The following is a 55,509-nucleotide window of genomic DNA, read 5'->3' as shown; positions in this document are numbered from 1 at the left end:
CGTGAGCACGGCCCCGTGCAGCACGCGGACGCGCTCACCGAGGCTGACGGCTCCGCAGAGGACGGCCGTCGGGGCTACGTACGCGGACTCGGGGACGAGGGGCCGCCGCCCGCGATGCTCGATCAACATGGGAACTCCTAGGGCTGGCCGGGAACGACGGCAGTCGCCGTAATCTCCACCAGCTGCCCCGTGTACCCGAGGCACGCCACGCCGAGCAGCGTCGACGAGTGGGGCCCGGTGCTGAGCCCGGAGGCCTCGACGACGTCCCACACGGCGGACAGCACCGCCGGCTCACTGCTCACGACGTACACGTCCGTCGCCACGACATGGGCGAAGTCGCTGCCGACCGCGCGCAGTTGCGCACCGAGGTTGGCGAGCACCTGCTCGGCCTGCCGTACGGGGTCTCCCGGCCCCACCAGCTGCCCGTCGGCGTCGAGGGGGACGGAACCGGCGAGGAAGGCGAGCCGGGTTCCCGCCTCAACGACGGAGGCGTGGGAGTAGGCGGGGGGCGGGAAGAGACCCGGGACGGTGACGCGCTGGATCACGAGGATTCCGATCTGCCGGACGGCCGGGACGGCCGGGACGGGCGCAACCCACCGATCATGCGGCGACCCGGCACGCCACCGCACCCGTATTTCGCGGAGGCCACGTCCGGCGAACGGGAACGCGGCTCCGGCGCGGGCGGACCGACCGTGCAGAGCCTCGCCTACACGCTGATCAACGACACCATCCGCCCCTTCACCTCCGCCTGGCACCTCCGGCTGACCGCCCACGACGCCCGCTAAGCGGCATCTCCGGGGCGGACTTCGGGGTGGCGGCGACGGGGTGACCGGCAGAGCTGCGGCTGTCGTACGGGACAAAAGCTTCGCGATCTCCCCGCCTGCCCACGTAGCCTTCCGGCGACGTGACCCGCCCGACCGCCAGGAGCCACCGCAGTGCCCTCCTCAACGGACCAGGCCTTCCTCGACACCACCGCCGACCGTCTCGCCGCCCTCCCCGCCGTCGTGGCCGTCACCCTGGGCGGCTCCCGCGCCCAGGGCACCGAACGGCCGGACAGCGACTGGGACTTGGCGATCTACTACCGGGGCGCCTTCGACCCCGGCGATCTGCGCGCGGTCGGCTGGCAGGGCGAGGTCTGCGAGATCGGCGGCTGGGGCGGCGGTGTCTTCAACGGCGGCGCCTGGCTGACCATCGAGGACCGGCGCGTGGACGTCCACTACCGCGACCTCGACGTCGTCGAGCATGAGCTGTCCGAGGCGGAGCAGGGACGCTTCCGCATCGAGCCGCTGATGTTCCACCTGGCCGGCATCCCCAGCTACCTGGTCGTGGCCGAGCTGGCGATCAACAGGGTGCTGCGGGGCGAACTGCCGCGCCTCGCGGCCTACCCGCAGGCGCTGCGCCGGACCGCCCCGGGCCGCTGGCACGGCATGGCCGCCGCCACCCTCGCCTACGCCAAGGCGGGCCACGCCCCCAAGGCCGCCCTCACCCAGGTCGCGGGCGCGATCGCCCTCGCCGCGACGCAGACGGCGCATGCGGTGGTGGCGGCGCGGGGGGAGTGGGTCACCAATGAGAAGGGGCTTGTGGAGCGGGCTGGGCTGGGCGAAGTGGACGCGATTACGGGGAACTTGACGCCGGATCCTGACGTGCTCGCTCGTGCGGTCGCGGAGACCGAGACGCTCTTGGGGCGGGCCGTGGAGACGAGCGACCGCACACGCCCAGCGCCATGACCGGCAGCTCCGCCTGATGGTGCGCGCCGCGCGCCCCGCGTTTCCGCGACACCTGGTCTACGGGGACTATTCGGTGGAGCACGCCTTCAGCGCGAACATCCCCCACTCCAAAGGCCCGGGCCATGCGGAGACATGGATCAAGGTGGGGCACATCCAGCGCATGAGCTTCGTCGTGCGTCGGCTTCTTGCATGATGTGCTGTGCCGCGGCTCGATCCACCGCGGCCAGGACACGCACATGGGGGCGCACACGGTGCGGGGCAGGTACGACCAGCGGGCACTGGCACTCGTCGAAGTGCGGGGCGGGCAACGGGACTGGGAGCGGGCCGAGGAGGAGTTCGACCAGCGTGGCTGGCCGGTCGTCACCTCGTTCGCGCGTGGCGACGACCTGTCGGCGGGAGTACTGACGCCGGATGCCGGCTCGCGGCTGTACTGCGTGGAAGTGCACCTCTTCGGTGCGCGCAACAGCCGAACCGAGCGGGCGGCGGCCTGGCGGGTCCAGCGGCTGGCGAAGACGGCCAGGCTCGAGATGTACGTCAGGCGCTGCGACTTGCTGGACACGGACCGGGAGCTGCTCACCGAGTGGCGGGTCCATACCGTGGCGCATCGCCCGCCACTGCGCCTGCCGCCGGGGGCACGGGACCTTCGCGCGAGACTGCTCCGGTCCTGGGCCCTCGCCCGTGCCCGGGTGGCCGAGCGCAGAGGCAGCCATGACACCGGCAGCTTCGTGACCGGCACCGCCTCTGAAGCCAGAAGGCTCGCTCGGATGGGGATGCCGACGGGAGCGGCGCCCCGCACGGATGTCGATGTGCGCCCGTTGCAGGGGCGGGAACGCAGCCATATCGTCCCCAGACTCGAGGAGGACGGGACACGCCAGCAGTACCGGCTCATCACCTGGTTGCTGGCGATGACGTTCTGCGCGGTCGTCACACACCATCAGTCCGGCCAGCGGGTCTGGGTCTGGGGGACGCTCGCCGTGGCCTGCTTCGCGGGGGCCCTGCGCAGCGGCAGCAGAGTCTTCCTGTCCGGTGGGCGCTGGCTGGGCGTCTTCGCCGTGTCCGTGGCGGCGTCGCTCCTCCTGGCGGGCATGCTCGGCTGGTTCTCGGCCGAGAACGACGCGGTGACGCCCCTCCAGATGCTCGTCTACCTCGCCTCCACGGTCACGGCGATCGGAGTCTGGCTCCTGATCCGGCAGTGGACCTGGGGTGAGTGGCTGACCTGGGCGGCTCCGCTGGTGTTCACCGCACTGGTGTCCTTCGTCGTCGCCTCGGGATCAGTCCTGCACGCCCTGTACGCGGATGCGTTGGGACTCGACCCGCAGGACCTGGACGTGCCGGGAATCTGGCAGGTGCTGGCGGCCGGCAAGCTGCTGGGCTTCGTGAGCCTGGCGCTGTTCGTACCGGCCGGCTGGGGGATCGCGAAGCATGTGCACGCGTCCTTCGTCCGCCCCGGGGAGTACCTGAACGTCCCGCTGTACGCGGCGATGCAGGCCGCGGTGATCGGGCTGGTCGCCGTTCTGGCCGTCGACTCCGCGAGCGACGCGGCCAGTGCCGTGAAGACGGCCGCCGAGAAGCGGAAGGACCCGCCGCCGTACTTCGGTGTCGAGCCCGAGTGGGCCTGTGTGGAACCCACGGTCGCCAGGACGCAGTTGAACGTACAGGGCGCTGAACTCCACCCCGGCCGTCCCTACCTGTCGTTCGGGATCGCCGGAGGGGATGCCGTGCTGTGGGACGCGGAGGCCGCCGGGCCGTTCAAGGTCCCCGCTCGGCAACTGCGTCTGCTTCCGGCGCAGGATCCTGGCAAGGCGTGCGACTTCCCCGCCCGGCAGTGGGAGCAGCGGTAGACCGGGCGCCGCAGGTTCCCTCCGGGCCGCAAGCGGACACACACGTCCTCTTCCGGCCCGGAAGCGGTCGCTGTCGCGACGCCCGCACGGCCGGCCAGGTCCGGCGTGGCGTGATGTCTGCCGTGCCCCGTGTCCGCTCACGCCGGTCACGGGGCACGGGCATGCCTGCACGGACCAGCGGCCGGTACTGATCCCCTCGTCCAGCCGGACCCAGGCCCCCATCTCGTCGAAGGAGGTTGCGTTCATAAAGAACGCGGCATTCGAGCCGATCGTCACCTCCCGGCAACACAACCGTCCCCGTCCCACCCACCCCGCCCCCTACCGTGGACACCACACCCCACCGCCCGGCCACCGTCGCCCGAAGGCACACCCCCGCCCTCGCCCCGACGACAGGAGCCCCGTGTCCCGCCGTGTCACCCTCGCACCGCCGCCCTGGCTCGCCCACGCCCTGCGTGCCCAGCGGGGGCCGGTTCCCTGGAGTGCGGTCACGCGGGGGGCGCTGGCCGCCGGGCCGGTGCTGCTCGTCGCGCATCTCGCCGGGCGTACCACCCTGGGGGTCGTCGCCGCCATCGCCGCCATGCTCGCCGGGATCAACGACCGGCCCGGCAGCCGGCGGGCCTCGGTCAAGCGGCTCGGAGGGCCCGCGGTGGCGGGGGCGCTCGGGCTGGTCGTCGGGACGTATGCCGGGCAGTACCTGCCGGCCGTCCTCCTGACTCTTGTCCTGACCGTCCTCGGGTTGATCGCCGGAAGCGTCAGCGCGGTCGGGCCCGTCGCCTCCTCCGCCGGTACGCAGGTGCTGGTCGGCTCGGCGATCGGGGCCGGGATGCCGTTGCCCGAGGCGGGGTGGGAACGGGCGCTCGCCTTTCTCGCCGGGGCCGGATGGCTCCTGGTGCTGCGGCTGGTGCTGCCCAGCCCCGGGTCCCTCACCGGCGACTTCCGGTTCGACGGGGAGCGGAAGGCCGTGGCCGACGTGTACGACGCCGTCGCCGCGCTGCTCGACGCCGCCGGGACCGAGCACGCCACCCGGCGCCGCGTCGCGCTCACCGCCGCCCTCGACCACGCGCAGGACGCGCTCGCCGGGCCCCGGCTGCGGCGGTACGCCTCCTCCGCGGCCGAGCGGCGGCTGCACGCGCAGTACGCCGCCGCGCTCCCGCTCGCCGAGGCCGCCACCGCCCTGGCGTGGGCCGGGGAGGCCGTCACCGAGCGGGCCTCCGAAGGGCCCCGGCGGCTCGCCGCGGCCGTACGGGAGAACGCGCACACCGGGCCGTTGCCCGCGCCCACACGCTCGGCGTCCGCGCTGCGCGCCCTCGACGACGCCCTCCTGCACGCCGCCGAGGCCTTCGACCGGGGCAAGGGCGGCGACCTGCACACGCGGCGCCGCGGTGCCAGGGATCGGCTGCGTGCCGCCCTCGGCAGTGCCGGGCGGGAGTACGGGCTGCGGGTCGCCCTGTGCTTCGGAGCCAGCGCGGCCGTCGCCCAGGCGCTGCTCCAGGCCCAGTGGTACGGGCAGCACGAGCACTGGTACTGGCTGCCGGCCACCGCCGTCTTCCTCGTCAAGCCCGACCTCGGGCCGCTGGCCTCACGGGTGCTGAGCCGGGCGGCCGGGACCGTGCTCGGGGCGCTGCTCTTCGCCGCGCTCGCCGCCGTCCTGCCCCGGCCGGAAGGGCTCATCGCGCTGGTCGCCGTCAGCGGTGCGCTCATACCCGTCGCCACCCGGCACTTCGCCGCCCAGACCGCCGTCGTCACCGTCCTCGTCCTGGCCCTGGTGATGGTCGGCGGCGAACCGCAGGCCTCCGCCAGCCGGATCGGCGAGACGCTGCTGGCCTGCGCGATCGTCCTGATCGTCGGCCACCTGCCGATCCCGGGACAGCGGGGCGGGGGAGTGCGGGCCCGGCTCGGGGCGGCGAGCCGCGCCGCCCACGCTTACCTCGTCCACGTGCTGGGCGAGGCCCAGGCCCCGCGTATCGGCACCTCCGGTACGCCCTCCGACCACCGCGCCACCCGCTGGACCCTCCGGCGCGAGGCCTACCGCACGCTCGCCGAGGCCCGTACGGCCATCTCGCTCGCCGCGCACGAACTGCCCGCCCTCGCCCGGCACACCGAGGGCGCGGACGAGGTCGCCGCCCTCCTCGAACGGCTCGTGGACACCACGACGGCCTGCGCCGTGGACCTCGACGACACGGGACGGCTCTCACCCCGGCACACCGAACGCCTCACCGCCCTCCTCGACGAACTCGCCGGGCGACAGCGGCGCATCGGACTGCCTGTGCTGCCCGAGGTGCCTCGCGCCGTCTAGCTCCGCATGGGTTCGACCTCGGGTTCGACTGCGGCTTCGACCTCGGCTTCGACCCCGGGTTCGATGTCGGGTGCACCACGGTCGTCATCAAGTTCGTCACCGGCGTCGGCGGATTCTTCGGCCGGTGCGTCCCCACGCGGCCGGATCCTTCCCTGGTCCGCCCGTAGGGTTCCGACCCCCTAGGTCGCCACCACGGCCACCAGGCTGTTCCCCTTGGCGGTCGTCGCCGTGCGCACGTCGGTCGCGAAGCCGTGGGACGCGACCGCCGGTGCCACCTTCCCGGCGATCTCCTCGGCCCGCCGTGCGTCCGGCGGCTCCCAGCACAGGCACAGCGTGCCGCCCGGGGCCAGCCAGCGCCGCAGGGCGGCCAGTTCGCGGTCCGGCGAGCGCACCCAGAAGAGGTTCACGTTGACCGCGAGGATCCTGTCGAAGGAGTCGTCGGCGAAGTCGGCCGCCTCCAGGGGCAGGGCATGGAAGACCGCCCGGCCCTCGGTGACGGCGTCGGCGTTGCGCTGCCGTGCCGCCTCCACGGCCGTGGCCGACCGGTCGACGCCGGTGACCGTGCCTGTCGTCAGGCGCGCGCAGATCAACGCGACGGCGACCCCTCTGCCACAGCCGACCTCCAGCACGCGGTCGCCGGGGGCCGGGTCCAGGACCTCCACGGCCCACGTCAGGCGGTCGGGAACGGCTACCACCGCGCTGCCTCAGCCGACCCGGATCCACACCGGGGCGTGATCCGACCCGGGCGCCCCGCGCCGGTCCTCCGGGTCCGGGCCGATGGACGGCAGGCGCGGCGGGCCCTCGCCCGGCAGACCCGTGCCCGCCGCCGTCACCCGGTGGACCAGGCGGTGGCTCACCAGGACATGGTCGATCAGCTCGCGCCGCCCGGAGGAGACGCGGGAGTAGCGCTGCGCGGCGGGGATCAGCGGCGCCACGTTCCACAGCCGCGTCCCGTCGCCCTTGTCGGCCGCCTCGTACCCGGGCGTGCCGATCTCCGAGCCGGGCGGGCCGAGGAGGAGCTGCGTGGTCGCCGCCCCCACCTCGTCGTTGAGGTCGCCCAGGACCGCCACGTCCCGGGCCCGGCCGTCGCCGGCCAGCAGCTCGTCCGCGAGGGCCCGCAGGGACGCCGCCTCGGCCGCCCGCCGGTAGAGGGCGTAGGCGCCGTAGCGGGCCCGTTCGCCCTCGTCGTGCGGGTGGAACCGGCCGTCCGGATACGACAGCAGTTTCGATTTCAGGTGGCAGACGGCGACCCGCGGCGGCGGACCGCCCTCGGCGGCGACCTCCACCGCCAGGAAGCCGCGGCCCGCCTCGGCCACCGTCAGGCCCGAGTCGTCCGCCTGCACCGGTCCCAGCTTCGCCGGGAACGCCTTGGCGTCGGCCACCACCGTCAGCTCCGCCCGGCTCAGGAAACCGACCCGGATGCCCCGGCCGTCCGCGTGCTCGGAGAGCGCGACGTGCCGGTCGTCGTCGAGCATCCCGGCCAGGTCCTCCAGGGCGCCCGGCTCCCCGACCTCCTGCACGCCGAGCAGATCCGGGTCGAGTTCCGTGATGACGGCGGCGAGGGCGGCGAGCTTGGTCTCGTACGCGGCCTGGTCCTTCGGGCCGTAGGGGCCGCCGGGCCGGTAGAGGTTCTCCAGGTTCCAGGTGCCGAGGAGCATGCCGGGCTCCTTTCAGAAGCCGGAGGCGGGGCGTGGTGAGGCCAGGGTGCTCGCCCGGCCGATCCCGCGACAGAGCCGCGACAGGATGTGCGGTTCGGCTCACGCCGCCTCACGACCTCGTCGTACGTTGGCGTGATGACGCCTTCTCCCGCGGAGAAACCGGCCGGGGATCCCGCGGAGAAACCGGCCGGGAATCCCGCCGCGACATCAGCCGGGAATCCCGCCGCGAACCCTGCCGAGCTCATCATCACCGGATGTACCGTCCTCGTGCACGACGATCAAGAGCGGATCGGGTTCCGGGAGGACGCCGCGATCGTCGTACGGGACGGGGTCGTCGCGTCCGTCACGACCGCGGCCGCCGTCCGTGACACGGCTTGCGCCGAGCGCATCGAGGCGCGCGGCCAGGTGGCGATGCCGGGGCTGGTCAACTGCCACACCCACGCGCCGATGGTCGCGCTGCGCGGTCTGGCCGAGGACCTGCCCACCGAGGAGTGGTTCAACGACGTCGTCTGGCCGGTCGAGTCCAACCTCACCAGGAAGGACGTGGAGTTGGGCGCCCGGCTCGCCTGCGCGGAGATGATCCGGGGCGGGGTCACCTGCTTCGCCGACCACTACTTCGCCATGGACGCGGTCGCCGCCGTCGTCGCCGAGTGCGGGATGCGGGCGCTGCTGGGCGAGGCCTACTTCTCCTCGCAGGGGCCCGAGGGGCGGGAGAGGTCCCTGGAGTTCGCGCTGCGGCACCGCGGATCGGCCGACGGCCGTATCACCACCGCCCTCGCCCCGCACGCCCCCTACACCGTGACCGACGCCGACCTCGCCGCCACCGCCGACCTCGCCCGCGAGCACGGCCTTCCCGTGCATCTGCACGCCGCCGAGAACCGCGACCAGACCGACACCAGCCTCGCCCGGCACGGCCGCACCCCCATCGAGGTCCTGGCCCACACCGGCATCCTGGACACGGACGTCCTCGTCGCGCACGGCACCGGCATCATCGAGCACGACCTGCCCGTCCTGCAGCGCGCGGGCGGTCGTACGGCCGTCGCCACCGCGCCCCGCGGCTACCTCAAGTTCGCCTGGCCCACCACCACGCCCGTCCGTGCCCTGCGCGACATCGGCATCCCCGTCGGCCTCGCCACGGACGGCGCCGCCTCCAACAACTCCCTCGACGTGTGGGAGTCGATGGCGCTCACCTCGCTCATCCAGAAGTCCACTGAGGCCGACCCCCGTTGGCTGACCTCCCGCCAGGCCCTGCACCACGCCACGCTGCAGAGCGCCCGGGCCGTCGGCCTGGGGCGGGAGGTCGGGAGCATCGCACCGGGACGCAGGGCCGACATCATCCTCGTCGACCTCACCGGCCCGCACACCCAGCCCGTCCATGACCTCGCCGCGACACTGGTGCACAGCGCCCGCTCCTCCGACGTCCGCACCACGATCGTCGAGGGACGGGTCCTCATGCGCGACCGGGAGCTGCTGACCATCGACGTCCCGGCGGTGGTGGGGGAGTTGGGGGAGCGGCTGCCCGCGCTCGTCGACCGCAGCCACGGCGGGCGCATCCAGCAGTACGACACCTGAGGCGTCCCGGAAGATCTCGGGAGATCTCGGAAGATCCCGGGACACCCTGGGAGATCTCAGAAAATCCCAGGGCATCTCAGGAGGTCGCAGAAGATCTCAGGAGATTTCAAGCAAGTCTCTCCGAGACGGCGATGAGTTCCGCCCCCTTTCGCCGGTCACCACACCGGGGGAGGAACCCGAGGGACGGGCGTCGGCCTTCGGGGCGCCTGCGGGAAGTGCGCCCGTCCGGTACCACGACGAGTGCGGCAATCGATACGGAGAGTAAGGAAAACGTCCAATAAGCTGAGACGCTGCTCACACTTAAGGGTGAACGAGTGTCAACTACGTCTCAGTACCGTCACTGCACGAGGCGTTCACCCCATGGTTGGCGTTTAACTCTACGAGTACAGCGCTACATGGAGGTGCAGGGTGAACGGGCGAACGGTGCTCGAGCGCTTTCCCGCCGGCGGACCGCGTGGTTCGTGGCCGGCGGAGGAGTTCGCGCAGGCGCGGCGTCTGGAGGGCCTGCCTGCTGAGGTTGTCATGGACCTCGCTACGGACATGTTCCTGGTGATCGTGCGGAGCGGCGACAGCGCGGGTGACGCCGCGGCGTGAGCTCCTCGCATGAGCCGATCCGGCGGCCTTCGGGTCAGCCCGCCTTCGGCGCCGGTACCTTCGGGGCCGGCGCCTTTGTGACGGGGTCCTCCGTGATGGGGCCCTTCGTGGCCGGGGCGGGTGCCCTGGTGAACTGTTCCGCCTGGAGCGCGTACAGCTCCGCGTAGAGACCGCCGGAGGCCAGCAGCTCGTCGGGTGTGCCGGACTCCACGAGCCGGCCCTGGTCCAGGACGTGCACCAGGTCCGCGTGCCGCACGGACGCCAGCCGGTGTGTGATCAGGACGACCGTCTGACCGCTGTCCGCCAGGGCGCGGATGCGGTCGAAGACCTCCAGCTCGGCCCGGGCGTCCAGGGCCGCCGTCGGCTCGTCCACGATCAGGATGTGCCCGCGCCGGTACGCGGCCCGGGCGATCCCCAGCCGCTGCCACTGGCCGCCCGACAGCTCGTGTCCGCCGCTGAAGTTGCGGGCCAGCAGGGTGTCCAGCCCGCGCGGCAGGTCCGCGACCACCCCCTCGGCCCCCGCCTCGGCGATCGACGTCGCCAGGCGCTCCTCACTCAGCGGCGCCGAGGGACGGCCCACGGCGACGTTCACGCGGGCCGTGAACGGCCACCGCTTGAAGTCCTGCGCGACCATCGCGATGCGCTCGGCGAGCATGCGCCGGTCCGCGGTCGCCGCGTCCACGTCGTCCCACAGGATCCGCCCCTTCTCCGGCATGTACAGCCCGGCGAGCAGTTTGACCAGGGTCGTCTTGCCGGAGCCGTTCTCGCCGACCAGCGCCACGATCCGGCCCAAGGGGAGGCTGAGCGTGACGTCGTCCAGGGCGGGGCGGGCCGCGTCGCCCGGGTAACGGAACGTGACGTTCTCGAAGCGGATCTCCCGCGGGTCCTCCGGCAGCGGCCGGCCGCCGACCGGGATCGCCCGCTTCGCCGCCTCCGCGTACAGCTTCTCCAGGTCGCCCACGAACAGGGCCTCCTCATGGAGCTGGTTCACCTCCAGGACCAGGGTGTCCAGGCTCGCGGAGCCGGTGCGGATCGCGATCACCGCCGTGCCGACGACCGACAGCGCCATCGTCCCGGCCAGCAGCAGCGCGCCGAGCGTGGCGTACGTCGCCACCGTCGCCAGCCCGGTCCACGCCGCCGCGATCAGGCCCGTCCCGGCCGCGAGCCGGGCCAGCCGGGCCTGCTCCGCCTCCGCGGTCTCCGACATCGCGCGGAAGTGGTGCAGGAGGAAGGGGCCCACGTCGTGCACCCGGATCTCCGGCGCTGCCTGTGGCTCGGTGAGCAGACCGCTGAGCAGATGGCCGGCACGGGCGTGCTGTACCCAGGTGTGGAAGGACGCGTAGCGGCGCCGGGCGTTCGTCAGGGCGCTCCACGCGCTGGGCAGGGTCATCGTCGCCAGCAGCGGCAGCAGCACCGGATGCAGCACGGTCAGTACGCCGGCCGCCGCGATGAGGGAGATCGCCGCGTTCACCACGCGCGTGCCGTACATGATCATCCGGCGGGCGGAGGAGGCGCCGTACTGGGCGGTGTCCAGCAGCTTGTGGAAGGCGTGATCCTCGATCGCGGCCAGCTCCACGGCCGCCGCCCGCTCCAGGTACAGCTCGGTCGCCACCCGCTCCACCTTGGGCTCCAGACGCCCGGTTGCGTACGTGCTCGCGGCCCGCAGCAGCGCCGCGAGCAGCATCACGGCGGCCACGACGAGCAGCGCGGGTACGGCCCCGCCCAGCCGGTCCTCGATCGGGCCGCCGCCCATCAGCCGGGCCAGCACACTATTGATCGCGAGCAGGCTCACCGCCTGCGCGACGCCCCGGGCCGTCTCGGCGGCCAGCACCGTCCGTGCGGCGCGGCGGTCGGCCCGCCGGGCGAGGCGGAGACTGGACGCCAGCAGAGCGGGCAGCCGCGTGATCATGGTGCGGAAGCTCAGCTCCAGGAAGGCCCCGCGGTGCTGGTTCCAGCCCATGTCGTAGCGCAGCGGCCCGCCGAAGAGCAGCCGCTCGGACTCGGACAGCGGCGCATCGTCCGGTTCCCGTTTCTTCCCCCTCCGACCAGAGCCCCTCTTCCCCCTCCGACCAGAGCCCCGCGCCTCCCCGGCCTCCCCCACCGTCGACCTCCCCCGGTCACCGCTCGTGTACGAACGGCCACTATCGCGGGGCGTCGGCGGTCGGGGCAGGGCGCACATCGGGAGGACGGGCGTGCGCGGGCGCACCACCTGGAGGGGGCTTCGCCGGGGGGAGGTGTGGAGGGGGCTCACTGCGGCGAGGCGCCGAGAGGGCGGGCCCGCTACCGGGAAGCCGCTGCGCGGGGCCGACCCTCGAGCAGCGCCGCAAGCACGGTGCGTCGACCGGAGGCCTACGCGCTCACCGGCCGCGACCAGGCCGGAGTGGTCCCCGTCAGCCGGCACAGTGCCAGGTAGAGCGGGATCGGCGGGGTGTAGGGAAGTGTGCCGTCCGGGCGGTGGATCAGGCCGGGCAGGTCCGGGGCGTCCGGGGCGTCCGGGACGATCGCACCCGTGGCGTACCGCGCGGGCGCAGGCCACTCCAGGGCGTGGTCGGAATCGGACGGAACGATCCACCACCAGTGCGCCTCGTCGGCGTAGACGCACCCCACGCGCGGCAGCCGGGGCATGACCAGCGGGCCGAAGCGGGCAGGCACCGCCACCGCGTCGCAGCCCAGCGGAGCCGTCATGCCGTCGGGCACGGGCAGGCGCCGGGGCGTGCCCGGGATGCGCAGTCCGCGCTGGAGGCGGACCAGCGTGTCCAGGCTCAGCACCCGGCCGAATCCCGGCCTCACACGCTGCCCCTCTCCGGGCCCCGCTCGACCGGGGATATCCCGGCGTCCGCAGAGCTCCCGGCGTCCGCAGAGCTCCCGGCGTCCGCAGAGATCGTGGCGTTCGCAGAGCTCCCGGCGTCCCCGGAGCCCCCGGTGCCGGCCGTGTTCTCGTCGTCCGAGCCGCCCGACGAGCCCTGCTTGGGGCGGGCGCCCCAGCCCAGGTCGTTGTGGGGTTCGGCAGGGGCGCGCGGGCTGTCGCCCTTACGCGGCAGCTCGGCCCAGACCAGCAGCCCGGGCCCGTGTTCATGGACGCCCCAGGCGTGGCACAGGGCGTCGACGAGAAGCAGTCCCCTCCCGTGCTCCTCCTCGGGCCGCTGCCGGTTGGCCGCATGGGGCTGGCCCGGAGCGCGGCCCTCGTCACGCACGGCTATGCGCACGAGGTCGTCGCCGTTGTGCAGCTCGCACACGATGTGGATGCTCGCGGTGTGCACGATGGCATTGGTCACCAGCTCGGAGACCACCAGGGCCGCGGTGTCGCAGGTGTCCTCGCACACCGACCAGCCGGTCAGCCGGGCGAGCGTCAGGCGTCTGGCCTGCGCTGGAGAGCCCGGATGTGCGGCCAGCTCGAAACGGAACCGGCGCTCGGCAACGGCCTCACCAGGGCCGACTCCCGCGACAGCACCCAGGCCGAGAGGGCCTGCGGCGGCGTCTGTTCCTAAGGGCGCGGACGGAATCACGCTTGCCACTATCGCCCCGGCGTGAACAACTTGGCAAGTGTCACTCTGAAAAATGCAGAGTGCTGTGTGACGCTCTGGACGGCCGTGGCACACTGCTCGCAACAGCACTTCGCGCGGCGCCAGTTGGGATCATCGAAGATTTGTTCGGATGTTCGGGTCTTCGAAGGGTCTCCGAATGGCGCCGCCGGGCTGTCGGGGAGTTCTCGGTGGCAGGTTGTCAGGAGTCTTTCGGCAGCCGGGCCGCGGTGAGTCTTTCGGCAGCCGGGTTGCCGGGAGTCATTCGGCAGCCGGGCCGCAGTGAGTCTTTTCGGCAGCCGAGCTGCCGGGAGTCTCTCGGTGGCGGTCTGTCAGGAATCTTTGGGTGGAGGTGGAGCGTGAGCGAACCGCGGTCCGCGCCGACGGTCGGGCAGGTCGTCCTCGGTCGGCGCCTGCTGGACCTCCGGGAACGCGCCGGGCTCAAGCGGGAGGAGGCCGCCCGCGTCCTGCGTGTCGCCCCCGCCACCATCCGCCGTATGGAGATGGCCGAGGTCGCGCTCAAAATCCCGTACCTCCAGATGCTCCTTCAGGCCTACGGCGTACCCGGTGAAGAGGCGGACGCCTTCGTGCAGTTGGCCGAGGAGGCCAACAAGCCCGGCTGGTGGCAGCGGTTCCACGACATCCTGCCCACCTGGTTCTCGATGTCCGTCAGCCTGGAAGGCGCGGCGAGCCTCATCCGCTCCTACGAACCGCACTTCGTCCCCGGCCTGTTGCAGACCGAGGAGTACGCGCGCGGGGTGCTGCGGTCCGGCGCCATCGGCCAGACCCGGCCCGAGGACATCGAGCGCCATGTCGCCCTGCGCATGCGGCGCCAGGAGCTGCTCACCCGTAAGGACGCCCCTCGGCTGTGGGTCGTGATGGACGAGACCGCGCTGCGCCGCCCCATCGGCGGCCCGGAGGTGATGCGTGCCCAGATCGACAAGCTGCTCGAGTCCACGAAGCTGCCCAACGTCACGCTGCAGGTCGCGCCCTTCGCGAACGGGCCGCACCCGGGGACGTACGGGCCGTTCGTACTGTTCCGATTTGCCATGCCCGAACTGCCGGACATGGTCTACAGCGAGTACCTGACCGGCGCCGTCTACCTCGACGCGCGCACGGAGGTGGCGACCCACCTCGAGGTCATGGACCGCATGGCGGCGCAGGCCGCTACGGCACATCGCACGAAGGAGATCCTCAGGGATCTCCGCAAGGAGCTGTGAATGGATCGCATCAAGCCGCGCAAACAGGTCTACAACGGCATGCCCGCGCGTGACTTGGGCAGTGAAGGCTGGCACAAGCCGTGGAGCGGTGGCAACGGCGGGAACTGCCTGGAGGCGATGAAACTCGCCGACGGCCGGATCGCCGTGCGCCAGTCCACCGACCCGGACGGTCCGGCGCTGATCTACACCACCGATGAGATGACGGCCTTCATCGAGGGGGCGAAGGCGGGGGAGGCGGACTTCCTGCTGTCCTGACGTGATCGCCTCGTGCCTTGCTCAACTTCCTTATTGTGGTGATGAATTGATCATCCATTGCGGCTTACGAAGTGCCTCATGACCGGGCAGGACCCCATGTCGTCCGTCGAGATCGACACGAGCAGGCCCCATCCCGCGCGGATGTACGACTGGTATCTCGGCGGCAAGGACAACTACCCGGTCGACGAGGCCATGGGCCGGCAGATGCTGGCCCTCGACCCGAGGGTGCCGGTGATGGCGCGGGTCAACCGCGCCTTCATGCACCGGGCCACGCGCTGGCTGGCCGGCCAGGGCGTACGCCAGTTCCTCGACATCGGCACCGGCATCCCGACCGAGCCCAACCTCCACCAGCCGCCCAGGAGACCGTGCCCGACGCGCGGGTCGTCTACTGCGACAACGACCCCATCGTGCTGGCCCACGCGGCGGCCCTGCTGCGCGGCACGGACGAGGGGGTCACCGAGTACCTGCAGGCCGACGTGCGCGAGCCGGACGCCATCATCGAGGGCGCGAAGAAGGTCCTGGACCTCACCCGGCCCGTCGCGCTCTCGCTCATCGCGCTGCTGCACTTCGTCCCCGACGAGGACGGCGCCCACGACCTGGTCCGGCGGCTGCTGGCCGAGGTGCCCTCCGGCAGCTACCTGGTGATGACCCACGCCACGGCCGACTTCACTCCGGAGGAGTCGGCGGCCGCCACCGAGAAGCTCAAGGCCGCCGGGGTCACCCTGGCCCTGCGCTCCCGCGAGGAGTTCACCCGCTTCTTCGACGGCCTCGACCTCGTCGAGCCCGGCGTCGAGGTGCCCCACAAGTGGCACCCCGAGCTGGGGGACCCGGTTCCGGGACAGGACGACGGGGTGATTCCCGGGTACGGGGCGGTGGGCCGCAAGCCGTAGGGCTCCGCCGGGGCTCCCGTACGGGTACGTCGGGCACGTCGGGCACGTCTACGGGTACGGCCACATGCGCCGCGGGGCGTGCACCCGGCGCCGAGGCGACGGCGCCGAGCGGGCGCCGCACCTGCTCTGCTGAGAGGTGCTCATTCCGAGGCGGGATGTCGAGGGACGGCCCGACCGCCCGGTGGCAGCACCCCGCACAGCGCCTCCAGAGCCGCCCCGTAGGCATGCTCGGACGGTGTCGCGTACCCCACGACGAGGCCGTCGCGCGGGGGCATGTCCGTCTCCGGGTGCCGGAACTCGGCGAGCCCGTCGAGGGCGATGCCCTGCCAGGCGGCGGCCTTGACCGCGGACCGCTCCGTGCCGGGCGGCAGCCGCAGCACCGCGTGCAGCCCGGCCGCGACACCGGTGACCTCGATGTGCGGCGCGTGTGCGGCGAGGGCCGCGACGAGCCGGTCCCGGCGGCGCCGGTAGCGCTGCCGCATACGGCGTACGTGACGGTCGTACGCCCCGGAGACGAGGAAGTCGGCGAGGCTCAGCTGGTCGAGGACGCTCGCCCACGCCTCCCGCTCGCCCTTGGCCGCGAGCACCCCGTCGACGTACCGCTCCGGCAGCACCATCCAGCCCAGCCGTACCGCCGGTGACAGACTCTTGCTGACCGAGCCGATGTGGATCACCGCCCGGGGTCGAGCCCCTGGACGGCACCGACGGGCTTGCGGTCGTAGCGGAACTCCCCGTCGTAGTCGTCCTCCAGAACCAGCCCGCCACGCGCGCGTGCCCAGTCGATCACGGCGGCCCGGCGCGACGGGTGCAGGGGGCCGCCCGTCGGGAACTGGTGCGCCGGCGTGAGCAGCACGGCCCGCTCGCGCGCCAGCCGGTCCACCCGCGCGCCGTGCTCGTCCAGGGGCAGCGGTACGGTCCGCACCCCGGCGGCCGCCAGCAGCTCCCGGTGAAAGCCCAGCCCGTACGCCTCGACGGCCAGCGGACCGCGCAGCACTCCCCCTCCGAAGAGCAGCCGCAGGGCGTGCGCGAAACCGGAGGAGATCACGATCCGGCCGGGCTCGGTCCGCACGCCACGCGCGCGTGCCAGGTACTCCGTGAGCGCCTCGCGCAGCTCGGTCCGGCCGGCCGGATCACCGGGGCCGAACACCTCGTTGGGGGCCTGCTGGAGGGCCCGCCGATAGGAGCTGAGCCAGGCCGCACGCGGGAACGCCGACGCGTCGGGGGTGCCCTGGCGCAGGTCGTGCCGTGGCCCACGCGCGCGTGGAGGTGCCTTTTTCGGTACGCGCGCGTGCGGGCGCAGGGGCGTGGCCCGCTCGGCGACCCGGGTGCCCGAGCCCTGGCGGGCGGTGAGCCAGCCCTCCGCGACGAGTTCGGCGTACGCGTCGGCCACCGTGTTGCGGGCGACACCGAGGTCGGCGGCGAGCGAACGGTAGGGCGGCAGCCGGGTGCCGGGAGCGAGCCGCCCGCTGCGCACGGCCTCGCGCAGCGCCCGGATCAGCGCGGCGCGCCGCCCGCCCGGCCCGGACAGCTCCAGATGCAGATCGGCCCCGATCGGCTCGGCGGAATTGACCCATGACTCCGGCATGGAAATGCACCCTACCGTCGGTCTTTCCGGCCCGTAGGTTGAGGGACATGACGACGCAGACAACACAGACGACCCACAGGGCGCACGTGACGCACGAGACCCGGATGCCGGCGTCCGCCTCCGCCCCCGCCCCCGTGGCCGGCAAGACGCGCCTCGACTTCGCCCGGTCCGCCCCGAAGGTCTTCCGCGCTCTCATCTCCTTCGACGCCGCCGCCCGAGAGAACCTCGACCCGGCCCTCGTCGAACTGATCCAGATCCGCGCCTCGCACCTCAACCACTGCGCGTACTGCCTCCACATGCACACGAACGACGCCCGCAAGGCCGGTGAGAGCGAGGACCGGCTGCACATGGTCGCCGTGTGGCGCGAGGCCCGCCACTTCTTCACCGAGAAGGAACAGGCGGCCCTCGCACTGACCGAGGCGGTGACCTTGGTGGCCGACGGCGGCGTCCCGGACGACGTCTACGCACAGGCGGCGGCCCACTTCGACGAGCCGGAACTGGCCCAGGTACTCGCTCTGATCTTCGCGATCAACACGTGGAACCGGGTCGCCCTGTCGACGGCGAAGGTGGCCGGAACCGACGAGCGTTAGCCGCCCGCACCCCGACGTCACAGGCCCCGGCCGGTCAGGCACGCGGTTGTCGGCTGATCGGCCACCCGGCTCCGGGCTGGTCGGCCACACGGCCCCCGGCTGGTCGGCCCACGCAGCCACCGACCGGTCAGCCCACACGGCCCCCGGAGGTCAGCCCACACGGCCCCCGGAAGGTCAGTCACACGGCCATCGGCCGGTCGTACGGCCCGATCGGCGCGGGCAACCGCGAACTCCCCGTGAGGTGACGGTCGACCGCCGCTGCCACGGCCCGTCCCTCCGCGATCGCCCACACGATCAGCGACTGCCCGCGGGCGGCATCCCCCGCCGCGAACACCCCGGGCACGTTCGTGGCGAAGCCCGCGTCCCGCGCGATCGTCCCGCGCGGTTCCAGCTCCAGCCCCAGCTGGTCGATCATCCCGTCCGCCCGGTCCGGCCCGGAGAAGCCGAGGGCGAGCAGTACGAGGTCGGCGGGGAGCGTCCGCCCGGTGCCCGGCACCGGGCGGCGCTGGGCGTCCACCTCTACCAGGTGCAGCGACCGCACGTGCCCGTCCGCGTCACCGGTGAACCGCAGCGTGGACGCCGCGAACAGCCGCGCGTCCGCGTCCGCCTGCGGAGCCGTGCGCAGATCGCGGGCCTCCTCGTGCGCGGCCGACAGCCGGTAGATCCGCATCGGATACGTCGGCCAGGGCTCGGTGTCCTCGTCGCGTTCCGTGCCCGGCTGGGCGTAGATGTCCAGCTGGGTCACCGACGCGGCCCCTTCCCGGACGGCCGTGCCCAGACAGTCGGCACCCGTGTCGCCACCGCCGACGATGACGACGTGCTTCCCGGCGGCGGACAGCGGGGACGTCTCCAGGTCTCCCTCGCACACCCGGTTGGCCAGCGGCAGGTACTCCATCGCCTGGTGGATGCCCGTCAACTCCCGCCCGGGCACGGGTAGTTCACGCCAGGCCGTGGCGCCCGTGGCGATCACCACGGCGTCGTAGCGGGCCCGCAGCTCGGCGGCCCCGACGTCCCGCCCGACCACCGTCGACGTACGGAACTTGGTCCCCTCGGCTCGCATCTGCTCCAGCCGCCGCTCCAGATGGTGCTTCTCCATCTTGAACTCGGGGATGCCGTACCGCATCAGCCCGCCGAGCCGGTCGTCCTTCTCGTACACGGCGACCGTGTGCCCCGCCCGGGTCAGCTGCTGCGCCGCCGCCAGCCCGGTGGGCCCCGAGCCGATCACCGCGACCGTCTTCCCCGACAGCCGGTCCGGCGGGCTCGGCGGCGCGAAGCCCTCCTCCCAGGCCCGGTCGGCGATGGCGCACTCGACGTTCTTGATGGTGACGGCCGGCTGGTTGATGGCCAGCACGCAGCCCGTCTCACACGGTGCCGGGCACAACCGGCCGGTGAACTCCGGGAAGTTGTTGGTGGCGTGCAGCCGGTCCGCCGCCGCCCGCCAGTCCTCCCGGGAGACCAGGTCGTTCCACTCGGGGATCAGGTTGCCCAGCGGGCAGGCGTCGTGGCAGAAGGGGATGCCGCAGTCCATGCAGCGGTCCGCCTGCTTGCTGATGATGGGCAGCAGCGCCCCGGGGACGTACACCTCGTTCCAGTCCCGGATCCGTTCCTCGACGGGCCGGCGCGGCCAGTCCTGGCGAGGCGTGGTCATGAAACCCTTGGGATCGGCCATGGCCGTCTTCCTTGCGTACGCGTGTGGCAGGCCGTGCGTCGTCGGGCGGCACTCTTTCGAACAACTCTTTCGGACACGATACGTGGCCTCGGGGACGTGCGCAGAGCCCCCGGACAGCGCTTTCCCCCAGGTTCCCGCAGGTTCTCCCGGAATCCCCCAGGTTCTGCCACGCCTCGGCCCTGGGCCTACGTCGTGCCCTCGGCCCCGTCGTCCCGTCGTGCCCTCGGCTCACGCCGTGCCCTCGCCCTCGATCAGGTGAGCGCCAGCATGTACGCCACCGCCGCCCCGGCCGAGGCGACCATGCGGACGTGGTTCCACATCGTCCACTCGCGCACGTACGCCGGCCAGTACGCGGCCGCCTCCGCGGTACCCGGGTCCAGCTTGAGCAGCGCGTCGTTGCGCGGCACGTTCGCGACCATGGTGACCCCGAACGTGCCGAACAGGTACAGCGCGCTGCCCACCAACAGCTCCACGGTGCCCTCGTCCGGCCACAGCACGAACGTCACCACGGCGATCACCGCACACAGCACCGCCGAGCCGACGAAGAGGAGCATGAACGCGGGCGTCACGGCGGCCCTGTTGATCGCGTTCATCGCGGCGACGCCCTGCGCGGGCGGCAGCGCGGCGAGTGCCCGCATCACGAAGGCCGAGAACCCGCAGAAGACTCCCGCCACCAGCCCGGTCCCGAGCACGCCCAGCACCGCCAGCACGAAGTACGGTCCCTCGATCATTGAAGCATCAACTCCCGCCCGTCGAGCCGAGATCCTGCCCGGCGCCCGTCCGTCACCACAAGGGAAATCCTGTACGAGCACAAGTGACCATGGCCGAGAGGCGCGCGTGCATGCGCGGGCGTGCAGGAGGGGCGGCGCCCGGCCCGGCGAGCCGTGGTGGGCCGGGGCAGCTGGTGAGGGCTGAGCGCGAGAGGGCCGGGCTCCCTCCCGCCGTCAGCCCGCCTCAGCCTCGCCTCCCGCCGCCCGCCACCCCCTCAGCACCGTCTGCACGGCCGCCGCGATCCGCCGCCGCGCCTCCTGTCGCGGCACGCCGTTCATCAGCAGCCGGTCGTACGGCGTGTCCAGATGCCGTACGGACGCCACGACCGCCGAGGTGACCGCCCCTTCGGTCAGCGCCCGTCCCGCCGCGCTCCGGCCCACCCGCCCGCTGCCCCGCACCGAGGCGTGCGCGGCGATGTCCCGTGCGCGCTCGGCCGGGCACCCGGGAAACAGCCGCCGTAGCTCCGCCGCGAACGCCTCCGCGAACCGCGCGTCCTGAGCCGCCCGCCGCCGCGCGTCCCGTGCCCGCCGCCGACGTCTGGCCTCGGCGTCCGCGAGGCACCGCTGCTCGGCCCGCGCGAGTGCCGCCTCCTCGACCAGGACGCCCTGCCGCTCGTACCGGCTCCTGCGCCGGTTGAACCGCACGACCACCGCCGACAGCCCGCTCTCCTCCCGCGACCTGCGCGTCAGGGCCGTGTCGCCGCGCGGCAGGAACACCAGATGCCCGAGGTCGGCACAGCCCAGGCAGCGCGGCACACCGTCCTCCATGACGAGCAGCGGCAGCGGCCCACGACGGCACACGGAACAGTGCCGCTTCTTGAGGGGCTGGTAGACCAGAAGTCCGTTGCGAGGAGGGGACGTTGTGCGCGGTGCCATACGGGGTTCCTTCCCCTGGCGGGGGCACTGCACTACGTCATTGCCGCCGGAGCGGGGCGCCTCCCGCCCGGTCCCTGACGCATCATGGGCCGTGTGCGACTCGAAGCGATCACCTGGGACCGGCTCGGCGACCGGCTCGCCGAGCGCCTGCTCGACCTGAAGCCGGCCGACGGCAGCCCCTGGCCGCGCATCGCCTTCGACGGCGCCCCGGCCGCCCGCCCGGGCGACCTCGCCGAGCGCGTCTGCGAGGCGCTGCGCACGCGCGGCCGCTCCTCCCTCGTCGTGGGCACGGAGGGCTTCCTGCGCCCCGCCTCGCTCCGCCTGGAGTACGGCCGCCGTGACGTGGAGTCCTACTACAGCGGCTGGTACGACACCGGCGCCCTGTGGCGCGAGGTGTTCGGCCCCCTCGAACCCGGCGGTGACGGGCGTGTCCTGCCCGACCTGTGGGATCCGGCCACCGACCGCGCCACCCGCAGCCCCTACGTCCAACTCCCGCCCGGCGCCGTGCTGTTGCTGCACGGTCCCTTCCTCCTTCGGCACTGGTTCCCCTTCGACCTGAGCGTCCACGTCCTCCTTTCACCGGGCGCCCTGCGCCGCCGTACCCCCGAGGCCGAGCACTGGACCCTGCCCGCCTTCGAGCGCTACGACCAGGAGACCGACCCGGCCGGCACGGCCGACGTCCTGGTGCGGGCCGACGATCCCCGCCATCCGGCGTGGAACGGTTGAGTCGTCGTCCGCTTGGCGAGGCGGCAACCCCAAACCCCTTTCCATGTGCGTGCATATAATTATGCTGTGGCCATGACGACTTCCTCCGTCTCCTTCGACGACTCGGTCCGTGCCCTCCTCGACGGCAAGAACTTCGCCGGCGTGGCCACCCTCGGCCCCGACGGCGCCCCGCAGAACTCGGTGGTGTGGATCAAGCGCGAGGGCGACACCGTGCTCTTCTCCTCCACCGACGGACGGCAGAAGGTGCGCAACCTTCGCCGCGACCCCCGCATCAGCCTGTCGGTCTTCGACCTCGCCAACCCCTACACCTCGGTCGAGATCCGCGGCACCGCCGAGATCCTCCCGGACGAGGGCAAGCGCCTCCCGCACGAGCTCTCGCACAAGTACCTCGGCATCGACCCGCCCGCGGAGAAGGAGGGCGAGGTCCGCGTGATCATCCGCGTCCTACCGCGCAAGATCGTGGGCTTCTCGGCCTGAGCGCCTCGGCTTCGAAGGCCCCTCTGTCCGAGCACCCGCTCCGGGTGCGTGTGCCGGGCGGCGCGGTGAGAATGAAGGGCGCCGGGACTCGTGGTGCGTCCCGCGCCGCGCCGGCCCGTCGGCACCGGGAGGTACCGCATGACCACCGCCCGAGACATCATGCACCGCGGCGCCCAGTGGATCCCCGCCCACCAGACCCTCGACCGCGCCGCCCAGCTGATGCGCGAACTGGGCGTCGGCGCCCTGCCCATCAGTGACGCGGACGAACGGCTCTGCGGCATCCTCACCGACCGCGACATCGTCGTCGGCTGCGTCGCCATGGGCCGCGACCCGGCCGAGGTCACCGCGGGTGAGATGGCACAGGGCACACCGCGCTGGATCGACGCGGACGCCGATGTCAGCGAGGTGCTCCACGAGATGCAGGCGCACCAGATCCGCAGGCTCCCCGTCATCGAGAACAAGCGCCTGGTCGGCATGATCAGCGAGTCCGATCTGGCCCGGCACCTGAGCGAGGACCAGATCGCCCACTGGGCCGAGAGCGTCTACGCCAGGACCTCGCCTCACTGACCCACTGACCGACTGACCCCACCCCGCTCGGCACGCCCCCGCGGATGGACGGCCGGGCGTCAGAGCCAGCCGTTGCGCCGGAAGCCCCGGTACAGCGCCAGACAGGCGACGGATATCACGCCGATGACCATGCCGTAGCCGTACCGCCAGTGCAGCTCCGGCATGTGGTCGAAGTTCATGCCGTACATCCCGCACACCATCGTCGGCACGGCCACGATCGCGGCCCAGGCCGTGATCTTCCGCATGTCCTCGTTCTGCGCGACCGTGACCTGCGCGAGGTGCGCCTGCAGGATCGAGTTGAGCAGTTCGTCGAAGGCGGCGATCTGCTCCTTGGCCCGCAGCAGATGGTCCGAGACGTCGCGGAAGTAGGCCTGTATCTCGGGGTCGACCACCCGTATCGGCCGGGTGGCGAGGTCCTCGAGCGGGCGGCTGAGCGGCACCACGGCCCGCTTCAGTTCGAGCAGTTCGCGCTTGAGCTGGTAGATGCGCCCCGGATCGGCCCGCGCGCCGTTCTCCGCGAACACATCCGTCTCGACCTGGTCGATGTCGGCCTGTACCGCGTCCGTGACGTTCAGATAGTCGTCGACCACGAGGTCCGCGATCGCGTGCAGCACCGCGGCCGGTCCCTTGGCGAGTTGCTGGGGGTCGGACTCCAGCTCCTCGCGCAACGGACCCAGTGAGCCGTGCCGTCCGTGCCGCACCGTGATCACGAAGTCCTGGCCGACGAACACCATGATCTCGCCGGTGTTCACCACCTCGCTGGTGGCCGTCAGCTCCTCGTGCTCGACGTAGCAGACCGTCTTGAACACCGCGAAGAGCGTCTCGCCGTACCGCTCCAGCTTGGGGCGCTGGTGGGCCTCGACGGCGTCCTCCACCGCCAGCGGATGCAGGTCGAAGAGCTCGGCGATGCCCGCGAACTCCTGGTCGGTCGGCTCGTGCAGGCCGAGCCAGACGAAACCGTCACCGCTCTTGCGTATCCGCTCCACCGCGTCGACCAGATCGTCGCGCGCCGCGGCCCGGACGCCGTCCCGGTACGTCACGCAGTTCACCACCGAGGAGCCCAGCGGGGACCGGGCCGGGTGACTCAGATCGACGCGCTGGCGCCGCTGGGCCAGCCGAGCCACCTTGCGGAGGCCGCCGACCCTGCCAAGGCCCGTGACCTTCCGCAGGTTCCCTGCCATGGACATATGGATCTCCTCGCCCGTGCTGGTGCGCCCTGGCGCGCCAGTCTGCCAGGCCGACGTGAGCTGCGGGTAAGCCTGTGGAAACGGCAAGTTCCGCTTTGTTCCCGCCTGTGGACAACGCCCCGGCCGCGCCCCGGCCGCCCGAAGACTTCGACGCTGCCGGTGGCCGTACGTTTCGTCATACCGGAGCGTCGACCACTTCTCACACCGGAGCGTCGACCACTCTGGACAAGTAGGACAAATGGGATGATCGACCCATGATGCGAAGCGACGGATACCTCCTCGACGACCGGCAGACCGAGACGGCGGAGCGCTGCAACGCTTTCGCCGCCCTCTTCGATCCCACGACGTTCCGGTATCTCGAAGCCCTCGGCATCGGCCCCGGCTGGCGCTGCTGGGAGGTCGGTGCCGGGGGCACTTCCGTGGTGTCCTGGCTGGCCAAGAAGGTCGGCCCGACCGGACGGGTCCTCGCGACCGGCGCCGACGTCGCGAAGCTCGCACCGGTCGCCCGCCCGCCGGTCGAGGTACGCGTGCACGACATCGGCACGGAGGAACCGCCGAAGGAGGCCTTCGACCTGGTGCACGCCCGACTCGTCCTCGCCCATGCGCCGGACCTGGAACGGGCGTTGCGGTCCATGGTCAGGGCCCTGCGCTCCGGCGGACGTCTCCTCGTCGAAGACACGGACCCCGCCCTGCAGCCCCTGCTCTGCCCCGACGAGTACGGCCCCGAGCAGCAGCTCGCGAACCGGCTGCGGCACGGCGTGAGCAAGCTGCTCGCCGACCACGGGGCGGACCTCGCCCAGGGCCGCAGACTCCCGCGTCTGCTGAGGGAGGCCGGTCTGAGCCGCGTCCACGCCGACGCCTACTTCCCGATCGCCTCGCCGGCCTGCGACGCCCTGGAGTCCGCGACGATCCGTCAGTTCCGCGACCGTCTCGTCACCGCGGGCCTCGCCACGGAGCAGGACATCGACCGCCACCTCGCGAACGTCGCTTCCGGCACGATGGACCTGGCGAGGGCACCGATGATCTCGGCCTGGGGACGCAAGGCGTAGGCGGGCCGGGTACGTTGCCGCATGGGTGCCAGGATGGAGACAGGGGAGACCGGGGGGTGCTTCGTTCCGTGGCCGCTTCAGTCCGGCACCGGCGGCCGACCGCCCACCCGCTCCACCGCCAGCGCCCCCGCTCTGCACCCCTGCGCCGCCGCCTCCTCCGGCTCGGCCCCCGCGAGCAGGGCGGCGAGGAATGCGCCCGTGAAGGCATCCCCGGCGCCCGTGGTGTCCCGGGGCACGGCTGGAACGGCCGCAACGCGGGCGCGCACGACGCCGGACCGGGCGACCAGCGCACCCTGCTCGCCCTGCTTGGCGACCACGAGCGGGATGTGCCGACTCAGCTTGGCCGCCGCGTCCGCCGCATCGGGCAGCCCCGTGAGCAGACACGCCTCGTCACGGCTGGGCAGCAGGACGTCCACGCCCTCGACGAGCGCCAGGAAGCGATCGACGCCCAGCTCCACCAGGAAGCCGACCGACGCCGGATCCAGGCTCACGGGAACGCCACGCGCGCGTGCCGCTGCCAGGGCTACGGCCACCAGGGCACGGCTCGGCGCGGAGAACAGCAGGTAGCCCGACAGATGCAGCCGGGCCACTCCGTCGAGCAGCGCGTCCGACCAGTCGGCGGGATCGAGCCGCAGCGACGCGCCGCTGTCGGTGAGGAACGTCCGCTCCGCCGCGGCACCGGCGTCGACGAGGCAGATCACCGTCCCGGTCGGCGCCTTCTCGTCGACGACAAGAAGGGGCCGCACTCCGCAGGAGGCCAGCTCCCGCTCGTGCCAGGCTGCCGCGTCCGTGCCCACCCGCCCGAGCAGCCGCACCTCCCCAGCGCCCCAACAGGCCGCCCAGCAGGCCACGTTGGCGCCGGCCCCGCCCGGCAGCGTCCGGATGACGGCAGCCGTGTCCGTCCCCGCGGCGAGAGGCCCGCGATGCCGCGCGACGACGTCCGTGACCACATCACCGACGACCAGGAGGGCGCCGGTCCGCGCAGCTGACCGGGCTGTCCCGGTCACTTCCCGGCCCAGGCCGTCGCGATCCGCGCCGCCAGGCGTACGTTGCCGCGCACCGCCGCCAGGTTGGCGCTCAGGGACGCGCCGTCGGTGTGCCGCACCAGGTGGTCGAGCAGGAACGGTGTGACCGCCTGGCCGGTGACCCCTTCAGCCCCGCACGCGTGCAGCGCGTCGGCGAGCACGCGCGCGTGCAGCTCGGGATCGAGCTGCTCCTCCTCGGGGACGGGGTTGGCGACGATCAGCGCCGACTCCGGCCCGCCGAGCGCGTCCTGGGCCCGCATGACGTCCGCCACCTGCTCCGGCGTGTCCAGCGTCCAGTCCACGGGGTGCCCCGAGTCGGACAGGTAGAAGCCGGGAAAGCGGTCCGTGCCGTACCCGGCGACCGCGACCCCCAGCGTCTCCAGCCGCTGCAGCGTCGCCGGTACGTCCAGGATCGACTTCACGCCCGCGCACACCACCGTGATCCGCGTCCGGGCCAGCAGACCCAGGTCCGCCGACTCGTCCTGCGTCGCCGTCCACTCCCGGTGCACTCCGCCGAGCCCACCGGTCGCGAACACCCGGACGCCCGCCAGCGCCGCCAGCAGGGCGGTCGCCGACACCGTGGTCGCCCCGCTCGCCCCGGAGGCCACCGCGAGCGGCAGATCACGATGCCCCAGCTTGCGGATCCCGTCCTCGTTCGCGACCCGCTCCACCTGCTGCTTGTCCAGGCCGACATGGGGCCGCCCGTCCAGCACGGCGATTGTCGCGGGCACGGCCCCCTCCTGCCGTACGGCCGCCTCCAGCTCCAGTGCCACCTGGAGATTGCGCGGGCGCGGCAGCCCGTGCGCGATGATCGTGGACTCCAGGGCCACCACCGGCCGACGCGCGTCAACCGCCTCCCGCACCTCATCCGACACCACCAGCACCACGCGCCTGCCTCCTGTCTGTCGGTCTTCCCTCAATCTCTGGCGGGCCGCGCGCCGGGTCAAACCCTTGCGGGCCGTCGCGGACATCACCAGCCTGGAACACATGACCGACAACACGCCACGTCTCGACCACGTGGTCCTCTGGGTACGCGATCCGGTCGCCTCCGCCGACTTCTACGAGAAGGCGGTCGGCCTGGAGGCGATCAGGCTCACCGAATTCGCCGCGGGCGACGTGCCGTTCCCCTCCGTACGCGTCAACGAGGAGACGATCCTCGACCTCATGCCGCTGACCATGGCGGAACGCATGACCATGCTGCCCGGCGCCGCCGACAGCGCGGGACACCCCGTCAACCACGTCTGCCTGTCCCTGCCCGGCGGCGACTTCGACACCCTCCTCAGCCGTCTCCAGGAGCGCTCCATACCGGTCTCCGACCTGTCGTACGACTCCTTCGGAGCCCGCGGCAAGGCCAAGCGCAGCTTCTACTTCCGCGACCCCGACGGCAACGTCTTCGAGGCACGCCACTACGACTGACACGACCGGGGGGACGGGGACGGGGCGCCCGCCCTGCGCGCTTGGTCCCCCGACCCCCGCTTCCGCCCCCGGACCCTCAGGCTCCGGTCCCCGGGCCCTCAGAACAGCGGCTCGGGCAGGACCCCCTCCAGGGCCAGCAGCTTCCGCTTGGTCTCCAGGCCGCCCCCGAACCCGCCGATGCCGCCGCCGCTCTCGACGACCCGGTGGCAGGGCACCACCACCGGCAGCGGATTCGAGCCCATCGCCATGCCCACGGCCTGGGCGGCACCGGGCTGGCCGACCCGCCCGGCCAGGTCGCCGTAACCGACGACCGTGCCGTACGGGACGCCGGACGCCAGCTCGCGCAGGACCTCCCGGTGGAAGCCCGAGATCAGCGACCAGTCCAGCGGCACGTCGAAGTCCCGCCGCTCACCGGCGAAGTACGCCTCGACCTGACGTATCGCCTCCGACAGCAAGGGGGAGCCGGGCGCCTCGACGGGCTCGGTGCCCAGCCGGGACGCGAGCCGGTCGAGGGCCTTGTCGCGCACCGTCTCCGTGGCATGGAACACCACGTTGACCAGGCCGTCTCGGGTCGCGGCCAGGAGCAGCGGACCGATGCCGGTGCCGACGACGGTCCACACGACCTGCTGCTCGTACTGCCCATGGCTGTTCATGCGACCCACCGTACGACCCGCCACTGACAACGCCCCGGGCGGCGAGCCCGGCCCGCGTCCCGAGCCCGGCGAGAGGGGTCAGCCGCGCACCGCGTCCCGCACCACGTCCGGCTTGTTGGTGATGATGCCGTCGACGCCGTACCCGGCGACCCGCTGGGCGGTGGCAGCGTCGTCGACGGTCCAGGTGAAGACCTCCAGCGGCCTGCCGTGCGCTCCCGTGAACGTCCGGACGGCCAAGACGTAGCCCAGGGACAGGGAGCGGTGGGAGGGATTGATCTGGTCGGTGAAGGACGCGTACGCGGGCAGGTCCGACACGGACGGCGTACCGAGGAAGCCGGTCTTGACGCCGGGCTTGAGCGCGTGGACGGTGCGGATGCTGTCCGCGCTGAAGCTCTGCACGATCAAGCGGTTCGCCAGATGCCGCCGGTCGAGCCAGCCCTCGTTGCTGAGGACCTTGAGCGTCTGCCGCTCGATGCCGGGGTACAGGCCCGGGTTCTTGATCTCCAGCAGAAGCTTCTGGTGGTGGCGCTCGACGCGGTGCACGAACTGCTCCAGCGTCGGCACGCGCGCGCCCGAATAGGCCGGGCCGAACCAGCTGCCCGCGTCGAGGCGGGCGATCTCGGCGGCGGTGAAGTCCTTCACCTTCCACGGCGCCCGGTCGGGGAAGACCTCCTCGACGTTCGTCGTGCGCCGCAGGCTGTCGTCGTGGAGGACGACCAGTTCGCCGTCCCTGGTGCGCTGGACGTCGTTCTCCACCCAGCGGATGCCCAGCTCAGCCGCTTTGTCGACGGCCGCCAGCGTGTTCTCCGGCGCGTACGCGGCGGCGCCCCGGTGAGCGATGACCAAGGGCCACGCGCCGCTGTCGACGGCCCGGGCGGAAGAGGTGGGGAACAGGAGGGCGGCGGTCCCCAGGAGCGCGGTGGTGGAGGCAGCGACAGCGCGCGCGTGCATGCGTACTCCTCGCGACGAGCTCGGAAGGTCACGGACAGCTCAACTGTGACAGCAGAGGGTCAACAGCAGGGGAGTACACGATGGCCACAGATTGAATGGAGTCGCCCAACCCCGGTCACCGGTGCCGCACAACTGGGGCAAGGCCGTGTTTCTTTGCCGGAAAGTCGTTCGACCATTCCGGTGGGGGTCATACTCTCTGCGTCAACCCTGACCGCTCGTGCCTGACCGCTCGTGCGGTCCTGGGAGGGGGCGCACATCAGGAATTCGGGGATGTAAAGGGCGGGAAAGGCAGCCGCGCATGCAGGGCACGGTCGACGGATTCAGCTATGGCCTGGTCACACCGCTGGTGGCCTATCTCATGGCCTGCCTCGGAGGTGCCCTGGGCCTGCGCTGCACCACCAGATCCATGCTCGTCGCCCAGTCCTGGCGCCCCGGCTGGCTCGTCCTCGGCTCGACGGCCATCGGGTCCGGCATCTGGACCATGCACTTCATCGCGATGATGGGCTTCACCGTCAAGGAGACGCCGATCCACTACGACAGGCCGATGACCTTCGCGAGCCTGGCCGTCGCCATCGTCATGGTGGGCATCGGGATCTTCATCGTCGGCTACAAGGGCGCGCGCGGCACGGCCCTGTTCACCGGAGGCACCATCACCGGCCTGGGCATCGCCTCGATGCACTACCTGGGCATGGCCAGCATGCGCCTGGACGGAGAGCTGCAGTACAACACGGTCACCGTGGCCGCGTCCGTCGTCATCGCCATGGCCGCCGCCACCGCCGCACTGTGGGCGGCCGGACAGGTCAGGGGCTTTATGTGGAGCGTCGGCGCGAGCCTCGTCATGGGACTCGCCGTCAGCGGCATGCACTACACCGGCATGGCGGCCCTGAGCGTCCACCTCCACGGCACCGCCGACCCCTCCTCGGGAGACTCGCCCGCGGCCCTGCTGGCGCCCATGATGATCGGCCCGCTGGCCTTCCTCCTCCTCGCCGGCGTCGTGGTGATGTTCGACCCGCTGATGGTCATGGGAAAGCCCGCCGTGCTGCCCGCCGAGCAGAAGCCGGGCATACCCGCCCACACGGCCGTCCACCACCACTCCTCGTACCGTCTCCAGTTCCGCCCCCGCCGCCCCCAGGAACACCGCTCCCGCACCCCGCAGAACCGCTGATCCGGGCCGGTTGTCAGTGCGGGGTCGTACGGTGGATTCCATGCGGCCCGTTTCCCACATCGAACGCACGGTGGCGCCTTTCGAGGTCGTCAGCCCCTACCAGCCGAGCGGCGACCAGCCGGCGGCCATCGCCGAGCTGGCCAAGCGCATCCGGGCAGGTGAGAAGGACGTCGTCCTGCTCGGCGCGACCGGCACCGGCAAGTCCGCCACCACCGCGTGGATGATCGAGCAGCTCCAGCGCCCCACGCTGGTGATGGCGCCGAACAAGACGCTGGCCGCGCAGCTGGCCAACGAGTTCCGCGAGCTGCTCCCGAACAACGCGGTCGAGTACTTCGTCTCGTACTACGACTACTACCAGCCCGAGGCGTACGTCCCGCAGTCGGACACCTACATCGAGAAGGACTCCTCGATCAACGAGGAGGTCGAGCGCCTGCGCCACTCCGCGACCAACTCGCTGCTCACCCGCCGCGACGTCGTCGTGGTCGCCTCCGTCTCCTGCATCTACGGCCTCGGCACCCCGCAGGAGTACGTGGACCGCATGGTCACCCTCCGGGTCGGCGACGAGATCGACCGGGACGAGCTGCTGCGCCGCTTCGTGGACATCCAGTACACGCGCAACGACATGGCGTTCACCCGCGGCACCTTCCGCGTCCGCGGCGACACCATCGAGATCTTCCCGGTCTACGAGGAGCTCGCCGTCCGCATCGAGATGTTCGGCGACGAGATCGAGGCCCTGTCCACGCTCCACCCGCTCACCGGCGAGATCCTCAGCGACGACCAGCAGCTGTACGTCTTCCCGGCCTCCCACTACATCGCCGGCCCCGAGCGCATGGAGCGGGCGATCAACGGAATCGAGAAGGAGCTGGAGGAGCGCCTGGCCGAGCTGGAGAAGCAGGGCAAGCTCCTGGAGGCCCAGCGCCTGCGGATGCGCACGACGTACGACATCGAGATGCTCCGCCAGATCGGCACCTGCTCCGGCGTCGAGAACTACTCGATGCACTTCGACGACCGCCCGCCGGGCTCCCCGCCGAACACGCTGCTGGACTACTTCCCGGACGACTTCCTGCTGGTCATCGACGAGTCGCACGTCACCGTGCCGCAGATCGGCGCCATGTACGAGGGCGACGCCTCCCGCAAGCGCACCCTCGTCGAGCACGGCTTCCGGCTGCCCTCCGCCCTCGACAACCGGCCGCTGAAGTGGGAGGAGTTCCAGGAGCGCATCGGGCAGACGGTCTACCTGTCGGCGACCCCGGGCCCGTACGAGCTGTCCCGCTCGGACGGTGTCGTCGAGCAGATCATCCGCCCCACCGGCCTCGTCGACCCGGAAGTCGTCGTCAAGCCCACCGAGGGACAGATCGACGACCTGGTGCACGAGATCCGCAAGCGCACCGAGAAGGACGAACGCGTCCTGGTCACCACGCTCACCAAGAAGATGGCCGAGGACCTCACCGACTACTTCCTGGAACTCGGCATCCAGGTGCGCTACCTGCACAGCGACGTCGACACCCTGCGCCGCGTCGAACTGCTGCGTGAGCTGCGCTCCGGCGAGTTCGACGTCCTGGTCGGCATCAACCTCCTCAGGGAGGGCCTCGACCTGCCCGAGGTGTCCCTGGTGGCGATCCTCGACGCCGACAAGGAGGGCTTCCTGCGCTCCGGCACCTCCCTGATCCAGACCATCGGCCGCGCGGCGCGCAACGTCTCCGGCCAGGTCCACATGTACGCCGACAAGATCACCCCGGCGATGGAGAAGGCCATCGAGGAGACCAACCGCCGCCGGGAGAAGCAGGTCGCGTACAACAAGGAACGGGGTATCGACCCGCAGCCGCTGCGCAAGAAGATCAACGACATCGTCGCGCAGATCGCCCGTGAGGACATCGACACCGAGCAGCTGCTCGGCTCGGGCTACCGCAAGGCGAAGAAGGACGGCGGCGGGACCAAGGCCCCCGTGCCCTCCCTCGGCGGCAAGGCGGCAGGGGGCGCCAAGTCGGCCAAGTCCGCCAAGGGCAAGGCCAAGGCCAAGGAGACGGTGCCGACCGACCGGCCCGCGGCCGAACTCGCCGAGCAGATCGAGGAGCTCACCGCCCGCATGCGGGCCGCCGCCGCGGACCTCCAGTTCGAGATCGCGGCCCGGCTGCGCGACGAGGTCGCCGAGATGAAGAAGGAACTGCGGCAGATGCAGGAGGCGGGCCTGTCCTGACGGGCCCCGCGCGAGGCGCCGGTCCCCACCAGGGAACCGGCGCCTTCGAAGGCCCCACGAGCCCCGCGTCCATACGCACTGTGTTGCAAGACCGACACAAAGTGCGGACCTGGGTACGGCACTGTCAGTGCCCCTGCGTAGGGTTCTGGTCAACCGCGGCTTCGCGGCAACAGGGGACGTCCGAGAGGGGTATCAGCGCGTGACCGTCAACATGACCAAGGGTCAGGCCATCAGTCTGCAGAAGAGCGACGGCGGCACCCTGACCGCGGTGCGCATGGGTCTCGGCTGGCAGGCGGCTCCCCGACGCGGCCTGTTCGGCTCGCGCACGAGGGAGATCGACCTGGACGCATCCGCCGTCCTCTTCGCCGACAAGCAGCCGGTCGACGTCGTCTTCTTCCGCCACCTGGTGAGCGACGACGGCTCCGTGCGCCACACCGGTGACAACCTCGTCGGCGGTGTCGGCCAGGGCGGCGACGACGAGGCGATCCTCGTCGACCTGCAGCGCGTCCCGGTCCACATCGACCAGATCGTCTTCACCGTGAACTCCTTCACGGGCCAGACGTTCCAGGAGGTACAGAACGCGTTCTGCCGCCTGGTCGACGAGACCAACGGCCAGGAGCTGGCCCGCTACACGCTGGCCGGCGGCGGCCAGTACACGGCCCAGATCATGGCGAAGGTGCACCGCAACGGCCCGGGCTGGACGATGACGGCCCTCGGCACGCCGGCCAACGGCCGCACCTTCCAGGACCTGATGCCGTCCATCCTGCCGCTCCTCTGAGAGCGCCGGGGGCGACCGGCCCGGGCGGGCCGGCGCGCGGCACACGACACATCACGAGCGACACAGGGGGACGAAGGCGATGACGGCCGAGCTGGTGCGGGGACAGAACCACCCGCTCTCCCAGTCCCGTCTCGAGATCCGGATCTCGGCCGGCACGCCGATCGTGGCCGCGGCCACGCTCAGCGACGTCGACGGCAAGGTCCACGGCGTCGAGTGGGTGGCCCACCCGGGCACCCCCACCCTCCCGGGCCTCGAAGTGTCCCGGCAGGCGGCCGCCGACCATCGCCTCGCGGTGGACCTGGACGCCATGCCGGAGGCCGTGCACCGCCTCAACGTCCTGCTCGCCCTGCCCGCGGACGGAACGGGCCCCGTGCGCTTCAGTGCCGTGGCCGCCCCCTTCGTCGCCGTCGCCGGCCTCGACGGCAGCGAGGTCGCCAGCTACACCATCACCGGCCTGGACGCCGAGTCGGCCGTCGTCGCCCTGGAGCTCTACCGCCGGCAGGACGCCTGGAAGGTGCGTGCCGTCGGCCAGGGCTACGCCGGCGGTCTCGCCGAGCTCCTCACCGACCAGGGACTGCCCGAGGCCCAGCAGCTCGCGGGCAGCATCAACGAGGCGGTGGCCCGGGGCCTGGCCCGCTCGGTGCAGGGACCCCCGCCGCGCCCGGCGGACGGCGACCGCTCCCGGCAGGCGGCCGCCCCGGCACTCGGCCCGGACCAGGGCGGCACCGCACCGCAGGCGACCCCCGGACCCGTGCCTCCGGTCTCCCCGTACGGCTCGCAGAGTCCGTACGGGGGTCAGACCCCCGGCGGGCCGCAGCAGCCCGCTCCGCAGCCGCCGTATCCGAGCGGACCCGGTTCGGCGGACCGGTCCGCGCCCACCACCGGCGGCCCGATCGACTACAGCCACCCGCGCCGCCAGAACGCCGCCCCGCCACCGCCCCCGCCGACCGCGCCGCCGGCCGCCCCCGGGCAGCCCGCCCGGCCCGTCGCGGGTGATGCGACCGGCTGGTCCATGGAGGAGCGGCTCTACAACCAGGTGTGGGGCATGTTCGAGGACCTGGCCCGCACCACCGCCGCCTACCGCAGCGCCGTCGACTTCGCCGAGTCCCGCATGGACAAGGAACTCGAACAGGTCCTGTCCGACCCGCGCAGCAGGATCGGCGGGCAGGGCGACGCCGCGCGCGAGGCGGCCCGCGCCAAGCACGCCCAGCTGGTCGCCCAGGCCAGGGAGGCCCTCGACCGGGACCTCGCCCAGCTCACCGCGGAGGCAGAGGTCGTCGAGCCCGCCCTGCCGCCGGCGTACGCGAGCTGGGACAACCCTGTCTGGCACGGCTACCGCGTCCCGATGGAGATACCCATGGCCCTGCGCCTGGGCGACCTCCATCTGCCCGAGGCCGCCGAGGTGCGGATCCCGATGCTGATCAGGCTGCCGCTGGAGCGCGGCCTGTGGATCGACAGCGGACGGGCCGGATCGCTCGACGGGTCGTTCGCCGACTCCCACGAGCTGCGCCGCCTGGCGATGGAGACGGCGGTCGCCCACGCGGCCCGGCTGCTCGCGGTCTACCCGGCGGGCGAGTTCACCGTGCACGTCATCGACCCGGCCGGTTCGGCGGCGCAGCCGCTGGCACCGCTGGTGCAGACCGGAGCGCTCGCCGCGCCGCCCGCCCTAGGCGCGGCCGGGGTGGCGGACGTGCTGGCCCGGCTCACCCAGCGGGTCGACCTGGTGCAGATGGCGCTGCGCGGGGGTGCGGCCGACGCGCTGCCGCCCGGCTTCGACACCTCCCAGCACCTGCTGATCGTCAACGACTTCCCGCACGGCTTCGACGACCGGGCCGTGAACCAGCTGCGCTACCTCGCGGACGAGGGCCCGGACGCCGGTGTCCACCTGATGATGGTCGCCGACCGCGAGGAGTCCTCGGCCTACGGACCGTTGCTCGACCCGCTGTGGCGTTCGCTGCTGCGCCTGACTCCCGTGCCCGACGACCATCTCGCCGACCCGTGGGTGGGGCACGCCTGGACGTACGAGCCCTCGCACGTACCGGCCGGCAGCCAGATCCTCCAGCGGGTGCTCACCCAGGTCGCCGCGGCCCGCCGAGCCTGGAACCGGTGACCGCCCGGCCCTTCACCAAGCCCACGCAAAGTCGTCTGACCAGGTGTTTTGATCCTTCCTTTGCCAAGCTCTTTACCTTTCCTTGGTGATTGGGGTACTGTTCTTCGCACGGAGGGGAGTACTCCCTGTCTGTGCGGCGTACCCGTCAATACGGATCTGGCCAGATCCCGGGGCGTCGGCCCGTGGGTTCCGGGCGCGTTGCGCGCGCCGGATGCCCGGGGTGGAAGAGACCTCCGGCAGCGAAGTCGCTGACACGTTCCGTTGACGACTGCCGGAGGCGCAGTGGATGTTTCCCTGACCCTGTGGGTCCTGACCGTTGTGGGCCTCATCGCCCTGATCACGGTCGACTTCTTCATCGGCCGCAAGCCGCACGACGTATCGATCAAGGAAGCCGGGACCTGGACGGTCGTCTGGATCGTCCTGGCCGCGCTCTTCGGGCTCGGGCTGCTCGTCTTCGGCGGCGGCCAGCCCGCCGGTGAGTTCTTCGCCGGCTACATCACCGAGAAGTCGCTGAGCGTCGACAACCTCTTCGTCTTCGTCCTGATCATGGCGAAGTTCGCGGTTCCGTCGCAGTACCAGCAGCGGGTGCTCCTGATAGGTGTCCTCATAGCCCTGGTCCTGCGGGCCGTCTTCATCGCCGCGGGTGCCGCGATCATCGCCAGCTTCTCGTGGGTGTTCTACCTCTTCGGCGCCTTCCTGATCTGGACCGCCTGGAAGCTCGTCCAGGAGGCCCGGGCCGAGGAGCAGGACGAGGAGTACGAGGAGAACAAGCTGCTCAAGGCCGCCGAGCGCAGGTTCGGTGTCGCCGACCGCTACCACGGCACCAAGCTGTGGATCGAGCAGAACGGCAAGCGGGTCATGACGCCCATGCTGGTCGTGATGCTCGCGATCGGTACCACGGACGTGCTCTTCGCGCTCGACTCGATCCCCGCGATCTTCGGTCTGACGCAGGACCCGTACATCGTGTTCACCGCGAACGCGTTCGCCCTGATGGGCCTGCGCCAGCTGTACTTCCTCATCGGCGGCCTGCTGAAGAAGCTGGTCCACCTCAGCTACGGCCTGTCGATCATCCTGGGCTTCATCGGCGTGAAGCTGGTCCTGCACGCGCTGCACGAGTCCGGGGTCCACGTCCCCGAGATCAGCATCCCGGTCTCGCTCGGCGTGATCTGCTCGGTCCTGATCGTCACCACGATCACCAGCCTGCGGGCCTCCAAGAAGCAGGCGGCGGCCGAGGCGGCGCAGGAGCCTGGCGAAGGCGCTCCGAAGGACAGCGTCGACGTCTGACGGCGTCACACGTAGGAGCACGTAGGAACCACCACCACCGGGAGCGGTGCGCGGCGAATCGCCGACCACCGCTCCCGGTGTTTGCTTGTGTCCGAGCGCGTGCCCCGGCCGGGGGCGCCCCCGCCGGACCGCCTCACCGCATGCGCCGGAAGGACCTCGGCAACAACCCCAGCCGCTCCCGAGCCGGCCATCAATCCCTGGGCGCACCGCCCGCCCTCACCCGGACGCCGGTTCCTGGGCGCACCGCCCGCCCTCACCCGGACGCCGGTTCCGCCGCCACCACCGGCACCGGGCGGGTCTCCGCAGCAGCGCGTAGCACCCCAGGCTGAACAGCGCGATCCCCGTCAGATACGCGCCACCCCCCACGGCACCCGGCCGCCCTGCTCGGCGAGCGCCGTCGCCGCGATCGGGGTGAGCGCGCCGCCGAGGACCCCGCCGAGGTTGTAGCCGACGGCGGCACCCGTGCAGCGCACCCGCGGCTCGTACAGCCCAGCATCACGCCATTGGCGAGCATGAACCCCAGCGCGGGCCCGACCTGCGGGAAGCTCGACCACAGCCCGCGCCGGTCGGCGGGCGCGTGCTCCGTGGTCAGCAGCACGGCCCCGCCCCACTCTCCGCCCAGCCCCAGCCCCAGCCCCTGCAGGAAACGCAGGACCAGCAGCAGCACGGGCGCGACCACGCCGATCGTGTCGTACGTCGGCACGCAGCCGACCGCGACGGTCGAGGCGCCGGTCAGCAGCAGCGAGGTGACGAGGACCGGCCGCCGCCCGTGCCGGTCGCCGATGTGGCCGAACAGCACCGACCCCAGCGGCCGGGCGACGAAGCCCATGCCGAACGTCGCGATGGCGGCCAGCGTCCCCGCCACCGGCGAGAACGTCGGGAAGAACAGGGGCCCCAGGACCAGCGCCGCCGCGGTTCCGTAGACGAAGAAGTCGTAGAAACTCGATGGCCGTCCCGGCCAGCGAGGCAGTCGCGAGCCGCAGCATGGAGGGTGGCCTTACGGTGCGTACGTCGTGCATGCCGCGTCAACTACCCACCGTGATCACGGGTTACGGGGGCGCGCGGGGGCTCGGGGCTTCCTCAGCGCGTGCGGTGATGCGCCGGGCCGGGCAGTGCCCGATGGCCTGCCGAGCGCGCGTGATAAACCGGGTCCGAGCAGCGGTCCCCGGTGGACCGCCCGACCCCGAACGGACCGGAGGAACCGTGCCCCGCACCCTGGCCAACGCCCCGATCATGATCCTCAACGGCCCCAACCTGAACCTGCTCGGCCAGCGCCAGCCGGAGATCTACGGTTCCGACACCCTCGCCGACGTCGAGTCCCTGTGCGCCAAGGCGGCGGCCGCGCACGGCGGCACGGTGGACTTCCGCCAGTCCAACCACGAGGGCGAACTGGTCGACTGGATCCACGAGGCACGGCTGAACCACTGCGGGATCGTCATCAACCCCGGCGCCTACTCGCACACCTCCGTCGCGATCCTGGACGCACTCAACACCTGTGACGGCCTTCCGGTGATCGAGGTGCACATCTCCAACATCCACAAGCGCGAGTCGTTCCGGCACCACTCCTACGTCTCGCTGCGCGCCGACGGGGTCATCGCGGGGTGCGGGGTGCAGGGCTATGTGTTCGGTGTGGAGCGGGTCGCGGCGCTGGCGGGCGCGGCACAGGCGGACGCGTAAGCCCCGCCCGCCAGGCGCACGGTCCTTACAGCCGCCCCGCCTCCACGATCCGCCGCAGGAAGCGCCGCGTGCGCTCCTGCCGCGGATCCCCGAAGACCTGCTCGGCCGTGCCGCGCTCCAGCACCACGCCACCGTCCAGGAAGCACACCTGGTCGGCGACCTCACGGGCGAAGCCCATCTCGTGCGTGGCCAGCACCATGGTCATGCCCTCGTCCTTCAGGTCGCGGACGACGGCGAGGACCTCCCCGACGAGCTCCGGGTCGAGGGCGGCGGTGATCTCGTCGAGCAGCAGCAGCCGGGGACGCACCGCCAGGGCGCGCACGATCGCCACCCGCTGCTGCTGTCCACCGCTCAGCCGGTCCGGGTACTCGCCCGCCCTGTCACCGAGCCCGAGCCGCTCCAGCAGCTCCCGCGCGTGCGCCTCGGCCTCGCTGCGCGAGACGCCATGCACGCGGCGCGGCGCGAGGGTGACGTTCTCCAGGACCGTCATGTGCGGAAACAGGTTGTACGCCTGGAAGACCACGCCGATCCGGCGGCGCACGGCGTCCTGGTCGACGCGCGGGTCGGTGATCTCCTCGCCGTCCAGCCAGATCGCCCCGTCGTCGATCTCCTCCAGCAGGTTCGCGCACCTGAGCAGCGTCGACTTGCCGGAGCCCGAGGCGCCGATCAGCGCGGTCACCGTGTGCGGGGCGACCTCCAGATCGACGTCCCGCAGCACCACCGAGCCGCCGAAGGTCTTGCGCACGGACTCCATCCGCAGCACCGGCGCGTCACTCATGTCGTCCCTCCCTGGGCCCGCCGGCGGTCCATCCGGGCCGTCACCCAGTCCGTGAAGCGGGTCATCGGGATCGTCAGCGCGACGAAGACCAGTCCCGCGACGATGTACGGCGTGTAGTTGAGGCTGCGCCCGACGATGATGTCGGCGGCCCGTACGGCGTCCACCGCACCGCCGATCGACACGAGCCCGGTGTCCTTCTGCAGCGACACCAGGTCGTTCAGCAGCGGCGGCACCTGGCGCCGAACCGCCTGGGGCAGCACCACGTACCGCAGCGCCTGCCGGTTGCTGAGCCCGAGCGAGCGGGCCGCGGCGCGCTGCGAGGGATGCACCGACTCGATGCCGGCCCGGAACACCTCGGCGACGTACGCGGAATACGTCAGGGTGAGCGCCGTGCCGCCGAGCAGCACCGGGTCGACGGTCACGCCCTGCAGCCGCAGGGCCGGGACGCCGAACACCACGATCATCAGGTTGATGATCAGCGGCAATCCGCGGAAGAAGTCCGTGTACGCGGCGGCCAGCACGCGCAGCGGGAAGAACACCGGGCCGCGCAGCGTGCGGGCGACGGCGATCAGCATGCCGAGGACCAGGACCGCGGCGCCGCACACCAGCAGCAGCCGGACGTTGAGCCACAGTCCTTCGAGGACCTTGGGGAGCGCCTCGCGCGCGTAACCCCAGTCGAAGAACGTCTCCTTGGTGCGCGGCCAGCCCGGCGCGCCGACGACGACCAGGTAGAGGACGGCGGCGGTGACGAGGGTCGAGAGGGCGGCGATGGCTGTGGCGCGGCGGGCCCGGGCGCGCTTGTAGCGCTCGCGGTCGAGCCGCCGCTGCGAGGGTACGTACGGGTCGTCCGTGCCCTCGCGACCGGACACGCCCTTCATGACCGTCACTTGAGCACCGGTGCGTCGACGGCGTCCGACAGCCACTGCTGCTCGATCTTCGCGAGCGTGCCGTCCTCGCGCAGGGCGTCCACGGCCCGGCTGACGCAGGAGGTGAGCGCGCTGCCCTTGTCGAGCACGAGCCCGAACTGCTCCGGCGTACCGCCCTGGTTCTCGAACTGGCCGACGATCGTCGCGTCGGGCACCTCGGCGGCGGTGATGTAGAAGGCGGTCGGCAGGTCGGTGACGATGGCGTCGACCTGGCCGTTCTTCAGCGCGGACTTGGCCTGGTCGTTCTTGGCGTACACGGCAGCGGCCCGCTTCGGCTTCACCACGTCGTTGATGTAGTTCAGGCTGGTCGTGCCGACCTGGGCGCCCAGCTTCACGTCCTTCAGGTCCGCGATGCTCTTCGCCTTCGCGGCCTTGGAGTCCTTCAGCGCGATGACGGCCTGGCGCACGTCGTAGTAGCCGGAACTGAAGTCCACGGCCTTTTCGCGCTCGGCGCTGATGGAGACCTGATTGATGTCGAAGTCGAAGGTCTTCTCGCCGGGCGCGAAGGCCTTGTTGAAGGGGACGGTCTGCCAGACGACCGCGCTCTTGTCGTAGCCGAGCTGCTCGGCGACGGCGTACGCGACCGCCGACTCGAAGCCCTCGCCATTGGCCGGGTTGTCGTCCTTGAACCACGGCTCGTAGGCGGGCTTGTCGGTGGCGATCGTCAGCTTGCCCGCGGTCTTGGTGGCCAACTTGCCCTTGGCGCAGCTGTTTCCGGCCGAACCGGACGGCTTGCCGGCCGCGTTCTCCTCCGGCTGCGGAGCACATCCGACGGCGGTGGTGAGCAGGGCGACGGTGACGGCGGTGACGGCACGGCGCAGCGCGCGGGGGGCATGATGCATGGCGGGAGATTGACAGCCCACGAACCCCTTGTCGAGGTCACAGCGGCGATTGTCCGCATAGTGGGAACGTGTGTTGCATTCTCGTGAACGTTCCCTGCTGGCTGGGGCGTTGGGCGCCCGCCGGGGGCCGCCGGCCGAGGGTGGGGATCGAGAGACCGGCGGCCCGTCCGCCCAGGAGTCGTCTTCCTGTGCGGTGCTGCTACCAGTTGACTGCGCAACAACACGCGCCGGGAGCGCGCGTGGGGCGCCGGCGCGTGCGTTGCATTCACACGGGGTGCGTGCGCGGGGCGCATGCCCCGTCGTTCACCACCCTCGTGCGTGCCACTCCGGCAGGTGCGGGCGCTCCGCGCCCAGCGTGGTGTCGTTGCCGTGGCCGGGGTAGACCCACGTCTCGTCCGGGAGCACGTCGAAGATCTTCGTCTCGACGTCGTGGATGAGACTCGCGAACGCCTTCGGGTCCTTGTGGGTGTTGCCCACACCGCCCGGGAAGAGGCAGTCCCCCGTGAACACATGGGGGTGCCCGTGCGGGTCGTCGTAGACGAGCACGATCGAACCGGGCGTGTGGCCGACCAGATGGCGCGCGGTGAGTTCCACGCGCCCCACCCGGATCGTGTCGCCGTCGTCGACCAGGACGTCGGTCGGTACGGGGATGCCCTCGGCGTCGTGCCGTCCCGCGTACGTGCGGGCGCCGGTGGCTGCCACGACCTCGGCGAGCGCCTGCCAGTGGTCGCCGTGCCGGTGGGTGGTGACGACGGACGCGATGCCGTCGTCACCGATCATGCCCAGCAGTGCCTCCGCGTCGTTGGCGGCGTCGATCAGCAGCTGCTCGTCCGTGGCCCGGCAGCGCAGCAGATAGGCGTTGTTGTTCATCGGACCGACCGCGATCTTGGTGATCATCAGGTCCTTGAGTTCGTGCACGTCGGCAGGGCCGCCGACCGTCACCTGTCCGCTGTACGTCATGGTCGCCAGCCTATAGCGGGGGAGTGGTCCGGGAACCGTCCGCGTGCTACAGCGGAGGGAGCGCCGGAAGCGGGCCGCCGTCCACCGCCAGCGCCGACCCGTCACGGCGTCCGGCGAGCCAGCCGAGCAGGTCCGCCCGGGACCCGGTGACCGTCACCCCAGGCTCGTCCGCCTCCCGCCCCGTACGCCACGCGCGCGTGCCGTCCGTCAGGCGCGTGGGCGGCACGTCGGGGCTCCCGCCGAACCGCTCCGTGAGGAAGTCGATCTCCCGCTCCGTGAACTCCGCCGGCAGATCCTCCAGCTCGTACCCGATCCCCAGGTCCACGTGGTGCAGCTCCACCTCCGCCCACCGCCGGAACGGTACCCGGGACGCCGAGTCGGTGACCCCGTTGCGCAGCTCCACCGTGCGCGACCAGTCCGCCGGCACGGCCCCGGCCTCCTGGAAGCGGTCCGAGCTCGCGCGCAGGTCGGCGAGGTGGACGTCGAGGGAGCGGGGGGCGTCCCGCTCGATGTCGGCGTCCCGGGCCTGGCCGGAGACGTACATGGGCCGCCCCTGGAGCACGTTCACGAGGGCGTCCGCGTTGCGGGCCAGGTGGGCCAGCACATGGCCGCGGGTCCAGCCGGGAAGTCGTGACGGCTGGGTCACAGCCGCGTTGTCCAGTTTGCCGACTGCGGTCAGCAGCCGCTCGGTCGCGTCACGTACATACGCCAGGTCATGAGCGTGATCAATCATGGTGCTGACCCTAGCTCCGCGACACCTTCGGGTGAAGGTGGTGAAGCCCCGCCGCTAATCGAATGCCCGTGCTATATGGTCGGGTGCGGCGTCGGGCATGCTGGATGTCCGGGGATTGTTCGCAACCCGTGAATCCGACCGGCGTTGTCAGTGGCTCCCCCTAGTCTGAGAAAGCACGGGGGCCCCGCCCCTGTCACTTCTCTCAAGAAAGGTGCGGACCGGCGTGGCCGACCGTCTCATCGTTCGTGGAGCGCGCGAGCACAACCTCAAGAACATCTCGCTCGACCTCCCGCGCGACTCGCTCATCGTCTTCACGGGCCTGTCGGGGTCGGGCAAGTCCTCGCTGGCCTTCGACACGATCTTCGCCGAGGGGCAGCGGCGGTACGTGGAGTCGCTCTCCTCGTACGCCCGGCAGTTCCTCGGCCAGATGGACAAGCCGGACGTCGACTTCATCGAGGGCCTCTCCCCGGCGGTCTCGATCGACCAGAAGTCGACCTCGCGCAACCCGCGCTCGACGGTCGGCACGATCACCGAGGTCTACGACTACCTGCGCCTGCTGTTCGCGCGCATCGGCAAGCCGCACTGCCCCGAGTGCGGCCGCCCGATCTCCCGCCAGTCGCCCCAGGCCATCGTCGACAAGGTCCTGGAGCTGCCCGAGGGCAGCCGCTTCCAGGTGCTCTCCCCGCTGGTGCGCGAGCGCAAGGGCGAGTTCGTCGACCTGTTCGCCGACCTCCAGACCAAGGGCTACTCCCGCGCGCGCGTGGACGGCGAGACGATCCAGCTGTCCAACCCGCCCACCCTGAAGAAGCAGGAGAAGCACACCATCGAGGTGGTCGTGGACCGCCTCACCGTGAAGGACTCCGCCAAGCGCCGCCTGACCGACTCCGTGGAGACCGCCCTCGGCCTGTCCGGCGGCATGGTCGTGCTCGACTTCGTCGACCTCCCCGAGGACGACCCCGAGCGCGAGCGCATGTACTCGGAGCACCTGTACTGCCCGTACGACGACCTGTCCTTCGAGGAACTGGAGCCCCGCTCCTTCTCCTTCAACTCGCCCTTCGGCGCCTGCCCCGAGTGCACCGGCATCGGCACGCGCATGGAGGTCGACCCGGAGCTGATCGTCCCGGACCCGGAGAAGTCCCTCGACGAGGGCGCCATCCACCCCTGGTCGCACGGTCACACCAAGGACTACTTCGGCCGCCTGATCGGCGCCCTCGCGGACGCCCTTGGCTTCCGTACGGACATCCCCTTCGCGGGCCTGCCGCAGCGTGCCAAGAAGGCCCTGCTCCACGGCCACAAGACCCAGATCGAGGTCCGCTACCGCAACCGGTACGGCCGCGAGCGGCGGTACACCACGGCCTTCGAGGGTGCCGTCCCCTTCGTCAAGCGCCGGCACAGCGAGGCCGAGTCCGACGCCAGCCGTGAGCGCTTCGAGGGCTACATGCGCGAGGTGCCCTGCCCCACCTGTGAGGGCACGCGCCTCAAGCCCGTCGTCCTCGCGGTCACGATCATGGGCAAGTCGATCGCCGAGGTCTCCGCCATGTCCATCAGCGACTGCGCGGACTTCCTGGGCGAGCTGAAGCTCACCGCCCGCGACAAGAAGATCGCCGAGCGGGTGCTGAAGGAGGTCAACGAGCGGCTCAGGTTCCTGGTCGACGTCGGCCTGGACTACCTCTCGCTGAACCGCGCGGCCGGCACGCTGTCCGGCGGCGAGGCCCAGCGCATCCGCCTGGCCACCCAGATCGGCTCCGGCCTCGTCGGCGTCCTGTACGTCCTCGACGAGCCGTCCATCGGCCTGCACCAGCGCGACAACCACCGGCTGATCGAGACCCTGGTCCGGCTGCGCGACATGGGCAACACGCTCATCGTCGTGGAGCACGACGAGGACACCATCAAGACCGCCGACTGGGTCGTCGACATCGGCCCCGGCGCCGGCGAACACGGCGGCAAGGTCGTGCACAGCGGCTCCCTGAAGGAGCTGCTCGACAACCCCGAGTCGCAGACCGGCCAGTACCTGGCGGGCAAGAAGTCCATCCCGCTGCCCGACATCCGGCGCCCGATCGACCCCTCCCGGCAGCTCACGGTGCACGGCGCCCGCGAGAACAACCTGCAGGACATCGACGTGTCCTTCCCGCTGGGCGTGTTCACCGCGGTCACGGGCGTGTCCGGCTCCGGCAAGTCGACGCTGGTCAACGACATCCTGTACACGCACCTGGCCCGCGAGCTGAACGGCGCCCGCAGCGTGCCCGGGCGGCACACGCGCGTGGACGGCGACGACCTCGTCGACAAGGTCGTGCACGTCGACCAGTCGCCCATCGGCCGCACCCCGCGCTCCAACCCGGCGACGTACACCGGCGTCTTCGACCACATCCGCAAGCTGTTCGCCGAGACCACCGAGGCGAAGGTCCGCGGCTACCAGCCCGGCCGCTTCTCCTTCAACGTCAAGGGCGGCCGCTGCGAGAACTGCGCGGGCGACGGCACCATCAAGATCGAGATGAACTTCCTCCCGGACGTGTACGTCCCCTGCGAGGTCTGCCACGGCGCCCGCTACAACCGGGAGACCCTGGAGGTCCACTACAAGGGCAAGTCCATCGCCGAGGTCCTGAACATGCCCATCGAAGAGGCGATGCACTTCTTCGAGGCCGTCCCGGCGATCTCCCGCCACCTCAAGACGCTCAACGACGTCGGCCTCGGCTACGTCCGGCTCGGCCAGTCCGCGACGACGCTGTCCGGCGGTGAGGCCCAGCGCGTGAAGCTCGCCAGCGAGCTGCAGAAGCGCTCCACCGGCCGCACGGTCTACGTCCTGGACGAGCCGACCACCGGTCTGCACTTCGAGGACATCAGCAAGCTGCTGAGGGTCCTGTCCGGGCTGGTCGACAAGGGCAACACGGTCATCGTCATCGAGCACAACCTCGACGTGATCAAGACCGCGGACTGGATCGTCGACATGGGCCCCGAGGGCGGTGCCGGCGGCGGTCTGGTCGTGGCCGAGGGCACGCCCGAGCAGGTCGCCGCCGTCCCGGCCAGCCACACCGGCAAGTTCCTGCGGGAGATCCTCGGCGCGGACCGGATCAGCGACGCGGCTTCGGTGCCGGCCCCGCGCCGGACGGCCGCCAGGAAGACGGTCGCGGCCAAGACCGCCTCGGCCAAGAAGACCGCCACCAAGACGGTCGACAACACGGCCACCAAGAAGGCGGCACCGGCGAAGAAGACCACGCGGGCCCGCAAGGCCTGAACACCCCACCGACGCGCCGTGCCCCACGGGAACTCCCCGGGGGCACGGCGCGTCGGCGTCCGTCAGGCGTTCTTCGGCTCCACGAACTGCATGTCCAGCTGGATCTTCACCACGTCCCCGAGCAGACCGGCGCCGAAGTCCAGCCCGAAGTCGCTGCGCCGGATCTCGCCCGTCGCCTCGAACCCGGCGTGCCGGCTGCCGTCCATGGGCACGTCGACCAGCCCGCCGAACTCGACCGCGAGCGTCACCGGGCGGGTGACGTCGCCGATCGTCAGCTCGCCCTCCATGGTCCAGTCCTCGCCCTCGCCCGACACCCGGGTCGAGCGGTAGGTCATCGTCGGGCGCTTCTCGACGTCGAGCAGGTCGGCCGCGCGTACGTGCGCGTCCCGGTCGGCGTTGCCGGTGTCGATCGAGGCCAGGTCGATGGTCGCGGACACCCGGACGTCCTCGGCGCTCTCCCCGACGTACAGCTCGGCCTGAACGGCGTCGAAACGCCCCCGCACCTTGGCGATGCCCAGGTGACGGATCGTGAAGTTGACGGCGGAGTGCAGCGGGTCCAGGGCCCAGTTCCCCGGGGCGAGCGGCAGGACGGTGGTGGTGGCGGTGTGATTCGTCATGCCCACCACCCTGACGGTCCCGCGGACCGTGAGGGAGACCGGCCGGAGCCTGGTAGTCGCAGGGCCACCCTCCGCGGCCGCGCGCGTTGTACGTTCGGCGGGTGAGCGACAACGAGTTGGGCACGTACCTGCGCACCTGGCGCGAAGCCGTCACCCCCGCCGAAGTGGGCCTGCCCGCCGGCCCCCGGCGCCGCACCCCGGGTCTGCGCCGCGCCGAACTGGCCACGCTGGCCGGCATCAGCGTCGAGTACCTCACCCGGCTGGAACAGGGCCGCGACCGCCACCCCTCCGCCCAGGTGCTCGGCGCCCTCGCCGACGCGCTGAACCTGTCCCTGCGGGACCGGATGCTGCTGCGCCGCCTGACCAAGGAGGCCGACGGCGGTGACCCGCTGCTCTGCGCGGCGGCCCCGCCGCTCAGCCGCACGGCGCGCCCCACCGTCCAGGCCGTACTGGACCGCCTGGAGCCCACGCCTGCCGTCGTCCTCAACTGGATCGGCGACGTCCTCGCCCACACCGCCGGGTACGAGCGACTGGCCGGCCCGCTCGGGCTGCTCGACGCCGAGCGGCCCAACCTGCTCCGCTACCTCTTCACCGACGAGCGGGCCCGCAGTGCCTACCCCGACTGGGACCGCGTGGCCGACGACCTGGTCGCCCAGCTCCGCCACGAGGTTCCGCTCCGGGATCCCTATGTCGTCGAGCTGGCCGACGAGCTGACGGTGACGGCTGGCGCGGAGTTCGCCGACCGCTTCGCCGATCTGGCCAGGGCCCCCCGGCAGACGGGCTCCCAGCGCATCGAACACCCCGAGGCCGGCCCTCTGCGGCTGCTGCACGAGACGCTCGCGCTCCCCGACGACGGCCAGCGCGTGGTTGTCCACCTCCCCGCGGACGAGACCACGGCAGCCGCACTGGACCGCTTGAACGGCCGCCGCCCGGGCGCACTGCGGGCCGTGGGGGAGGCGAGCTGAGCCACTGCCGGGACCCGGCCCGAGTCAGCCGTCCAGCCCGTGGGCCACCGCCGGGCCTCAGCTCCCCAGCTCATGCGCGTACGGCGGCTCCGCCCCCGCCCGCGAGCACGTGATCGCCGCCGCGCGTGCCGCGAAGCCCAGCAGCCCCGCCCAGCCGTCGGCGCCCAGTGAGGCCAGCGCCTGCTCGCTGAGCGCGTCCCGTACCGCGAGCCCGTGCAGCAGCGCCGCGTTCACCGTGTCGCCCGCGCCGATCGTGTCCACCACCTCGACGCGCTCGCCCGGTACCGCGTAGACGCTGCCGTCACGCGTGAAGGCGGTCAGCCCGTCGCCGCCCTGCGTGACCACGACCGCCGCCGGGCCGGCCGCCAGCCACTCCTGGGGCGTGCCGCCCAGCCACTGGGCGTCCTCCGCGGACAGCTTCAGCAGCGACACCGACGGCAGCCAGCTCTTGAACCGGGCCCGGTACGCGTCCGGGTCCGGGATCAGCCCGGGCCGGATGTTCGGGTCCAGCGCCGTGAACACGCCCTGCGCGGACGCGGTACGCATCAGCTCCTCGTACGCGCTCGCCCCCGGCTCCAGCACGAGCGAGCAGGTGCCGAAGGAGACCGCGCGGGTGCCGGGCGGCAGCGCGGCGGGCGCCGTGAACAGCCGGTCCGCCGTCCCGTCCACGTAGAAGGAGTACGCGGCGGAGCCGTCCGCGCCGACCGAGGCCACCGCGAGCGTGGTCGGCTCGGGGCCGCGCTGCACGGCGGACACCTCCACCCCCGTCTCGCGCAGCCGGTCGAGAAGCGCCTCGCCGAAGGCGTCGTACGACACCCGTGAGCAGAAGGCGGCGGGGGAGCCGAGGCGTCCCAGGGCCACCGCCGTGTTGTACGGGCCGCCGCCGAGCGCCGGCTTCAGGTCCGCCAGGGCGCCCGTGCCCTGCGGTACGAGGTCGATCAGTGCCTCACCGGCGACGACGATCATGCGACGTTCCTCTCTGGGGTTCGCTCCGGCTGTTCGGGGCAGCCGCACGAGGTGCGGTGGACGAAGGCGCAGGGCAGCCGCACGGTCCGGGCGGGCCGGTCCGGCTCGGCGAGGCGCTCCAGGAGCACCTGGACGGCTCTCGCGCCGATGTCCCTGCTGGGCTGCGCGATCGCGGTGAGCCGGGGCGTGAACAGGTCCGCCCAGGCGAAGTCGTCGAAGCAGCACAGTGCGATGTCCTCGGGCACGGACCGGCCGCTTGCGCGCAGGGCGCGCAGGGCCCCGATGGTCATCGCGTTGTTGGCGGTGACCAGCGCGGTGGCCGGCACGGCCAGGGACAGCAGGGCCGCCGTGGCCTGCTCGGCGCCCGCCGACTCGGAGTCGCCGTGCACCAGGAGCCGTTCGTCGTAGGGGAGCCCGGCGGCCGCGAGGCCGTTGCGGTACCCGCTGATCCGCTCGCGCGTGGTGCTGAGCCCCGGCCGCCCCGCGACCAGCGCGATCCGGCGGTGGCCGAGCCCGGCCAGGTGAGTGACCAACTCGGCCGTCGGCGCGGCGTTCTCCGTGACGACCTGGTCGAAGCCCGGCGCCTCGACCAGCCGGTCCAGGAACACGGCCGGTACCTGGTGACGCCCCAGGTAGGCGAGGAGCTCGCGCGGGTCGGCGGACGGCGCGACGACCATGCCGTCCACCCGGCGCTCGTGCAGGAGCTGGACGACTTTGCGCTCGTGCCCCGGATCGTCGTGCGGGTCGGCGATGAGGAGGCTGTAGCCGTGCTCCAGGGCACTGGCCTCCACGCCCTGGAGGATCTCCGTGAAGTACGGGTTGCTGATCGCCGACACGGCGAGCCCGATGGACCGGGTGCGGGAGGTCACCAGGGAACGGGCGAGGGTGTTCGGGGTGTAGCCGAGCTCCTCGACGGCGTCCAGGACCGCCTGGCGGGTGTGGGGCAGCACCGGCCGCGTGCCGTTCAGCACGTGCGAGACGGTCGCCACGGAGACACCTGCGCTCCGTGCGACGTCGGCCATGGTCGCCATCGGCGTGCTCCTTTCCGCGCTGTGACCGGGAATCCGCGCGCTGGCCGGGAACGTACCGCATCCGGCGGCGGACGTAAACGCTTGCGCAAGCGTTTACGTCCCTGGTCGGACTGGCCGGACTGGCCGGACTGGCCGGACTCGCCGGACCGCTCCGACCCGCTCCGCCCCCGTCGACCTCGGTACCGAGGGCGATCTGCGCGCGCGGTGCCCATCAACAAGCTGGAGGGGACCAAGCTGAATCCGCCCCTGCCACGGCAGCGAACTCGGCCCGCCGCCCCTCATCCCCCCGGGTCAGGTCACTCCCAGTCCCACCCGATCCCCACGAAGCCCGAGCGCGCCCGCGGTTCGACGAGGTGCACCGAGCGGTGCCGCCCGCTCAGCGCCAGTTCCTGGCGCCCGCTGCGCGGTGCCGCCGCCGAATGCTGGGTGAACCGGTGACAGCGCACCGGAAGGACCGCGGTGTCGAAGCGGACCTGGAGCGCGTACTGGCCGCCCGGGGAGCCGAACCCGCGCAGGTACTCGCGTGACACGCCGGCGGTGCCGTCCTCGACGCCGTACCGGAAGAGGAACGTGTCACCGGCCCGCAGCCGGGTGTCGAAGAGCAGCTCGGCCGCGAGCACCCCGGTGTCGTGGTGCCAACGCACGCGCCCGGTACGGCAGTTCTCCAGGGCGTGCACCCTCATGCGCTGCGGCACGGCCCCCGGGTCGCCGTGGTGGACGGCCACGAAGCGGTCGACGCCGTCCCGGTGGGCGCGCACGATGTGGTGCGACTCGCGCTCCGCCAGCTCGCGGCGCGCCCCTATGGTGACCCGCTCGTGGTGGCCGAGGGAGTGCAGTCCCCCGTCCGGCGGGCAGTCCAGCTCGGTCAGCAGCCGCTGCAGGACGCCCGACGCCTCGACGAGGGAGCGGTAGGACCGGCCCGCGGGCCGCTGGTCGGCCGAGCGCTCGTCGGCCTCGGTGAGCAGCCGGATCAGCGACTCCTCCGGCAGCTGCAGGATCTCCTCCAGGGCCCGTACGGCCCGCAGCGACTCCGGCCGCTGGGGGCGCCGGGCGCCCTGCTGCCAGTAACTCAGGCTGGTGACGCCGACCTTCACGCCGTATCGCGCGAGATGGTGCTGCACCCGCTGCAAGGGCAGTCCGCGGGCGGCGATCGCGGCCCGCAGCGCGGCGTGGAAGGGGCCTGCGCGCAGGGCCGAGTCCAGTTCCGCGGTGGCGACGTCCGCGTGCTGTGTAGCGTGCGGCATGCAGAGGCCTTTCTGTGAAGGTCGGCAACGGCTGGTCAGACCGTTCCCACAGGTCGCCCGGAGTCGTCCCCGCGGGCGCGACGAAGCCTTCACATGCGTACGCCGTCGTTCAGGGCCCCGAGTCCCTCCGCATTGAAGCGTGTTGACCAAGCCCCGACAACACTTGATACCCAACAGCGACCTGCTCCTGCCGTCGTCCCGGCGGCAGGAGCAGGTCGGAGCGGCTCCTAGGAGCGGCCGGTGTCGCCGTCTGCGGCGCGGCGCAGGCGCTTGGCGCGCACTATGTCGGGGTCGCGCGGGTCGAGCGCCTCGCGCAGGGCGAACGGCTCCTCCGCGTACCTGCGGGCATGGGCCGGCCGCCGTCGTTTCTCGATCCGCATCTGCCGCATCCGAGCCGCCCTTCGCTCTGTGACCGCTCGCTTCTCGTCGGAAGCGACCGGTCGCACTGACACTCCGTGTCCACCTCGACACCCGCAGCACCCGGAGGTCCCGTCGTGACGCCGTGGGTAGCCCCGTTCCCGCTCCGGGGCGGGCGTAACCCCTGGGGAGGCGCAGACGATTGAGGTGAGCTGGACGGGGGATGCCGCCGAACCGGCGCACCGGGAGCGCGACACGGCCCTGCGCGGCCCTCACCGGACCCGGCGGTATCCAGCTCCCGGGCGTTGTCCACAGGCCCGCCGGAGTGTCGGTCCTCGCCAGTAGGGTGTGAGACATGGCCGACCCCTCCAGCTACCGCCCCAAGCCGGGAGAGATCCCCGACTCGCCGGGGGTCTACCGGTTCCGTGACGAGCACCGCCGGGTGATCTACGTCGGAAAGGCGAAGAGCCTGCGCCAGCGCCTGGCGAACTACTTCCAGGACCTGGCAGGCCTCCATCCGCGCACCCGCACGATGGTCACCACGGCCGCGTCCGTGGAGTGGACGGTGGTGTCCACGGAGGTCGAGGCGCTCCAGCTGGAGTACTCCTGGATCAAGGAGTACGACCCCCGGTTCAACGTCAAGTACCGCGACGACAAGAGCTACCCGTACCTCGCGGTGACGATGAACGAGGAGTTCCCGCGCGTCCAGGTGATGCGCGGTCACAAGAAGAAGGGCGTCAGGTACTTCGGGCCGTACGCGCACGCGTGGGCCATCCGCGACACGGTCGACCTGCTACTGCGCGTCTTCCCCGTGCGCACCTGCTCGGCGGGCGTCTTCAAGAACGCCGCCCGCACCGGCCGCCCCTGCCTCCTCGGCTACATCGGCAAGTGCTCCGCGCCCTGCGTGGACCGCGTCTCCGCCGAGGAGCACCGCGAACTCGCCGAGGAGTTCTGCGACTTCATGGCCGGCCGCACGGGCACGTACATCCGCCGTCTGGAGAAGCAGATGACTCAGGCGGCCGAGGAGATGGAGTACGAGCGGGCCGCCCGGCTGCGTGACGACATCGAGGCCCTGAAGAAGGCCATGGAGAAGAACGCGGTCGTGCTCGCGGACGCGACCGACGCCGACCTCATCGCGGTCGCCGAGGACGAGCTGGAGGCGGCCGTCCAGATCTTCCACGTGCGCGGCGGACGCGTGCGCGGCCAGCGCGGCTGGGTCACCGACAAGGTCGAGGAGATCACCACCGGCGCCCTCGTCGAGCACGCCCTGCAGCAGCTCTACGGCGAGGAGACCGGCGACGCCGTCCCCAGGGAGGTCCTCGTCCCGGCCCTGCCCGACCCCGTGGAGCCGGTCCAGGAGTGGCTCACCGAGCGCCGCGGCTCGGGCGTCTCGCTGCGCATCCCGCAGCGCGGCGACAAGAAGGCCCTCATGGAGACCGTGCAGCGCAACGCCCAGCAGGCGCTCGTACTGCACAAGACCAAGCGCGCCTCCGACCTGACCACGCGCTCGCGTGCCCTGGAGGAGATCGCCGAGGCCCTCGACCTGGACAGCGCCCCGCTGAGGATCGAGTGCTACGACATCTCGCACCTGCAGGGGCAGGACGTCGTGGCCTCCATGGTCGTCTTCGAGGACGGCCTGGCCCGCAAGAGCGAGTACCGCCGATTCCAGATCAAGGGTCGTGCCGGAGACACGCAGCTCTGGCACGGCGAAGGCCAGGACGACGTCCGCTCCATGCACGAGGTGATCACCCGCCGCTTCCGGCGCTACCTCGCCGAGAAGGAGAAGACCGGGGAGTGGACCGACGGCGAGGACGGCCCCGGAGGAAACGGCCTCACCGAGGACGACGGCCGCCCCAAGCGGTTCGCCTACCCGCCGCAACTCGTCGTCGTCGACGGCGGCGCCCCGCAGGTCGCGGCCGCACAACGCGCCCTGGACGAGCTCGGCATCGACGACATCGCCGTGTGCGGCCTGGCCAAGCGCCTGGAGGAGGTCTGGCTGCCCGGCGACGACGACCCGGTGGTCCTGCCCCGTACCAGCGAGGGCCTGTACCTGCTGCAACGCGTCCGTGACGAGGCCCACCGCTTCGCGATCACCTACCAGCGCTCCAAGCGCGCCAAGCGCTTCCGCTCCAGCCCCCTGGACGACGTCCCCGGTCTGGGCGAGACCCGCAAGCAGGCGCTGCTCAAGCACTTCGGTTCGGTGAAGAAGCTGCGAGCCGCGACCATCGACCAGATCTGCGAGGTGCCGGGCATAGGCCGCAAGACGGCCGAAACCATCGCCGCGGCCCTCGCCCAGGCGGCCCCGGCCGCGCCCGCCGTGAACACGGCGACCGGAGAGATCATGGAAGACGTGGAAGACGGGGAACCCGGGACGACGGCGGGTACCCCGGGGGAGCCCGTGCCCGCGGGCGCCCCGGACGAACGACGGGGGCAGGAGACATGACCGAGCACGACACACCGCCCACAGCACAGCCGGCACAGGCACACGTGCCGACCGGCGACAACGCCGCCCAGCAGGGCGCGGAGCGCGACGCACGCCACGACAACGGAGCACAGGTGAGTACGGGCAAGGAAACAGCCGGGGTCCCCGAAGCGGCCATCCCCGAGCTGGTGATCATCTCCGGCATGTCCGGAGCCGGGCGGTCCACGGCCGCCAAGTGTCTGGAGGACCTGGGCTGGTTCGTCGTCGACAACCTGCCGCCCGCGTTGATCCCCACCATGGTGGAGCTCGGCGCGCGCTCCCAGGGCAACGTGGCCCGGATCGCGGTCGTCGTCGACGTCCGCGGCCGCCGCTTCTTCGACAACCTCCGCGAGTCCCTCGCCGACCTCGACACGCGGGGCGTCACCCGGCGGATCGTCTTCCTGGAGTCCTCCGACGAGGCCCTGGTGCGCCGCTTCGAGTCGGTGCGCCGCCCGCACCCCCTCCAGGGCGACGGCCGCATCGTCGACGGCATCGCCGCCGAGCGCGAGCTGCTGCGCGAGCTGCGCGGGGACGCCGACCTGGTGATCGACACCTCCAGCCTCAACGTGCACGAGCTGCGCGCCAAGATGGACGCCCAGTTCGCCGGCGAGGAGGAGCCCGAGCTGCGGGCCACCGTGATGTCCTTCGGCTACAAGTACGGCCTGCCGGTCGACGCCGACCTCGTCGTCGACTGCCGCTTCCTGCCCAACCCGCACTGGGTCCCGGAGCTGCGCCCGTTCACCGGCCTCAACGAGGAGGTCTCCGGGTACGTGTTCAACCAGCCCGGCGCGAAGGAGTTCCTGGACCGGTACACCGAACTTCTCCAGCTCGTTGCCGCGGGCTACCGCCGGGAGGGCAAGCGCTATGTGACGATCGCCGTCGGCTGTACGGGCGGCAAGCACCGCTCGGTCGCCATGTCGGAGAAGCTCGCCGCCCGGCTCGCCGCCGAGGGCGTGGAGACGGTGGTCGTCCACCGGGACATGGGACGCGAATGACGGGACGTACTCCGCGGCTGAGCCGGCTGCGCCGGGTGGTGCAGGAGGGAAACCCCGGAGGAAGGGGCGGCCGGCTCGCCGAGGCCCGGGGCGGTAAACCGCGCCGCCGGGGCACCCAGCCCAAGGTCGTCGCCCTCGGCGGCGGCATGGGCCTGTCGGCCTCGCTCGCCGCGCTGCGCCGGATCACCGGCGACCTCACCGCCGTCGTCACCGTGGCCGACGACGGCGGCTCCAGCGGGCGCCTGCGCGACGAGCTGGGCGTGCTGCCGCCCGGCGACCTGCGCAAGGCGCTGGCCGCGCTGTGCGGCGACGACGACTGGGGCCAGACCTGGGCCCGCGTCATCCAGCACCGCTTCCAGTCCAAGGGCGAGATGCACGGCCACGCGGTCGGCAACCTGCTGATCGTCGCCCTGTGGGAGCAACTCGGCGACCACGTCCAGGCCCTCGACCTGGTCGGCCGGCTGCTGGGCGCGCACGGACGCGTCCTGCCCATGTCGGCCGTCCCCCTGGAGCTCCAGGCCCTGGTCAAGGGCCACGACCCCAGCAGGCCGGACGACATCGACACGGTCCGCGGCCAGGCGACCGTCGCCCTCACCCCCGGCGAGGTGCAGTCCGTGCACCTCGTACCGCACGACCCGCCCGCCGTGCCCGAGGCGGTCGAGGCGGTCCTCGACGCGGACTGGGTGGTGCTCGGCCCCGGCTCCTGGTTCTCCTCCGTCATCCCGCACCTGCTCGTGCCCGAACTCCTGGACGCGCTCACCGAGACGAAGGCGCGCCGGGTACTGTCCCTGAACCTCGCCCCGCAGCCCGGAGAAACCGAGGGCTTCTCCCCGCAGCGTCATGTGGAGGTTTTGGGACGACACGCCCCTAAACTCGCCCTGGACGTGGTGCTGGCCGACGAGGCCGCCGTGCCCGACCGCGATTCGCTCACCGAGGCCGCCAAGCGGCTCGGCGCCGCGGTCGAGCTGGCGCCCGTGGCCCGGACCGACGGGACCCCGAGGCACGACCCGGAGCTGTTGGCCGCCGCGTACGACCGTATTTTTCGGATGCATGGAAGGATCGGCCCATGGCGATGA

General features: G+C 71.8%; 51 protein-coding genes and 3 pseudogenes (2 of these 54 cut by a window edge). 27 read left to right on the top strand and 27 right to left on the bottom strand.

Annotated features, from left to right (window positions below; translation table 11 throughout):
• Both ACYVMZ_RS00530 and ACYVMZ_RS00525 read right to left on the bottom strand, forming a co-directional pair.
• Nucleotides 1-129: the beginning of a gamma carbonic anhydrase family protein gene (locus tag ACYVMZ_RS00530; protein ID WP_461074276.1), read on the bottom strand. 519 nt of this gene lie to the left of the window's left edge; 129 of the gene's 648 nt are visible here — the first part of the coding sequence; the start codon lies at nt 127-129; its stop codon lies off the left edge, out of view.
• Between the two features lie 8 nt (nt 130-137).
• Nucleotides 138-545 (bottom strand): RidA family protein, encoded by a 408-nt coding sequence (locus tag ACYVMZ_RS00525; RefSeq protein WP_461074275.1) that lies wholly within the window; start codon nt 543-545, stop codon nt 138-140.
• A gap of 57 nt (nt 546-602) precedes the next feature.
• Here ACYVMZ_RS00525 and ACYVMZ_RS00520 point away from each other — a divergent pair, with 57 nt between their 5' ends.
• The 4 genes from ACYVMZ_RS00520 (at nt 603) to ACYVMZ_RS00505 (ending at nt 5,864) form a co-directional block, all read left to right on the top strand.
• Nucleotides 603-785: a hypothetical protein gene (locus ACYVMZ_RS00520; RefSeq protein WP_461074274.1), complete on the top strand. Its 183-nt coding sequence runs from the start codon at nt 603-605 to the stop codon at nt 783-785.
• A 150-nt stretch (nt 786-935) separates the two neighbouring features.
• A complete protein-coding gene (locus ACYVMZ_RS00515; RefSeq protein ID WP_461074273.1) occupies nt 936-1,727 on the top strand; it encodes a nucleotidyltransferase domain-containing protein in 792 nt (263 codons plus the stop codon).
• Nucleotides 1,728-1,963: 236 nt separating this feature from the next.
• Nucleotides 1,964-3,568, top strand: a complete 1,605-nt coding sequence (locus tag ACYVMZ_RS00510; protein ID WP_461074272.1) for an NnrS multi-domain protein — start codon at nt 1,964-1,966, stop codon at nt 3,566-3,568.
• A 400-nt stretch (nt 3,569-3,968) separates the two neighbouring features.
• A complete protein-coding gene (locus ACYVMZ_RS00505) occupies nt 3,969-5,864 on the top strand; it encodes an FUSC family protein (protein WP_461074271.1) in 1,896 nt (631 codons plus the stop codon).
• A 179-nt stretch (nt 5,865-6,043) separates the two neighbouring features.
• Here ACYVMZ_RS00505 and ACYVMZ_RS00500 read toward each other — a convergent pair whose 3' ends face one another.
• Together ACYVMZ_RS00500 and ACYVMZ_RS00495 are read right to left on the bottom strand one after the other, a co-directional pair.
• Entirely contained in the window at nt 6,044-6,559 is a 516-nt protein-coding gene (locus tag ACYVMZ_RS00500; RefSeq protein WP_461074270.1) for a class I SAM-dependent methyltransferase, read from the bottom strand.
• Between the two features lie 9 nt (nt 6,560-6,568).
• The gene (locus tag ACYVMZ_RS00495) at nt 6,569-7,522 is read right to left on the bottom strand and encodes an endonuclease/exonuclease/phosphatase family protein (protein WP_461074269.1); all 954 of its coding nucleotides are present in this window, start codon (nt 7,520-7,522) and stop codon (nt 6,569-6,571) included.
• Between the two features lie 135 nt (nt 7,523-7,657).
• Between ACYVMZ_RS00495 and ACYVMZ_RS00490 the strand changes: the two genes are divergently transcribed.
• Nucleotides 7,658-9,094, top strand: coding sequence for an amidohydrolase (locus ACYVMZ_RS00490; RefSeq protein ID WP_461074268.1), 1,437 nt, complete (start codon nt 7,658-7,660; stop codon nt 9,092-9,094).
• Nucleotides 9,095-9,502: 408 nt separating this feature from the next.
• On the top strand, nt 9,503-9,688 hold the full coding sequence (locus ACYVMZ_RS00485) for a hypothetical protein (RefSeq protein WP_461074267.1): 186 nt from the start codon (nt 9,503-9,505) through the stop codon (nt 9,686-9,688).
• A gap of 34 nt (nt 9,689-9,722) precedes the next feature.
• On the opposite strand, the gene ACYVMZ_RS00480 is transcribed toward ACYVMZ_RS00485, so the two are convergent.
• The 3 genes from ACYVMZ_RS00480 to ACYVMZ_RS00470 form a co-directional block, all read right to left on the bottom strand.
• Complete coding sequence (locus ACYVMZ_RS00480) at nt 9,723-11,648, bottom strand: ABC transporter ATP-binding protein (protein WP_461076255.1); 1,926 nt, start codon at nt 11,646-11,648, stop codon at nt 9,723-9,725.
• Nucleotides 11,649-12,037: 389 nt separating this feature from the next.
• Nucleotides 12,038-12,478 (bottom strand): hypothetical protein, encoded by a 441-nt coding sequence (locus ACYVMZ_RS00475; RefSeq protein WP_461074266.1) that lies wholly within the window; start codon nt 12,476-12,478, stop codon nt 12,038-12,040.
• Entirely contained in the window at nt 12,475-13,203 is a 729-nt protein-coding gene (locus ACYVMZ_RS00470; RefSeq protein ID WP_461074265.1) for an ATP-binding protein, read from the bottom strand. Before ACYVMZ_RS00470 ends, ACYVMZ_RS00475 begins: the two co-directional genes overlap by 4 nt.
• Nucleotides 13,204-13,568: 365 nt before the next feature.
• Here ACYVMZ_RS00470 and ACYVMZ_RS00465 point away from each other — a divergent pair, with 365 nt between their 5' ends.
• The 3 genes and pseudogenes from ACYVMZ_RS00465 to ACYVMZ_RS00455 form a co-directional block, all read left to right on the top strand.
• On the top strand, nt 13,569-14,429 hold the full coding sequence (locus ACYVMZ_RS00465) for a helix-turn-helix domain-containing protein (protein WP_461074264.1): 861 nt from the start codon (nt 13,569-13,571) through the stop codon (nt 14,427-14,429).
• Nucleotides 14,430-14,684: a DUF397 domain-containing protein gene (locus tag ACYVMZ_RS00460; RefSeq protein ID WP_261682615.1), complete on the top strand. Its 255-nt coding sequence runs from the start codon at nt 14,430-14,432 to the stop codon at nt 14,682-14,684. It abuts the gene before it with no gap.
• Between the two features lie 78 nt (nt 14,685-14,762).
• Nucleotides 14,763-15,511: pseudogene (locus tag ACYVMZ_RS00455) on the top strand (SAM-dependent methyltransferase); the annotation flags it as partial.
• Nucleotides 15,512-15,714: 203 nt separating this feature from the next.
• On the opposite strand, the pseudogene pdxR reads toward ACYVMZ_RS00455, so the two are convergent.
• A pseudogene (gene pdxR / locus ACYVMZ_RS00450) lies at nt 15,715-17,159 on the bottom strand (MocR-like pyridoxine biosynthesis transcription factor PdxR).
• 47 nt (nt 17,160-17,206) lie between these two features.
• Between pdxR and ACYVMZ_RS00445 the strand changes: the two are divergent.
• Nucleotides 17,207-17,749, top strand: coding sequence for a carboxymuconolactone decarboxylase family protein (locus tag ACYVMZ_RS00445; protein WP_461074263.1), 543 nt, complete (start codon nt 17,207-17,209; stop codon nt 17,747-17,749).
• Nucleotides 17,750-17,927: 178 nt separating this feature from the next.
• Here ACYVMZ_RS00445 and ACYVMZ_RS00440 read toward each other — a convergent pair whose 3' ends face one another.
• The 3 genes from ACYVMZ_RS00440 to ACYVMZ_RS00430 form a co-directional block, all read right to left on the bottom strand.
• Nucleotides 17,928-19,418 (bottom strand): glutamate synthase subunit beta, encoded by a 1,491-nt coding sequence (locus tag ACYVMZ_RS00440; RefSeq protein WP_461074262.1) that lies wholly within the window; start codon nt 19,416-19,418, stop codon nt 17,928-17,930.
• Nucleotides 19,419-19,669: 251 nt separating this feature from the next.
• On the bottom strand, nt 19,670-20,149 hold the full coding sequence (locus ACYVMZ_RS00435; RefSeq protein WP_461074261.1) for an anthrone oxygenase family protein: 480 nt from the start codon (nt 20,147-20,149) through the stop codon (nt 19,670-19,672).
• Between the two features lie 213 nt (nt 20,150-20,362).
• Nucleotides 20,363-21,064 (bottom strand): DUF2293 domain-containing protein, encoded by a 702-nt coding sequence (locus ACYVMZ_RS00430; RefSeq protein ID WP_461074260.1) that lies wholly within the window; start codon nt 21,062-21,064, stop codon nt 20,363-20,365.
• A 93-nt stretch (nt 21,065-21,157) separates the two neighbouring features.
• Between ACYVMZ_RS00430 and ACYVMZ_RS00425 the strand changes: the two genes are divergently transcribed.
• The 3 genes from ACYVMZ_RS00425 to ACYVMZ_RS00415 all read left to right on the top strand — a co-directional run bounded on the left by ACYVMZ_RS00425 (nt 21,158) and on the right by ACYVMZ_RS00415 (nt 22,834).
• Nucleotides 21,158-21,790 (top strand): nucleoside/nucleotide kinase family protein, encoded by a 633-nt coding sequence (locus tag ACYVMZ_RS00425; protein ID WP_461074259.1) that lies wholly within the window; start codon nt 21,158-21,160, stop codon nt 21,788-21,790.
• A gap of 72 nt (nt 21,791-21,862) precedes the next feature.
• Nucleotides 21,863-22,267, top strand: coding sequence for a PPOX class F420-dependent oxidoreductase (locus ACYVMZ_RS00420; protein ID WP_461074258.1), 405 nt, complete (start codon nt 21,863-21,865; stop codon nt 22,265-22,267).
• 138 nt (nt 22,268-22,405) lie between these two features.
• A complete protein-coding gene (locus ACYVMZ_RS00415) occupies nt 22,406-22,834 on the top strand; it encodes a CBS domain-containing protein (RefSeq protein WP_461074257.1) in 429 nt (142 codons plus the stop codon).
• Nucleotides 22,835-22,893: 59 nt separating this feature from the next.
• On the opposite strand, the gene ACYVMZ_RS00410 is transcribed toward ACYVMZ_RS00415, so the two are convergent.
• Entirely contained in the window at nt 22,894-24,021 is a 1,128-nt protein-coding gene (locus ACYVMZ_RS00410) for a magnesium and cobalt transport protein CorA (RefSeq protein WP_461074256.1), read from the bottom strand.
• A 254-nt stretch (nt 24,022-24,275) separates the two neighbouring features.
• Here ACYVMZ_RS00410 and ACYVMZ_RS00405 point away from each other — a divergent pair, with 254 nt between their 5' ends.
• Nucleotides 24,276-25,070 (top strand): methyltransferase domain-containing protein, encoded by a 795-nt coding sequence (locus ACYVMZ_RS00405; RefSeq protein WP_461074255.1) that lies wholly within the window; start codon nt 24,276-24,278, stop codon nt 25,068-25,070.
• A 77-nt stretch (nt 25,071-25,147) separates the two neighbouring features.
• Here ACYVMZ_RS00405 and ACYVMZ_RS00400 read toward each other — a convergent pair whose 3' ends face one another.
• Both ACYVMZ_RS00400 and ACYVMZ_RS00395 read right to left on the bottom strand, forming a co-directional pair.
• On the bottom strand, nt 25,148-26,077 hold the full coding sequence (locus ACYVMZ_RS00400; RefSeq protein ID WP_461074254.1) for a carbohydrate kinase family protein: 930 nt from the start codon (nt 26,075-26,077) through the stop codon (nt 25,148-25,150).
• Nucleotides 26,074-26,979: a pseudouridine-5'-phosphate glycosidase gene (locus tag ACYVMZ_RS00395; protein WP_461076253.1), complete on the bottom strand. Its 906-nt coding sequence runs from the start codon at nt 26,977-26,979 to the stop codon at nt 26,074-26,076. The genes ACYVMZ_RS00400 and ACYVMZ_RS00395 overlap by 4 nt, the downstream gene beginning before the upstream one ends.
• A 103-nt stretch (nt 26,980-27,082) precedes the next feature.
• On the opposite strand from ACYVMZ_RS00395, the gene ACYVMZ_RS00390 reads away from it, so the two are divergent.
• The gene (locus ACYVMZ_RS00390; RefSeq protein WP_461074253.1) at nt 27,083-27,511 is read left to right on the top strand and encodes a VOC family protein; all 429 of its coding nucleotides are present in this window, start codon (nt 27,083-27,085) and stop codon (nt 27,509-27,511) included.
• Nucleotides 27,512-27,609: 98 nt separating this feature from the next.
• On the opposite strand, the gene ACYVMZ_RS00385 is transcribed toward ACYVMZ_RS00390, so the two are convergent.
• Entirely contained in the window at nt 27,610-28,164 is a 555-nt protein-coding gene (locus tag ACYVMZ_RS00385) for a methylated-DNA--[protein]-cysteine S-methyltransferase (RefSeq protein WP_461074252.1), read from the bottom strand.
• Nucleotides 28,165-28,242: 78 nt separating this feature from the next.
• Nucleotides 28,243-29,115 (bottom strand): glycerophosphodiester phosphodiesterase, encoded by an 873-nt coding sequence (locus ACYVMZ_RS00380; protein ID WP_461074251.1) that lies wholly within the window; start codon nt 29,113-29,115, stop codon nt 28,243-28,245.
• A 298-nt stretch (nt 29,116-29,413) separates the two neighbouring features.
• On the opposite strand from ACYVMZ_RS00380, the gene ACYVMZ_RS00375 reads away from it, so the two are divergent.
• From ACYVMZ_RS00375 to ACYVMZ_RS00355, 5 genes are all read left to right on the top strand, one after another.
• A complete protein-coding gene (locus tag ACYVMZ_RS00375) occupies nt 29,414-30,280 on the top strand; it encodes an MHYT domain-containing protein (RefSeq protein ID WP_461074250.1) in 867 nt (288 codons plus the stop codon).
• 40 nt (nt 30,281-30,320) lie between these two features.
• Nucleotides 30,321-32,477, top strand: coding sequence for an excinuclease ABC subunit UvrB (uvrB, locus tag ACYVMZ_RS00370; protein ID WP_461074249.1), 2,157 nt, complete (start codon nt 30,321-30,323; stop codon nt 32,475-32,477).
• A gap of 199 nt (nt 32,478-32,676) precedes the next feature.
• Nucleotides 32,677-33,255: a TerD family protein gene (locus ACYVMZ_RS00365; RefSeq protein ID WP_461074248.1), complete on the top strand. Its 579-nt coding sequence runs from the start codon at nt 32,677-32,679 to the stop codon at nt 33,253-33,255.
• A 79-nt stretch (nt 33,256-33,334) separates the two neighbouring features.
• Complete coding sequence (locus ACYVMZ_RS00360; RefSeq protein ID WP_461074247.1) at nt 33,335-35,365, top strand: TerD family protein; 2,031 nt, start codon at nt 33,335-33,337, stop codon at nt 35,363-35,365.
• Nucleotides 35,366-35,647: 282 nt separating this feature from the next.
• A complete protein-coding gene (locus ACYVMZ_RS00355) occupies nt 35,648-36,649 on the top strand; it encodes a TerC/Alx family metal homeostasis membrane protein (protein WP_461074246.1) in 1,002 nt (333 codons plus the stop codon).
• A gap of 253 nt (nt 36,650-36,902) precedes the next feature.
• Here the strand turns inward: ACYVMZ_RS00355 and ACYVMZ_RS00350 are convergent.
• Nucleotides 36,903-37,635: pseudogene (locus tag ACYVMZ_RS00350) on the bottom strand (MFS transporter).
• A gap of 217 nt (nt 37,636-37,852) precedes the next feature.
• Between ACYVMZ_RS00350 and aroQ the strand changes: the two are divergent.
• Nucleotides 37,853-38,326: a type II 3-dehydroquinate dehydratase gene (gene aroQ / locus ACYVMZ_RS00345; RefSeq protein ID WP_461074245.1), complete on the top strand. Its 474-nt coding sequence runs from the start codon at nt 37,853-37,855 to the stop codon at nt 38,324-38,326.
• A gap of 25 nt (nt 38,327-38,351) precedes the next feature.
• Here aroQ and ACYVMZ_RS00340 read toward each other — a convergent pair whose 3' ends face one another.
• The 5 genes from ACYVMZ_RS00340 to ACYVMZ_RS00320 form a co-directional block, all read right to left on the bottom strand.
• A complete protein-coding gene (locus ACYVMZ_RS00340; RefSeq protein ID WP_461074244.1) occupies nt 38,352-39,104 on the bottom strand; it encodes an amino acid ABC transporter ATP-binding protein in 753 nt (250 codons plus the stop codon).
• Nucleotides 39,101-39,982: an amino acid ABC transporter permease gene (locus ACYVMZ_RS00335; RefSeq protein ID WP_461076251.1), complete on the bottom strand. Its 882-nt coding sequence runs from the start codon at nt 39,980-39,982 to the stop codon at nt 39,101-39,103. The genes ACYVMZ_RS00340 and ACYVMZ_RS00335 overlap by 4 nt, the downstream gene beginning before the upstream one ends.
• A 5-nt stretch (nt 39,983-39,987) precedes the next feature.
• Entirely contained in the window at nt 39,988-40,872 is an 885-nt protein-coding gene (locus ACYVMZ_RS00330; protein ID WP_461074243.1) for an ABC transporter substrate-binding protein, read from the bottom strand.
• Nucleotides 40,873-41,175: 303 nt separating this feature from the next.
• On the bottom strand, nt 41,176-41,832 hold the full coding sequence (locus ACYVMZ_RS00325; RefSeq protein WP_461074242.1) for an MBL fold metallo-hydrolase: 657 nt from the start codon (nt 41,830-41,832) through the stop codon (nt 41,176-41,178).
• A 46-nt stretch (nt 41,833-41,878) separates the two neighbouring features.
• Nucleotides 41,879-42,565: a maleylpyruvate isomerase family mycothiol-dependent enzyme gene (locus ACYVMZ_RS00320; protein WP_461074241.1), complete on the bottom strand. Its 687-nt coding sequence runs from the start codon at nt 42,563-42,565 to the stop codon at nt 41,879-41,881.
• Nucleotides 42,566-42,788: 223 nt separating this feature from the next.
• Between ACYVMZ_RS00320 and uvrA the strand changes: the two genes are divergently transcribed.
• Complete coding sequence (gene uvrA, locus ACYVMZ_RS00315) at nt 42,789-45,797, top strand: excinuclease ABC subunit UvrA (protein WP_461074240.1); 3,009 nt, start codon at nt 42,789-42,791, stop codon at nt 45,795-45,797.
• Between the two features lie 62 nt (nt 45,798-45,859).
• On the opposite strand, the gene ACYVMZ_RS00310 is transcribed toward uvrA, so the two are convergent.
• A complete protein-coding gene (locus ACYVMZ_RS00310; RefSeq protein WP_461074239.1) occupies nt 45,860-46,414 on the bottom strand; it encodes a YceI family protein in 555 nt (184 codons plus the stop codon).
• 101 nt (nt 46,415-46,515) lie between these two features.
• Between ACYVMZ_RS00310 and ACYVMZ_RS00305 the strand changes: the two genes are divergently transcribed.
• Nucleotides 46,516-47,379, top strand: coding sequence for a helix-turn-helix domain-containing protein (locus ACYVMZ_RS00305; protein ID WP_461074238.1), 864 nt, complete (start codon nt 46,516-46,518; stop codon nt 47,377-47,379).
• A 57-nt stretch (nt 47,380-47,436) separates the two neighbouring features.
• Here the strand turns inward: ACYVMZ_RS00305 and ACYVMZ_RS00300 are convergent, their stop codons facing one another.
• The 4 genes from ACYVMZ_RS00300 to ACYVMZ_RS00285 form a co-directional block, all read right to left on the bottom strand.
• Entirely contained in the window at nt 47,437-48,345 is a 909-nt protein-coding gene (locus ACYVMZ_RS00300; protein ID WP_461074237.1) for a carbohydrate kinase family protein, read from the bottom strand.
• Nucleotides 48,342-49,376 (bottom strand): LacI family DNA-binding transcriptional regulator, encoded by a 1,035-nt coding sequence (locus tag ACYVMZ_RS00295; RefSeq protein ID WP_461074236.1) that lies wholly within the window; start codon nt 49,374-49,376, stop codon nt 48,342-48,344. Before ACYVMZ_RS00295 ends, ACYVMZ_RS00300 begins: the two co-directional genes overlap by 4 nt.
• A 296-nt stretch (nt 49,377-49,672) precedes the next feature.
• A complete protein-coding gene (locus tag ACYVMZ_RS00290) occupies nt 49,673-50,620 on the bottom strand; it encodes a hypothetical protein (protein ID WP_461074235.1) in 948 nt (315 codons plus the stop codon).
• Between the two features lie 227 nt (nt 50,621-50,847).
• Nucleotides 50,848-51,009, bottom strand: coding sequence for a hypothetical protein (locus ACYVMZ_RS00285; RefSeq protein ID WP_461074234.1), 162 nt, complete (start codon nt 51,007-51,009; stop codon nt 50,848-50,850).
• Between the two features lie 323 nt (nt 51,010-51,332).
• On the opposite strand from ACYVMZ_RS00285, the gene uvrC reads away from it, so the two are divergent.
• The gene (gene uvrC / locus ACYVMZ_RS00280) at nt 51,333-53,420 is read left to right on the top strand and encodes an excinuclease ABC subunit UvrC (protein ID WP_461074233.1); all 2,088 of its coding nucleotides are present in this window, start codon (nt 51,333-51,335) and stop codon (nt 53,418-53,420) included.
• Nucleotides 53,417-54,433: an RNase adapter RapZ gene (gene rapZ, locus ACYVMZ_RS00275; RefSeq protein ID WP_461074232.1), complete on the top strand. Its 1,017-nt coding sequence runs from the start codon at nt 53,417-53,419 to the stop codon at nt 54,431-54,433. The genes uvrC and rapZ overlap by 4 nt, the downstream gene beginning before the upstream one ends.
• Nucleotides 54,430-55,509 carry a gluconeogenesis factor YvcK family protein gene (locus ACYVMZ_RS00270; protein ID WP_461074231.1) on the top strand — a complete coding sequence of 360 codons (1,080 nt, stop codon included), beginning with the start codon at nt 54,430-54,432 and terminating at the stop codon, nt 55,507-55,509. The genes rapZ and ACYVMZ_RS00270 overlap by 4 nt, the downstream gene beginning before the upstream one ends.
• A protein-coding gene (gene whiA / locus ACYVMZ_RS00265) for a DNA-binding protein WhiA (protein WP_461074230.1) crosses the window boundary here: on the top strand, nt 55,500-55,509 show its 5' end (the start). It continues 980 nt past the right edge of the window; the window shows 10 of its 990 coding nt (coding positions 1-10); its start codon is at nt 55,500-55,502; the stop codon falls past the right edge of the window. Before ACYVMZ_RS00270 ends, whiA begins: the two co-directional genes overlap by 10 nt.

The organism is Streptomyces deserti (assembly GCF_054782695.1).
The sequence above is the reverse complement of the archived record's forward strand: the minus strand, read 5'-3'. Positions and strand labels throughout refer to the sequence as shown.

What these genes read in the sequence shown, in the direction of transcription:
- ACYVMZ_RS00405 (WP_461074255.1), top strand. Translation starts at nt 24,276, where the DNA reads ATGATGCGAAGCGACGGATACCTCCTCGACGACCGGCAGACCGAGACG.
- ACYVMZ_RS00490 (WP_461074268.1), top strand. Translation starts at nt 7,658, where the DNA reads ATGACGCCTTCTCCCGCGGAGAAACCGGCCGGGGATCCCGCGGAGAAA.
- ACYVMZ_RS00435 (WP_461074261.1), bottom strand. Translation starts at nt 20,149, where the DNA reads ATGATCGAGGGACCGTACTTCGTGCTGGCGGTGCTGGGCGTGCTCGGG.
- ACYVMZ_RS00385 (WP_461074252.1), bottom strand. Translation starts at nt 28,164, where the DNA reads ATGAACAGCCATGGGCAGTACGAGCAGCAGGTCGTGTGGACCGTCGTC.
- ACYVMZ_RS00330 (WP_461074243.1), bottom strand. Translation starts at nt 40,872, where the DNA reads ATGCATCATGCCCCCCGCGCGCTGCGCCGTGCCGTCACCGCCGTCACC.
- ACYVMZ_RS00340 (WP_461074244.1), bottom strand. Translation starts at nt 39,104, where the DNA reads ATGAGTGACGCGCCGGTGCTGCGGATGGAGTCCGTGCGCAAGACCTTC.
- ACYVMZ_RS00335 (WP_461076251.1), bottom strand. Translation starts at nt 39,982, where the DNA reads ATGAAGGGCGTGTCCGGTCGCGAGGGCACGGACGACCCGTACGTACCC.
- ACYVMZ_RS00420 (WP_461074258.1), top strand. Translation starts at nt 21,863, where the DNA reads ATGACGACTTCCTCCGTCTCCTTCGACGACTCGGTCCGTGCCCTCCTC.
- ACYVMZ_RS00270 (WP_461074231.1), top strand. Translation starts at nt 54,430, where the DNA reads ATGACGGGACGTACTCCGCGGCTGAGCCGGCTGCGCCGGGTGGTGCAG.
- ACYVMZ_RS00495 (WP_461074269.1), bottom strand. Translation starts at nt 7,522, where the DNA reads ATGCTCCTCGGCACCTGGAACCTGGAGAACCTCTACCGGCCCGGCGGC.
- ACYVMZ_RS00295 (WP_461074236.1), bottom strand. Translation starts at nt 49,376, where the DNA reads ATGGCGACCATGGCCGACGTCGCACGGAGCGCAGGTGTCTCCGTGGCG.
- uvrB (WP_461074249.1), top strand. Translation starts at nt 30,321, where the DNA reads ATGCGGCCCGTTTCCCACATCGAACGCACGGTGGCGCCTTTCGAGGTC.
- ACYVMZ_RS00445 (WP_461074263.1), top strand. Translation starts at nt 17,207, where the DNA reads ATGACGACGCAGACAACACAGACGACCCACAGGGCGCACGTGACGCAC.
- ACYVMZ_RS00430 (WP_461074260.1), bottom strand. Translation starts at nt 21,064, where the DNA reads ATGGCACCGCGCACAACGTCCCCTCCTCGCAACGGACTTCTGGTCTAC.
- uvrC (WP_461074233.1), top strand. Translation starts at nt 51,333, where the DNA reads ATGGCCGACCCCTCCAGCTACCGCCCCAAGCCGGGAGAGATCCCCGAC.
- ACYVMZ_RS00310 (WP_461074239.1), bottom strand. Translation starts at nt 46,414, where the DNA reads ATGACGAATCACACCGCCACCACCACCGTCCTGCCGCTCGCCCCGGGG.
- ACYVMZ_RS00480 (WP_461076255.1), bottom strand. Translation starts at nt 11,648, where the DNA reads ATGGGCTGGAACCAGCACCGCGGGGCCTTCCTGGAGCTGAGCTTCCGC.
- ACYVMZ_RS00460 (WP_261682615.1), top strand. Translation starts at nt 14,430, where the DNA reads ATGGATCGCATCAAGCCGCGCAAACAGGTCTACAACGGCATGCCCGCG.
- ACYVMZ_RS00520 (WP_461074274.1), top strand. Translation starts at nt 603, where the DNA reads ATGCGGCGACCCGGCACGCCACCGCACCCGTATTTCGCGGAGGCCACG.
- ACYVMZ_RS00320 (WP_461074241.1), bottom strand. Translation starts at nt 42,565, where the DNA reads ATGATTGATCACGCTCATGACCTGGCGTATGTACGTGACGCGACCGAG.
- ACYVMZ_RS00300 (WP_461074237.1), bottom strand. Translation starts at nt 48,345, where the DNA reads ATGATCGTCGTCGCCGGTGAGGCACTGATCGACCTCGTACCGCAGGGC.
- ACYVMZ_RS00290 (WP_461074235.1), bottom strand. Translation starts at nt 50,620, where the DNA reads ATGCCGCACGCTACACAGCACGCGGACGTCGCCACCGCGGAACTGGAC.
- ACYVMZ_RS00360 (WP_461074247.1), top strand. Translation starts at nt 33,335, where the DNA reads ATGACGGCCGAGCTGGTGCGGGGACAGAACCACCCGCTCTCCCAGTCC.
- ACYVMZ_RS00415 (WP_461074257.1), top strand. Translation starts at nt 22,406, where the DNA reads ATGACCACCGCCCGAGACATCATGCACCGCGGCGCCCAGTGGATCCCC.
- ACYVMZ_RS00440 (WP_461074262.1), bottom strand. Translation starts at nt 19,418, where the DNA reads ATGGCCGATCCCAAGGGTTTCATGACCACGCCTCGCCAGGACTGGCCG.
- ACYVMZ_RS00390 (WP_461074253.1), top strand. Translation starts at nt 27,083, where the DNA reads ATGACCGACAACACGCCACGTCTCGACCACGTGGTCCTCTGGGTACGC.
- rapZ (WP_461074232.1), top strand. Translation starts at nt 53,417, where the DNA reads ATGACCGAGCACGACACACCGCCCACAGCACAGCCGGCACAGGCACAC.
- ACYVMZ_RS00285 (WP_461074234.1), bottom strand. Translation starts at nt 51,009, where the DNA reads ATGCGGCAGATGCGGATCGAGAAACGACGGCGGCCGGCCCATGCCCGC.
- ACYVMZ_RS00410 (WP_461074256.1), bottom strand. Translation starts at nt 24,021, where the DNA reads ATGTCCATGGCAGGGAACCTGCGGAAGGTCACGGGCCTTGGCAGGGTC.
- ACYVMZ_RS00325 (WP_461074242.1), bottom strand. Translation starts at nt 41,832, where the DNA reads ATGACGTACAGCGGACAGGTGACGGTCGGCGGCCCTGCCGACGTGCAC.
- ACYVMZ_RS00375 (WP_461074250.1), top strand. Translation starts at nt 29,414, where the DNA reads ATGCAGGGCACGGTCGACGGATTCAGCTATGGCCTGGTCACACCGCTG.
- ACYVMZ_RS00380 (WP_461074251.1), bottom strand. Translation starts at nt 29,115, where the DNA reads ATGCACGCGCGCGCTGTCGCTGCCTCCACCACCGCGCTCCTGGGGACC.
- ACYVMZ_RS00510 (WP_461074272.1), top strand. Translation starts at nt 1,964, where the DNA reads ATGGGGGCGCACACGGTGCGGGGCAGGTACGACCAGCGGGCACTGGCA.